The organism is Pseudomonas sp. LM13 (assembly GCF_041381355.1).
Classification (GTDB): Bacteria; Pseudomonadota; Gammaproteobacteria; order Pseudomonadales; family Pseudomonadaceae; genus Stutzerimonas; species Stutzerimonas frequens.
Window position 1 is genome coordinate 1 of sequence record NZ_JACBXH010000031.1, and the last position, 54,125, is coordinate 54,125.

59 protein-coding genes and 2 pseudogenes (1 of these 61 running past the window's edge) are annotated in these 54,125 nt (G+C 63.6%); 25 read left to right on the forward strand and 36 right to left on the reverse strand.

Annotated features, from left to right (window positions below; genetic code table 11):
- Positions 1-147 precede the first annotated feature (147 nt).
- Positions 148-2,079, forward strand: a complete 1,932-nt coding sequence (locus HZR81_RS17205) for a sigma-54-dependent Fis family transcriptional regulator (RefSeq protein WP_500128811.1) — start codon at positions 148-150, stop codon at positions 2,077-2,079.
- 6 nt (positions 2,080-2,085) lie between these two features.
- Here HZR81_RS17205 and HZR81_RS17210 read toward each other — a convergent pair whose 3' ends face one another.
- A complete protein-coding gene (locus tag HZR81_RS17210; protein ID WP_500128812.1) occupies positions 2,086-3,603 on the reverse strand; it encodes a phosphate ABC transporter substrate-binding protein in 1,518 nt (505 codons plus the stop codon).
- A 249-nt stretch (positions 3,604-3,852) separates the two neighbouring features.
- On the opposite strand from HZR81_RS17210, the gene HZR81_RS17215 reads away from it, so the two are divergent.
- Positions 3,853-4,863, forward strand: a complete 1,011-nt coding sequence (locus HZR81_RS17215) for a zinc-dependent alcohol dehydrogenase family protein (RefSeq protein WP_500128813.1) — start codon at positions 3,853-3,855, stop codon at positions 4,861-4,863.
- A 153-nt stretch (positions 4,864-5,016) separates the two neighbouring features.
- Here HZR81_RS17215 and HZR81_RS17220 read toward each other — a convergent pair whose 3' ends face one another.
- Both HZR81_RS17220 and HZR81_RS17225 read right to left on the reverse strand, forming a co-directional pair.
- A complete protein-coding gene (locus HZR81_RS17220) occupies positions 5,017-5,409 on the reverse strand; it encodes a VOC family protein (RefSeq protein WP_500128814.1) in 393 nt (130 codons plus the stop codon).
- Between the two features lie 117 nt (positions 5,410-5,526).
- Positions 5,527-6,975: an MBL fold metallo-hydrolase gene (locus HZR81_RS17225; protein ID WP_500128815.1), complete on the reverse strand. Its 1,449-nt coding sequence runs from the start codon at positions 6,973-6,975 to the stop codon at positions 5,527-5,529.
- Positions 6,976-7,182: 207 nt separating this feature from the next.
- Between HZR81_RS17225 and HZR81_RS17230 the strand changes: the two genes are divergently transcribed.
- Positions 7,183-8,124 carry a class I SAM-dependent methyltransferase gene (locus HZR81_RS17230; protein ID WP_500128816.1) on the forward strand — a complete coding sequence of 314 codons (942 nt, stop codon included), beginning with the start codon at positions 7,183-7,185 and terminating at the stop codon, positions 8,122-8,124.
- A 13-nt stretch (positions 8,125-8,137) separates the two neighbouring features.
- Here HZR81_RS17230 and rloA3 read toward each other — a convergent pair whose 3' ends face one another.
- The 10 genes from rloA3 to HZR81_RS17280 all read right to left on the reverse strand — a co-directional run bounded on the left by rloA3 (position 8,138) and on the right by HZR81_RS17280 (position 16,135).
- Positions 8,138-8,656: a retropepsin-like aspartic peptidase RloA3 gene (rloA3, locus tag HZR81_RS17235; protein WP_014597267.1), complete on the reverse strand. Its 519-nt coding sequence runs from the start codon at positions 8,654-8,656 to the stop codon at positions 8,138-8,140.
- Between the two features lie 57 nt (positions 8,657-8,713).
- Positions 8,714-9,673: a LysR family transcriptional regulator gene (locus HZR81_RS17240; protein WP_500128817.1), complete on the reverse strand. Its 960-nt coding sequence runs from the start codon at positions 9,671-9,673 to the stop codon at positions 8,714-8,716.
- 4 nt (positions 9,674-9,677) lie between these two features.
- On the reverse strand, positions 9,678-10,349 hold the full coding sequence (locus tag HZR81_RS17245; RefSeq protein WP_019405935.1) for a TetR/AcrR family transcriptional regulator: 672 nt from the start codon (positions 10,347-10,349) through the stop codon (positions 9,678-9,680).
- 241 nt (positions 10,350-10,590) lie between these two features.
- The gene (locus tag HZR81_RS17250; protein WP_500128818.1) at positions 10,591-11,388 is read right to left on the reverse strand and encodes an outer membrane protein OmpK; all 798 of its coding nucleotides are present in this window, start codon (positions 11,386-11,388) and stop codon (positions 10,591-10,593) included.
- Between the two features lie 358 nt (positions 11,389-11,746).
- The gene (locus HZR81_RS17255; protein ID WP_500128819.1) at positions 11,747-13,033 is read right to left on the reverse strand and encodes a hypothetical protein; all 1,287 of its coding nucleotides are present in this window, start codon (positions 13,031-13,033) and stop codon (positions 11,747-11,749) included.
- A 46-nt stretch (positions 13,034-13,079) separates the two neighbouring features.
- Positions 13,080-13,577 (reverse strand): curli production assembly protein CsgB, encoded by a 498-nt coding sequence (locus HZR81_RS17260; RefSeq protein ID WP_133456538.1) that lies wholly within the window; start codon positions 13,575-13,577, stop codon positions 13,080-13,082.
- Between the two features lie 262 nt (positions 13,578-13,839).
- Positions 13,840-14,670 carry a CsgG/HfaB family protein gene (locus HZR81_RS17265; RefSeq protein WP_102840014.1) on the reverse strand — a complete coding sequence of 277 codons (831 nt, stop codon included), beginning with the start codon at positions 14,668-14,670 and terminating at the stop codon, positions 13,840-13,842.
- Between the two features lie 21 nt (positions 14,671-14,691).
- A complete protein-coding gene (locus HZR81_RS17270; protein ID WP_500128820.1) occupies positions 14,692-15,108 on the reverse strand; it encodes a curli assembly protein CsgF in 417 nt (138 codons plus the stop codon).
- Entirely contained in the window at positions 15,105-15,488 is a 384-nt protein-coding gene (gene csgE, locus HZR81_RS17275) for a curli production assembly/transport protein CsgE (protein WP_110776336.1), read from the reverse strand. The genes HZR81_RS17270 and csgE overlap by 4 nt, the downstream gene beginning before the upstream one ends.
- Positions 15,485-16,135, reverse strand: a complete 651-nt coding sequence (locus HZR81_RS17280) for a helix-turn-helix transcriptional regulator (protein ID WP_133456539.1) — start codon at positions 16,133-16,135, stop codon at positions 15,485-15,487. The genes csgE and HZR81_RS17280 overlap by 4 nt, the downstream gene beginning before the upstream one ends.
- Positions 16,136-16,364: 229 nt before the next feature.
- Here HZR81_RS17280 and HZR81_RS17285 point away from each other — a divergent pair, with 229 nt between their 5' ends.
- From HZR81_RS17285 to HZR81_RS17295, 3 genes are all read left to right on the forward strand, one after another.
- Entirely contained in the window at positions 16,365-17,000 is a 636-nt protein-coding gene (locus HZR81_RS17285) for a LysE family translocator (RefSeq protein ID WP_125868200.1), read from the forward strand.
- Between the two features lie 75 nt (positions 17,001-17,075).
- Positions 17,076-17,531 carry a VOC family protein gene (locus HZR81_RS17290; RefSeq protein ID WP_500128821.1) on the forward strand — a complete coding sequence of 152 codons (456 nt, stop codon included), beginning with the start codon at positions 17,076-17,078 and terminating at the stop codon, positions 17,529-17,531.
- A gap of 84 nt (positions 17,532-17,615) precedes the next feature.
- A complete protein-coding gene (locus HZR81_RS17295; RefSeq protein ID WP_500128822.1) occupies positions 17,616-18,587 on the forward strand; it encodes an SDR family oxidoreductase in 972 nt (323 codons plus the stop codon).
- A gap of 10 nt (positions 18,588-18,597) precedes the next feature.
- Here HZR81_RS17295 and metR read toward each other — a convergent pair whose 3' ends face one another.
- Complete coding sequence (gene metR / locus HZR81_RS17300) at positions 18,598-19,524, reverse strand: transcriptional regulator MetR (RefSeq protein ID WP_063539724.1); 927 nt, start codon at positions 19,522-19,524, stop codon at positions 18,598-18,600.
- A 154-nt stretch (positions 19,525-19,678) separates the two neighbouring features.
- A complete protein-coding gene (locus HZR81_RS17305; protein WP_500128823.1) occupies positions 19,679-20,269 on the reverse strand; it encodes an exopolysaccharide biosynthesis protein in 591 nt (196 codons plus the stop codon).
- 161 nt (positions 20,270-20,430) lie between these two features.
- Here HZR81_RS17305 and metE point away from each other — a divergent pair, with 161 nt between their 5' ends.
- On the forward strand, positions 20,431-22,746 hold the full coding sequence (gene metE, locus HZR81_RS17310; RefSeq protein WP_500128824.1) for a 5-methyltetrahydropteroyltriglutamate--homocysteine S-methyltransferase: 2,316 nt from the start codon (positions 20,431-20,433) through the stop codon (positions 22,744-22,746).
- Between the two features lie 25 nt (positions 22,747-22,771).
- Here metE and glpD read toward each other — a convergent pair whose 3' ends face one another.
- Complete coding sequence (gene glpD, locus HZR81_RS17315; protein WP_500128825.1) at positions 22,772-24,316, reverse strand: glycerol-3-phosphate dehydrogenase; 1,545 nt, start codon at positions 24,314-24,316, stop codon at positions 22,772-22,774.
- Positions 24,317-24,387: 71 nt separating this feature from the next.
- On the opposite strand from glpD, the gene ybaK reads away from it, so the two are divergent.
- A complete protein-coding gene (gene ybaK / locus HZR81_RS17320; protein ID WP_500128826.1) occupies positions 24,388-24,858 on the forward strand; it encodes a Cys-tRNA(Pro) deacylase in 471 nt (156 codons plus the stop codon).
- 7 nt (positions 24,859-24,865) lie between these two features.
- Here the strand turns inward: ybaK and HZR81_RS17325 are convergent, their stop codons facing one another.
- Positions 24,866-25,396: an ankyrin repeat domain-containing protein gene (locus tag HZR81_RS17325; RefSeq protein ID WP_500128827.1), complete on the reverse strand. Its 531-nt coding sequence runs from the start codon at positions 25,394-25,396 to the stop codon at positions 24,866-24,868.
- 205 nt (positions 25,397-25,601) lie between these two features.
- Between HZR81_RS17325 and HZR81_RS17330 the strand changes: the two genes are divergently transcribed.
- Positions 25,602-25,829 (forward strand): DUF3820 family protein, encoded by a 228-nt coding sequence (locus HZR81_RS17330; RefSeq protein ID WP_026006463.1) that lies wholly within the window; start codon positions 25,602-25,604, stop codon positions 25,827-25,829.
- Between the two features lie 18 nt (positions 25,830-25,847).
- On the opposite strand, the gene HZR81_RS17335 is transcribed toward HZR81_RS17330, so the two are convergent.
- Entirely contained in the window at positions 25,848-26,378 is a 531-nt protein-coding gene (locus HZR81_RS17335) for a hypothetical protein (protein WP_500128828.1), read from the reverse strand.
- A gap of 257 nt (positions 26,379-26,635) precedes the next feature.
- Here HZR81_RS17335 and HZR81_RS17340 point away from each other — a divergent pair, with 257 nt between their 5' ends.
- The 3 genes from HZR81_RS17340 (at position 26,636) to HZR81_RS17350 (ending at position 29,729) form a co-directional block, all read left to right on the forward strand.
- Complete coding sequence (locus HZR81_RS17340) at positions 26,636-27,286, forward strand: c-type cytochrome (RefSeq protein WP_500128829.1); 651 nt, start codon at positions 26,636-26,638, stop codon at positions 27,284-27,286.
- The gene (locus tag HZR81_RS17345) at positions 27,283-28,206 is read left to right on the forward strand and encodes a c-type cytochrome (protein ID WP_500128830.1); all 924 of its coding nucleotides are present in this window, start codon (positions 27,283-27,285) and stop codon (positions 28,204-28,206) included. The genes HZR81_RS17340 and HZR81_RS17345 overlap by 4 nt, the downstream gene beginning before the upstream one ends.
- 401 nt (positions 28,207-28,607) lie before the next feature.
- Complete coding sequence (locus HZR81_RS17350; RefSeq protein ID WP_013983461.1) at positions 28,608-29,729, forward strand: beta-ketoacyl-ACP synthase III; 1,122 nt, start codon at positions 28,608-28,610, stop codon at positions 29,727-29,729.
- A gap of 49 nt (positions 29,730-29,778) precedes the next feature.
- Here HZR81_RS17350 and HZR81_RS17355 read toward each other — a convergent pair whose 3' ends face one another.
- The 5 genes from HZR81_RS17355 to HZR81_RS17375 form a co-directional block, all read right to left on the reverse strand.
- Positions 29,779-30,186, reverse strand: coding sequence for a SufE family protein (locus HZR81_RS17355; protein ID WP_500128831.1), 408 nt, complete (start codon positions 30,184-30,186; stop codon positions 29,779-29,781).
- Entirely contained in the window at positions 30,183-31,388 is a 1,206-nt protein-coding gene (locus HZR81_RS17360; RefSeq protein WP_500128832.1) for an aminotransferase class V-fold PLP-dependent enzyme, read from the reverse strand. Before HZR81_RS17360 ends, HZR81_RS17355 begins: the two co-directional genes overlap by 4 nt.
- Before the next feature lie 75 nt (positions 31,389-31,463).
- Complete coding sequence (gene dapD / locus HZR81_RS17365; RefSeq protein ID WP_500128833.1) at positions 31,464-32,498, reverse strand: 2,3,4,5-tetrahydropyridine-2,6-dicarboxylate N-succinyltransferase; 1,035 nt, start codon at positions 32,496-32,498, stop codon at positions 31,464-31,466.
- A 44-nt stretch (positions 32,499-32,542) separates the two neighbouring features.
- Positions 32,543-32,914, reverse strand: a complete 372-nt coding sequence (locus HZR81_RS17370; RefSeq protein ID WP_017244052.1) for an ArsC family reductase — start codon at positions 32,912-32,914, stop codon at positions 32,543-32,545.
- A 126-nt stretch (positions 32,915-33,040) separates the two neighbouring features.
- The gene (locus tag HZR81_RS17375; protein WP_026006464.1) at positions 33,041-33,370 is read right to left on the reverse strand and encodes a thioredoxin family protein; all 330 of its coding nucleotides are present in this window, start codon (positions 33,368-33,370) and stop codon (positions 33,041-33,043) included.
- 130 nt (positions 33,371-33,500) lie between these two features.
- Between HZR81_RS17375 and HZR81_RS17380 the strand changes: the two genes are divergently transcribed.
- Both HZR81_RS17380 and HZR81_RS17385 read left to right on the forward strand, forming a co-directional pair.
- Positions 33,501-33,746: a hypothetical protein gene (locus HZR81_RS17380; RefSeq protein ID WP_110776354.1), complete on the forward strand. Its 246-nt coding sequence runs from the start codon at positions 33,501-33,503 to the stop codon at positions 33,744-33,746.
- 14 nt (positions 33,747-33,760) lie between these two features.
- Positions 33,761-33,922 (forward strand): hypothetical protein, encoded by a 162-nt coding sequence (locus HZR81_RS17385; RefSeq protein WP_166082530.1) that lies wholly within the window; start codon positions 33,761-33,763, stop codon positions 33,920-33,922.
- 39 nt (positions 33,923-33,961) lie between these two features.
- Here HZR81_RS17385 and dapC read toward each other — a convergent pair whose 3' ends face one another.
- From dapC to purM, 5 genes are read right to left on the reverse strand one after another with little or no spacing between them, the layout of a single operon-like run.
- Positions 33,962-35,158 (reverse strand): succinyldiaminopimelate transaminase, encoded by a 1,197-nt coding sequence (gene dapC, locus HZR81_RS17390; RefSeq protein ID WP_500128834.1) that lies wholly within the window; start codon positions 35,156-35,158, stop codon positions 33,962-33,964.
- A 50-nt stretch (positions 35,159-35,208) separates the two neighbouring features.
- A complete protein-coding gene (locus HZR81_RS17395; RefSeq protein ID WP_125852973.1) occupies positions 35,209-35,874 on the reverse strand; it encodes a COG3650 family protein in 666 nt (221 codons plus the stop codon).
- Positions 35,875-35,928: 54 nt separating this feature from the next.
- Positions 35,929-36,639, reverse strand: a complete 711-nt coding sequence (locus HZR81_RS17400) for a DUF3108 domain-containing protein (protein ID WP_063539742.1) — start codon at positions 36,637-36,639, stop codon at positions 35,929-35,931.
- Between the two features lie 8 nt (positions 36,640-36,647).
- Complete coding sequence (gene purN / locus HZR81_RS17405) at positions 36,648-37,295, reverse strand: phosphoribosylglycinamide formyltransferase (RefSeq protein ID WP_500128835.1); 648 nt, start codon at positions 37,293-37,295, stop codon at positions 36,648-36,650.
- Positions 37,295-38,353: a phosphoribosylformylglycinamidine cyclo-ligase gene (purM, locus tag HZR81_RS17410; RefSeq protein ID WP_102840040.1), complete on the reverse strand. Its 1,059-nt coding sequence runs from the start codon at positions 38,351-38,353 to the stop codon at positions 37,295-37,297. Before purM ends, purN begins: the two co-directional genes overlap by 1 nt.
- Before the next feature lie 328 nt (positions 38,354-38,681).
- Between purM and HZR81_RS17415 the strand changes: the two genes are divergently transcribed.
- From HZR81_RS17415 to hda, 3 genes are read left to right on the forward strand one after another with little or no spacing between them, the layout of a single operon-like run.
- Positions 38,682-39,734: a DUF2066 domain-containing protein gene (locus HZR81_RS17415; RefSeq protein WP_197860869.1), complete on the forward strand. Its 1,053-nt coding sequence runs from the start codon at positions 38,682-38,684 to the stop codon at positions 39,732-39,734.
- A 47-nt stretch (positions 39,735-39,781) separates the two neighbouring features.
- Complete coding sequence (locus tag HZR81_RS17420) at positions 39,782-40,879, forward strand: AI-2E family transporter (protein ID WP_133456556.1); 1,098 nt, start codon at positions 39,782-39,784, stop codon at positions 40,877-40,879.
- Positions 40,876-41,580, forward strand: coding sequence for a DnaA regulatory inactivator Hda (gene hda, locus HZR81_RS17425; protein ID WP_063539746.1), 705 nt, complete (start codon positions 40,876-40,878; stop codon positions 41,578-41,580). The genes HZR81_RS17420 and hda overlap by 4 nt, the downstream gene beginning before the upstream one ends.
- A 48-nt stretch (positions 41,581-41,628) precedes the next feature.
- On the opposite strand, the gene HZR81_RS17430 is transcribed toward hda, so the two are convergent.
- The 3 genes from HZR81_RS17430 to arsC are packed head-to-tail and all read right to left on the reverse strand — an operon-like array spanning position 41,629 to position 42,987.
- Entirely contained in the window at positions 41,629-42,039 is a 411-nt protein-coding gene (locus HZR81_RS17430; RefSeq protein WP_063539747.1) for a DUF2069 domain-containing protein, read from the reverse strand.
- The gene (wrbA, locus tag HZR81_RS17435; protein ID WP_161612206.1) at positions 42,032-42,637 is read right to left on the reverse strand and encodes an NAD(P)H:quinone oxidoreductase; all 606 of its coding nucleotides are present in this window, start codon (positions 42,635-42,637) and stop codon (positions 42,032-42,034) included. Before wrbA ends, HZR81_RS17430 begins: the two co-directional genes overlap by 8 nt.
- Entirely contained in the window at positions 42,634-42,987 is a 354-nt protein-coding gene (gene arsC / locus HZR81_RS17440; RefSeq protein WP_102840045.1) for an arsenate reductase (glutaredoxin), read from the reverse strand. Before arsC ends, wrbA begins: the two co-directional genes overlap by 4 nt.
- 142 nt (positions 42,988-43,129) lie before the next feature.
- Between arsC and HZR81_RS17445 the strand changes: the two genes are divergently transcribed.
- Positions 43,130-44,362, forward strand: a complete 1,233-nt coding sequence (locus tag HZR81_RS17445; RefSeq protein WP_152481540.1) for a virulence factor BrkB family protein — start codon at positions 43,130-43,132, stop codon at positions 44,360-44,362.
- 138 nt (positions 44,363-44,500) lie between these two features.
- Positions 44,501-44,698 (forward strand): hypothetical protein, encoded by a 198-nt coding sequence (locus tag HZR81_RS17450; protein WP_063539750.1) that lies wholly within the window; start codon positions 44,501-44,503, stop codon positions 44,696-44,698.
- On the opposite strand, the gene HZR81_RS17455 is transcribed toward HZR81_RS17450, so the two are convergent.
- Positions 44,699-45,091, reverse strand: coding sequence for a hypothetical protein (locus tag HZR81_RS17455; protein ID WP_063539751.1), 393 nt, complete (start codon positions 45,089-45,091; stop codon positions 44,699-44,701).
- Between the two features lie 219 nt (positions 45,092-45,310).
- Here HZR81_RS17455 and HZR81_RS17460 point away from each other — a divergent pair, with 219 nt between their 5' ends.
- Positions 45,311-45,766: a TlpA family protein disulfide reductase gene (locus HZR81_RS17460; protein WP_063539752.1), complete on the forward strand. Its 456-nt coding sequence runs from the start codon at positions 45,311-45,313 to the stop codon at positions 45,764-45,766.
- 30 nt (positions 45,767-45,796) lie between these two features.
- On the opposite strand, the gene HZR81_RS17465 is transcribed toward HZR81_RS17460, so the two are convergent.
- The 3 genes from HZR81_RS17465 to HZR81_RS17475 are packed head-to-tail and all read right to left on the reverse strand — an operon-like array spanning position 45,797 to position 49,032.
- On the reverse strand, positions 45,797-46,369 hold the full coding sequence (locus tag HZR81_RS17465; protein ID WP_063539753.1) for a lytic transglycosylase domain-containing protein: 573 nt from the start codon (positions 46,367-46,369) through the stop codon (positions 45,797-45,799).
- 5 nt (positions 46,370-46,374) lie between these two features.
- Positions 46,375-47,307, reverse strand: a complete 933-nt coding sequence (locus tag HZR81_RS17470; RefSeq protein WP_500128836.1) for a hypothetical protein — start codon at positions 47,305-47,307, stop codon at positions 46,375-46,377.
- A gap of 9 nt (positions 47,308-47,316) precedes the next feature.
- Positions 47,317-49,032, reverse strand: coding sequence for a proline--tRNA ligase (locus HZR81_RS17475; protein ID WP_200629704.1), 1,716 nt, complete (start codon positions 49,030-49,032; stop codon positions 47,317-47,319).
- A gap of 62 nt (positions 49,033-49,094) precedes the next feature.
- Here HZR81_RS17475 and HZR81_RS17480 point away from each other — a divergent pair.
- The 5 genes and pseudogenes from HZR81_RS17480 to HZR81_RS17500 form a co-directional block, all read left to right on the forward strand.
- Positions 49,095-50,414 (forward strand): annotated as a pseudogene (locus tag HZR81_RS17480) (copper resistance system multicopper oxidase); the annotation flags it as partial.
- Positions 50,415-50,426: 12 nt separating this feature from the next.
- Positions 50,427-50,741 (forward strand): hypothetical protein, encoded by a 315-nt coding sequence (locus tag HZR81_RS17485; protein WP_024616826.1) that lies wholly within the window; start codon positions 50,427-50,429, stop codon positions 50,739-50,741.
- Positions 50,731-51,821: pseudogene (locus HZR81_RS17490) on the forward strand (copper resistance protein B). Before HZR81_RS17485 ends, HZR81_RS17490 begins: the two are co-directional and overlap by 11 nt.
- A 9-nt stretch (positions 51,822-51,830) precedes the next feature.
- Positions 51,831-52,673 carry a c-type cytochrome gene (locus tag HZR81_RS17495; RefSeq protein ID WP_161612204.1) on the forward strand — a complete coding sequence of 281 codons (843 nt, stop codon included), beginning with the start codon at positions 51,831-51,833 and terminating at the stop codon, positions 52,671-52,673.
- On the forward strand, positions 52,663-53,106 hold the full coding sequence (locus HZR81_RS17500; protein WP_125886303.1) for a DUF411 domain-containing protein: 444 nt from the start codon (positions 52,663-52,665) through the stop codon (positions 53,104-53,106). The genes HZR81_RS17495 and HZR81_RS17500 overlap by 11 nt, the downstream gene beginning before the upstream one ends.
- 177 nt (positions 53,107-53,283) lie before the next feature.
- Here HZR81_RS17500 and HZR81_RS17505 read toward each other — a convergent pair whose 3' ends face one another.
- Positions 53,284-54,125, reverse strand: the 3' portion of a protein-coding gene (locus tag HZR81_RS17505) for an OprD family porin (protein WP_500128837.1). It continues 484 nt past the right edge of the window; only the last 842 of its 1,326 coding nucleotides appear in the window; the start codon falls outside the window, past its right edge — the gene reads right to left on this strand; the stop codon is at positions 53,284-53,286.

The window sequence follows — 54,125 nt, forward strand, 5'->3', positions numbered from 1 at the left end:
ATATTTGAAACGCCCAAGCAGGCATGCTTCCAAAGTTCAGGCTGGTCCTGACGGTTCAATCGTTTATCCTTCAGTACACTTCATAACAATAAAGCGTTTCGCTGAGGCGCCCGTTGCCATCCGCTGCGAGCGCTTCGAGGAGGATGCATGAACCTGCTCTCCGGGCCCGTGAGCCATATCGACGCGGTGCTGACCCTGGCTAATGCGCCGCATCTTCCTGGTGACCGCGACCCGATCATCGCCCGCTCCTGGCGCCGCTGCGTGCACGACTACGGTCTGGATCCGACGCGCCCGTCCGAGGCGCGTTTCGTGCCGCGGCAGGTGCTGCGCGAGCACCAGGACCAGGCAGACGAGCTGATCAACGTGGCCCGTGCGGGCGTGGAACAGCTCTACCGGCAGGTGGCCGAGCTGGGCTACGTGATTCTGCTGACCGACAACCGCGGCATCGCCGTGCAGTTTCTCGGCGATCCGGCGGACGAGAAGGCGCATCGCAAGACCGGCCTGTATCTGGGCTCGGACTGGGGCGAGGACCACGCCGGCACCTGCGCGGTCGGCACCTGCATCAAGGAACAGCAGGCGCTGACGTGTCATCAGCACGATCACTTCAGCGTCTGGCATACCAACCTCACCTGCACGGCGGTGCCGATGTTCAACCCCCAGGGGCAACTGCTGGCGGTGCTGGACATCTCGGCGCTGCATTCGCCGCCATCCAAGGATTCGCAGACCTTCGCCCTGCAGCTGGTCAAGCAGTACGCGCGGATGATCGAGGACGCCTACTTCCTGCGCCTGTATCGCGACCGGCCGATCCTCTGTTTCGACGGCTCGCGGGAGTTCGTGCTGATCAACCGTCGCTACCTGCTGGCGCTGGGCGATCAGGGCGAGCTGCTGGCTGGCAACACGGCCGCGCGCGGGCTGTTGGCTGAACATGGGTTGGCACTGTCCGGCCCGTTCGGTACCTCGAACCAGGTGCATGTCGATCAGCTGTTCGACTGCGAACTGGCGGACGTGCTGAGCATTCCCTACGCCAGCCACGATCAGGTCCGCGCGTTTCGCACCCATCGCCATCAGCTGTTCTTCGCTGCGCTGATGGAGCCGCGCCGTCGTGTGCCGGTAGCGGCGGAGCGCAGCTCGCCAGCCGGGCATTCGCCACTGGATGCGCTGGCCGACGATGACCCGGCCATGCGCAAGATGCTCGCCCGCGCGCGGCGTCTGTGCAGCGAACCGCTGAACGTACTGCTCAACGGCGAGACCGGCACCGGCAAGGAACGTCTGGCCAAGGCGCTGCATGAAAGCGGCAGCCGACGCAGCAAGCCGTTCGTGGCGATCAACTGCGGCGCGATGCCCGAATCGCTGATCGAGAGCGAGCTGTTCGGCTACGCCCCAGGTACCTTCACCGGCGCGCGCAGCAAGGGCATGCGCGGCCTGATCCAGCAGGCCGACGGCGGCACCTTGTTCCTCGACGAGATCGGCGACATGCCGCTGCACCTGCAGACCCGCCTGCTGCGCGTGCTGGCCGAGCAGGAAGTGATGCCGCTGGGTGCCGAGAAACCGGTGAAGGTGGATATCCGTGTGGTTGCCGCCAGCCACCGCGACCTGCGGCAGATGGTCGAGAGCGGGGCGTTTCGCGAGGACCTGTTCTACCGGCTCAATGGCGCATCGCTGAAGTTGCCGCCGTTACGTGAGCGGGCGGACAAGGCGTTTCTGATCGACCGCGTCTTTGCCGAGTTGGCCGAGGGGCGACCGGGCCACCCGCACCTGCGTGGTGATGCGATCAGCGCGCTGCTGGCCTATCCCTGGCCGGGCAACATTCGCGAGCTGCGTAACGTGCTGCAGTACGCGCTGGCAACGTGCGAGGGGGACGAGATCACCGTGCAGGATCTGCCGGATGAATGCCTGCCGCGCATTCTTGCCCGCGGTCGGCAAGCCGAGGCGGAGCCGGAACCCGAGTCGGCCTCGGCCCTGCGCGAGACGCTGCGTCGCCATCGCTGGAACATCAGTGCCGCGGCGCGCGAACTCGGCGTGTCACGGCCGACGATGTACCGCCGCATGCGCCTGCTGGGGATCGAGGCGCCGATCTGACGTGCGTCAGCCTTCCTCGCGCTCGGTGCCCGGTTGGCCCGCCACCTCGATATCGAACGCGATGCTCCAGTTGTGCAGCGGGTAGGGCTGGTGCACCAGGGCCTTGATGTTGGCTTCGGCAGGCATCAGGTCGGGCAGGTATTCGTAGGTGGCGTCGGCGCGCATCGGGTCGTTGTCGCGCAGCTGGCCGGCGCCGCCGACCTCATGGCCGGCATAGCTGATGCGTGGCTGACCGCTGAAGTCGCGACCGGCGCGCAGGCGCACGACGGTGTCGGCGACGATGTCGACGGCTTCGATGGGCACTTCGCCCTGGTCGTCCTGCAGCATGAAACCCTTGTTCTTCACGTCGCGGGCCTGATGGCCGAGGTACGGCTGGTCGAACGTCAGCGGTGGGTGCGGCACGTGGTAATCGATCAGCACGTCGCGGCCGTCCAGCGTGGCCTGACGCGGCGCGAGCGGGGTCCAGCCCCTACGCTCGATGACGACGCGGTGGTAAACCTTGCCGAGCATCTGGCCGAACCAGCGATAGCCGTTCGCCGAGAGGTGCACGCCCTTGTCAGTGTAGGGGTAGACCGGCCCGACCAGGTACCAGCCGGGCTCTTCCTGAGCCAGTTCCCATTGCGCCATGCCGACCGCGAGCGAACCGTCCTTGACCGAGGATTTGGCGTCGGTCTGGTAGCTGAAGAAGGCTGGCATCTTTTCCTGCCCGGCGATGGCCTTGGCGGTGTCGGCGTAGAGGTCGTTGCGCAGCTGGCGCAGCTTGGTCTTGTAGTAGTCCTTGTCGTTCTTGCCGCCGTTGGTGTGGGAATAGTCGTACTCGCCCTGCAGCCAGAAGAACGCGCTGATGCTGTAGCTGGCCTGTTGCGCGTCGGCCAGCGCCTTGGCCTGATCGACGGCCTGGGTCACGCGCAGGTATTCGTTGGTGCCGCCGCTTTTCGAGAGCTGGGCAATGGAGCGACCCGAGGTCGAGGCGTTGCTGGCGACGAACAGGTGCTCCGGATCGGTGTCGCGGCCGAGGTGATGCAGGTAGAGCCTCCGTGCCATGTTCAGCGCGCCGACTTCCACCGATTCGCCTTCTTCCTGCGCCTGCGGCGCGAGCTTTCCGACCTTCTCTGCATCGAGCACCACGGCCGCGTTGCTCTTTTGCTGCACCACGGCACGCAGCGGCGTGAAGGCCGTTTCGCCCACCGGCTTGAACGCCGCGCCGCTGAACGCCGCGGAGCGTGGCGACTGGCCGAGCATGAGGTTGTCGTAGCGCGGTGCCACCGAGAGCGCCGGCCAGCCTTCGGCCGCGGAGGCGAGCGACTGACCGTAGGTGATGATGTGGTTGTACTTGCTCTGCAGCGGTTGGGTCAGCTCGTTGGGCTTGGCCATGAGCTCGGCGGTCACCCGCTTGTTCTCGGCGTCGCGTGCGGCCAGCTGCGCCTCTGTTTCCGCTGCCAGGCCGGGCGTGGCCAGGGCGAGCAGAAGGGCGGCAGCGGTAGTGGTGTGCAGGGTCGTCGGTCGATGAGGGCGATGGGGCATGAGGGTTGTTCCGGATGCACTGGGTAGTTGCGTGCGGCCGCCGGCAGGCGAGCCGTGGACTATTGGCGAACGCGCTTTCGACGATGGCGATGGAGGTAAGTTCGCGGCCGCCATGTCGATGGCGGATTGGCTATGCTGTCGCGCATTCGAGCGGCGTGAGTGCGGCGACTCAGCAGGCTTCGCGGAGCGAACGGATGCCGCTGCCGACCGCTCCCAAACAGGTCATCCCGTTAGCAGAGGAGAATTCCAATGAGCCACAAAGCCATATTCGTGCAGCCCGGTGGCGGCTATGACCGGGTCATCGTCGGAACCAGCGAGGCCACCCGGCCCGAGGCCGGCGAGATCACCGTGCGCCTGCGCGCCAACTCGCTTAACTACCACGACTTCGCGGTGGTGAGCGGCATGTGGGGGCCCAGCGAGCCGAGAATTCCCATGGCCGATGGCGCCGGTGAAGTGGTGGCGGTGGGTTCGGGCGTGACTGAATTCGCCGTTGGCGACGCGGTGGTCAGCACCTTCTTCCCCGACTGGTTGGCCGGCGAGCCGCTGGTGGAAGGCTTCGCCACAGTGCCGGGCGACGGTGTCGATGGCTATGCCCGCGAAATGGTCACCGCCCGCGCCACCTCGTTCACCCATGCACCCAAGGGCTACAGCCATGCCGAGGCGTCGACCCTGACCACCGCCGGCCTCACTGCCTGGCGTGCGCTGATGGCCGACGGCAAGCTCAAGCCCGGCGACAGCGTGTTGATCCAGGGTACCGGCGGCGTATCGATCTTCGCCCTGCAGTTCGCCAAGATGGCCGGCGCCACGGTCATCGCCACCTCGTCCAGCGACGCCAAGCTGGAGCGCCTACGCGAGATGGGCGCCGATCACCTGATCAACTACCGCAGCACGCCCGCCTGGGGCGAGACGGTGCGTCAGCTCACCGATGGCCGCGGCGTCGACCACGTGATCGAAGTCGGCGGGCCGGCGACGCTGGAGCAGTCGATGGTGGCGGCGCGCATCGGCGGGCATATCTCGGTGATCGGCATTCTCACCGGGGTTGCCGGCGAGCTGCAGCTGGTGCCGGCACTGGTGCGTCAGTTGCGCTTGCAGGGCGTGCTGGTGGGCAGCCGCGCGCAGCAGCAGGAGATGATCCGTGCCATCGACGCCAACGGCATTCACCCGGTGATCGACAAGCGGTTCGCGCTGGACGAGATCGTCGACGCGTTCCGTTACCAGGAGAGCAACCAGCACTTCGGCAAGATCTGTCTGGAAATCTGACGCCGCTGCCGTGCGGCGGCAGGCGCCTGCAGGCCGGGGAGGCGAGCGGGCTGCATGGGCCTATCGGGGAGCTCGATGCGCCGCAGCGTCAGGCGGCGCATCGACGTTCGGGATTCTACGCCGCACACCGTTTGTGCGGCGTTATCGCCGAGGTCATTGCGCGCGGTAGATGCCGCACAGCTTGTTGCCGTCAGGGTCCCTTACATAGCTGAGGTGCAGCGCGCCGAGGCTGGTCTCGCGCAGCCCCGGCGGCTCCTCACAGGTGGTGCCTCCATGGGCGACGCCTACGTCGTGAAACGCCTTGACCTGCTCCGCCGAGCTGCACTTGAAGCCGATCGTGCCGCCGTTGGCTACAGTCGCTTCTTCACCGTTGATGGGCTCGGTGACACCGAACAGGCTGCCGTCGTGCCGGTAGAACAGGCGGGTGTGCCCGGACGGCGCCGTATTGCGCAGCGGCTCGCCAGCGCCGAGCACGCCGAGCACGGCATCGTAGAAGCGCTTCGACCGTTCAATATCATTCGAACCGACCATTACATGGTTGAGCATGGGCACCTCGCTTTGGTTTTGGCGTGAAAATGCACTGTAGCACCGGCTCCGAGCGGCCATGCCGCGGTGCCTGCTGTTATGTCCCGAGATCAGCTGCGAGCATGGCAACCGTGCACGTCATGGGATGACCACCTGGCCTTGCCGGCCGGCCTTCTCGTAGCGCGCGCGGAGCACCTCGGCCAGGCGCTGCTTGGCCTGGTCTTCGCCGTGGATCAGGCGAATCTCCTTAGGCCATTCCTGCATGCGCGTGACGAAACCCACCAGGTCCGCCTGGTCGGCGTGGGCGGAATAGCCGCCAACGCTGTCGATGCCGGCGCGGATGTCGACGCGCTCGGCGTCCAGATCGACGAAGCCGCCCTTCGGACCGTGGGTCTGGATGTCCCGCCCTGGCGTGCCCTTGCCTTGATAGCCGACGAACACCACGTTGTGCCGCGGGTCGCCCAGCATGGCCTTGAGATAATTGACGATGCGCCCGCCTGAACACATGCCGTTGCCGGCAATGACGATGGCCGGGCGTGCGGTCTGTGCGAGGTGTTCGACGATGCGCATGTGTTCATCGTGGCTGTCGACGGTGATGAGCTGCTTGAACGACAGCGGCTTGCGGCCTTCCTCCAGACGATTGCGAGCGTCGTCGTCCCAGTAGCCCTGCAGCTCCTTGTAGGTGGCGGTGAAGCGACTGGCGAGCGGCGAGTCGAGGATGATCGGAAGCTGCGGCCAGTCGATATCGGGGGCGTCGTCTCTGGACTTCGACGCTTCGGCGGGCGTTTCGCCGGCTTCGGCCGACTCGCTGTTTTCGTGGAGGATTTCCTCCAGCTCGAACAGCAGTTCCTGCGTTCGACCGATGCTGAATGAGGGAATGAGTACCGTGCCTTGGTCACTCAGAGCGCGTTCGATGACGGCTTGTAGGCGCTCGCGGCGATGCGCACGGTCTTCGTGGCGACGGTCGCCATAGGTGCTTTCCAGGATCAGCAGGTCGGCGCGCTCGGGTGGAACCAGGTCCGGCAGCAGCGGTGAATGTGGCGCGCCCAGGTCGCCGCTGAACACCACGCGTTCGACGTCGGTGCCCTCGCTCAGCTCCAGCTCGACGTAGGCTGAGCCCAGCACATGCCCGGCCGGCTGCAGGCGCACCTTGCACTCGCTGCCGTCGGTTTCGTTGAGGGTGAACCAGTGGTCGTAGGGCAGGGCGATGATGCGCTGCTCGACGACCTTGAGGTAGCGCTCCAGCTGCTCCTGATCACGGCTGATGGACAGCCGGAAGGCATCCTCCAGCACGATCGGCAGCAGCCGGGCGGACGGTTCGCTGCACAGGATCGGCCCGTCGAAGCCCGCTGCCAGCAGATTCGGGATACGCCCGACATGGTCGATGTGCACGTGGGTCACGATCAGCGCCTTGACGCCCTCGATTGAGAAGTCCAGTGCCAGCTCGTCCTCGTGCCCCGCTTCTTCGTCGCCCTGAAATTGACCGCAGTCGATCAGCACGCTGCTGTTTTCGTCCATCCACAACTGATGGCACGAGCCGGTCACGCCTTCGCGCGCGCCGTGGTGGATGAGTGCTGGATGCTTCATCGGATGTCCTTCACTTGGACCGATAGGGCTCGGCAGAAGAGTGCGATGCCAGCGTTCGCTGGCGCTAGGTTGGGCAGTTGGCTGTCGCGCATAGTTTCCGCCGCCTGACGAGCCGTGCTGCCGGTGACGCGAGCGCCACGGGAACACGCGCCAAAGCGGCAACGCCGTTTAGAATGCGCGGCCCGCTGCCAAGATGATGCCCGCGCCATGACCAACGCTCCCCTCACAGTCCTCGAACGACACCTGCTCGCCGCCCTGGCCGCCGCACCCGATGAGACGCGCCGGCTGTTTCACGGACGCGGCCGTTGCTATCCGGGGCTGGAGCAAGTGACCGTCGACTGGTTGCAGGGTGTGCTGCTGGTGGCGTTGTTCCGGGACCCCGGCGCGGCGGAGCTGGGAGCACTGAAGCGGATGCTGCTGGCGCTGGCTGAATCCCCGGTCTGGCGGCAGCGTCAGGTACAGCACCTTCTGTTGCAGCATCGCTATCTGCCGGAGGCGCCGACCGAAGCATTGCTCGGCGAGCTGCCGGCCGAATGGACCATCAGCGAGAACGACCTGCGCTACAAGCTGGATCTGGGTCGCAAGCAGAACAATGGGCTGTTCCTCGACATGCGCTATGGGCGCCGCTGGGTACAGGAGCATGCGCGCGGCAAGCGCGTGCTCAACCTGTTCGCCTACACCTGCGGTTTCTCGGTCGCGGCGATCGCCGGCGGCGCCGAGCATGTAGTCAACCTGGACATGGCCAGCGCGGCGCTGACCCGGGGGCGCGAGAACCACCGCCTGAACGGCCATGAGATCAGTCGGGTCAGCTTTCTCGGCCACGAGCTGTTCAAGTCCTGGGGCAAGGTCCGCAAGCTCGGACCCTACGACCTGATCATCATCGACCCGCCGTCCTTCCAGAAGGGCAGCTTCGCGCTGACCCGCGACTACCAGAAGATCCTGCGCCGCCTGCCTGAGTTGCTGAACCCAGGCGGCCAGGTGCTGGCCTGCGTCAACGACCCGGATACCGGCACCGACTTCCTGATCCAGGGCATGGCCGCCGAAGCGCCGCAGCTGCGTTTTTCCGAACGCCTGGAAAACCCGCCGGAGTTTCCGGACATCAGTCCTGAGAGCGGGCTCAAGGCGTTGTTGTTCGTGGCGCGGGACTAGGGCTCAGGCCCGTTCAGCGCTCGGCAACTTCCGCACAGCTGGGCTCGATGGTGAAGGTGCGTGCCGAGTCCACTGGGCCGAGCTTTTCCAGTGTGCGCCGGCCCAGCAGCACCGGGTAGTTCATCTCGTCGCGGTCTCTCAGAGAGAACTCCTCCTCGAGCAGACGATCGCCGACGCAGACCTTCATCAGCACCACGGGCCGATCTTCCTTGCCGCCAGCACCGCGCACGGTCAGCTCGCGCTGCAGCTTGCGCTCGATGCGCGACTTGACCAGCTTGTCTTGCTCCACGTCCTTGAGGTCCAGATCGAAGCGGACCCACTTGTCGCCGTCCTTTTCGAAGTAGTCGAGGTCTTCGGCATGCATGGACGAGGTCAGGGCGCCGGTGTCCAGCTTGAATTTAACCGTGACGTGCTCGGGCAGTATCTGGCCGCGCTCCACCCAGCCCAGCGGGGTGCCGTCGGCGGCAAGACAGGGGTAGGACGCGAGCGAGAAAAGCAGGGCAGCCGGTACGGCGAGCAGACGGGAAGCCATCAAGAACGCTCCTGAGCAGTGGGTTCGCTCAATAGAGCGGCATCCAGGGCGGATCGTTCAGCGCTGCTGCGGCGCTGTGCGGGACGAGGAGGTGCCCTGCGCTGCTTCGCGGATGGCGATTTCCTCGCTGAGTGCGCGGACAAAGGCGTCCACCGCGACCGGCAGGTAACGCGAACTGCGCACGTACACGCCGAGGTCGCTGAACACCGAGCCGCCGTCGTTCAGCGGTACGTGCACCAGAGTGCCGTTGGCCAGCTCGGCCTCGATGCCGATGCGTGTCTGGAAGGCGACGCCGGCGCCGCGCTTGGCCATCTGCAGGGCCAGCTCCACCGAACTGGTTTCCAGCGGCGCCTTGTGCCGCGGGCGAGTGCGTGCGAGCAGCGGTGCCAGCAGGTGATGGATGGACAGGTCGCTCTTGGCCAGGATCAGCGGGTACTCGGCGCAGGTGGCGAAGCTGACGTCCCGGCGCTCGGCCAGTGGATGCCCCGGCGCGACGATGGCGCCCAGGCGGAAATGACCGACGCCCAGCTGCTGCAGGTCGGCGGTACGCGGCAGGGCGAAGGCCAGACCGATATCCGCCTGGCCGCTGGTCACCGCGTCGGGAATGGCCTGCGAGCCGAGGCTGGTTACGCCGACCGTGACGCGCGGATAACGCTCACGCAGCTGTTCCAGCACGCCGGGCAGCAGATCGGTGGTGACGCCGGATACCGTGGTGATTTCCACGTGGCCGGTGCGCAGGCCCTGTAGCGCGTCCAGTTCGGAGCGCACACGCTCGGTGTCCTGCAGTACGACGATGACGTGGCGGGCGAAGATCTCGCCAGCGGCGGTCAGGCGCAGGCCACCGGGCAGTCGCTCGAACAGCGGCGTGCCGACCTCGTCTTCGAGCTTGAGAATCTGCCGATTGACCGCCGAGGAGGCAACGTTGAGCCGGCGCGAGGCTTCGCGGATCGACTGGCAGCGGCGCACCATGTCGAAATAATGGATGGCCGGCGAGTGGATGCGCAGCTTGCGGGCCAAGCCTTCAGCGCTCCGCTGCCGGTGGCTTGAGTCCGCAGCCCTTGAGGATGATGGCGATCAGATTGTCGCTGGCAAGGGCGAAGTCCGCGCGGGTCATCCGCTTGCCGTTGATGCGGCGGATCTGGTCGGAGAAGTCGGCGTAGTGCTGCGTTCCGGCCCAGATCAGGAAGATCAGGTGCATGGGGTCGACCGGGTCCATCTTGCCGGCGGCGATCCAGGCGTCGAATACCGCGGCGCGGCCGCGGAACCAGTTGCGATAGTCCTGGTTGAAGTGCTCGGACAGGCATTCGCAGCCGCTGATGACTTCCATGGCGAAGATCTTCGAGGCTTGCGGATGGCGCCGCGAGAATTCCATCTTGATGCGGATGTACTCGGCCAGGGCGGTGGCCGGGTCGTCGTCCACGGTGAGGTCGTCGAAGGCGGTATCCCAGAGTTCGAGGATGTGCCGCATGACCTCCACGTACAGCCCCAGCTTGCTGTTGAAGTAATAGTGCACGTTGGCCTTGGGCAGCCCGGCGCGGCTGGCGATGGCGTTCATGCTGGTGCCCTTGAAACCGTAGCGGGCGAATTCCTCGGCGGCCGCGGCGAGGATGGTTTCCTCATTCTTCTGGCGAATGCGGCCGGCAGGCTTGCCTTGGGCGGTGTAGAGCGGCGGCGGTGCGTTGTTCTTGTCCATGTTCCCTATCCGTGAGCGCGCGGGCAGTCGGCCTTCGGTGTGAGCGTTAGCCCGGCAGGCGGCCGTTACCGTTTCGGTGGGCTGAAGCCCACCCTGCGGTTCAGGCCCACCGAAGCAGGGCGGTGGTTAGCTGACTGGGCTGATTCTGCACGAGTTTCGTTGCGCGAGCAGCCGTTGCGCTTGTTGAAGCGAACGCGACTGACACGGCAAGGTGCCGCCCGTTGTCCGGGCGGCGGGCGCATCAGAAATGCGCCTTGACGATGAAGTTGGTGACGTTGTTGTCGGTGTTGAAGGCGTCGGTGTCCTCGATGCCGTACTTGTTCGACCAGTAGTCGTATTCGATACCGACGTAGAGCTTGCCGGGCGTGTAGTCCAGCGCCTTGCCGAGGTCGTACTTGACCTGCGTGTTGAAGCTGAAGTTCTTCTTCAGCTCGGTGTTGCCGTTCTTCTTGTCGTTGACGACCCAGTCGATGTAGCCATCGAAGAGGATGTCCGACTTGCCGACCGGGAAGGTCATGGCCCAGGTCGGGGTGATCTGCCACTGGCCGCTCGGCTTGCCGGTGATGCCGTCGGGCTTGCGGTAGTAGGTGTTCAAGGCGAAGCGATCGAAGCCGGGGATCGCCAGATCCACCGCCGGGCCGAGCAGATAGTTGCGGTTGCGGCCTTCGCCGCGCTCGTAGGTCGCCGAGATCAGCACGTCCTTGACCGGGCCGAAGGACAGGTCGGCGCCGCTGATCTTGCCCAGCGAGAGGCGTGGGCTGAACTCGCCGTAGTAGGTATGGCCGTCGCTGCCGGAGATGCCGTTGTACCACTTGTTGTCGACGAACAGGAACATGTCCCCCCAGGTCCAGCCGCTGGCATGTTCGAAGGTGATGGTCTGCTGGATATCGCCTTCCTTGCCGCCGGCGGAGTCCACGGCGAAGTTCTTGCCGTAGAGGTAGGTAAGGCTGTTGTTCTGCCAGAGCATGGGGCTGGCCATGGCTTGGCTACTGAGGATGAACCCGGCCGCGAGGGCTGCGGTGGTCAGGCTGCGCTTCATTGAGTGTGTCTCCGTATTGGCATTTGAGTGAGCTTGTAAGTTGTCCAAGCGGTCAGGCGTTGGTCCCATAGCAAGCGCCGCGCCAATCCGGGGAGATGGTGGCAGTGCTAGGTTAAGTTACTGATTTTAAATTGGTTAATTTTAAGGTTTAGGGGGTTTCGATCCGTCGGAAGCGGGCTGCCAAGCTCAGCATGGGTGATTGTGATCTGACCGATGCGTCAGCTTGCTTCAGTTTGGGGCGAGGTGGCTGGCCGCTGGCCAGCCATGCCACCGAAACGGTGCGCCGAGCGGCGACGTTGCGAGGGAGTGGAGGCACGACTGCCGGCGCAGGGCCGGCAGTCGTGGAGCGGGGACGTGCTCAGTGCTGGGTAACGACCGCGGTGTTGTTCCAGCCGTTCTGATTGATGTAGGCGGCGTTGCCGTAGCCGGCCTGGCTGGCGATGGCATCGTTGCCGAAGCCGTGCTGGGTCACCTTGATCAGGTGATCGGCGCCGCTCTGGCTCAGCATCACGTCGTTGAACGTGCCTTCCTGGCGTACGGTAGCCAGGTTGTCGCGACCGTTCTGATCGATATCGGCGCTGTTGCCCCAGCCGTAGCTGACGCCGACGATCTCGTTGTCGCGGCCATTTTGCACGGCGTTGAGCTCATTGCCGGTGCCGTCCTGGTGGAAGTGCAGGTCGTTGCCGCGGCCCTGCTGCTCCACGGAGGCGACGTTGTAGCCACCTTCCTGGATGGTCTTGGCGGTCTGGTTGCGGCCGTCCTGGTAGATGTCGGCTTCGTTGCCGATGCCGCTCTGCTCGGTGGTGGCGGTGTTGTTGCCGCCCAGCCAGCCATTGGTCTGCACGATGCTGGAGTCGTTGCCGACGCCATGCTGCGTGACGAAGGCGTTCTGCGCGTTACCGCTCTGGTCCACGTCGACCTTGTTGTAGCTGCCATTGGACATGACATAGGCCTCGTGCTGCAGGCCAGTCTGCGAAACCATCGCGTCGTTGCGCCAGCCGAGCTGCTCGACCTCGGCGATGGAGCCGCTGCTGGCGAGCTGAGTGACATGAGCGTCATTATCGACGCCGTTCTGGTCGATGCTCGCGCGGTCGTGGTTACTGAGGAACTGGGTGACGCTGGCGTTGTTCAGGTCGCCGTTCTGGTCCACCACGGCCTGGCTACCAGTGCTGGCGGCCTGGGTGATCAGGGCGTAGTTGTGCTTGCCGTCCTGGTTGGTGGTGGCGTTGACCATGTAGGTGCCGGACTGGAAGGTTTCGGCGGAGTTGCCGATGCCGTTCTGATTCTGCGTGGCGCCAGTCTTGTAGGTGCCGGTCTGCTCGACCAGCGCATCATTGCCCCAGCCTCGCTGATCCTGTGTCGCACCGCTCATCAGCGTGCCGTTCTGCTGCGCTTCGGCGTTGTTGTAGTTGCCAGCCTGGGTCTGCTTGATGGTGCTGTCGTACGCGCTGCTCTGCTCGGCCAGCGCATCGTTGGCAAAGCCGCTCTGGTTCTGCGTGGCCAGATTGCCCGCTCCGCCGCTTTGCAGCACTTCCGCATTGTTGTTGATGCCGAGCTGGTTCTGCTCCGAAGTGTTTTCGGCGGCGAAGGCCTGGGCAGTGGCGACCGTCAGAATGGCTGCAACAAGGGGTTTGAACTTAAACATTTTGTCTCTCCATGGATGTTTTAAGTACAGCGGTATTTCCTTGGGATTAGCGGTACTGGCGAACCACTACCGTCAGATTCCGGCCGCTCTGGCTCACGTTGCTGCTGTGCCCGCTGCCGGTCTGCTCGATGAGGGCGCGATTGCTCGTGCCTTGCTGTGCGATGCTGGCCCGGTTGTCCGAGCCGTACTGGTCGATGCGCGCCTCGTTGCCGAAGCCGTCCTGGCTGATCAGGGCGGCGTTGTCGAGCCCGATCTGCTCGATGCTGGCACTGTTGGCGTAGCCGCTCTGGATGATGTAGGCCTCCAGTTCGGCGCCCGTTTGCCCGATGTGGCCGGTCATGCCCTGGCCGGTCTGCTGGACGACCGCCAGCGCACCTGATGCGCTGATAGCAGCCGGGCTGGGGCCAAGATCGGTGTTCACGCGATAGAGCTCGCTGGGGGCGAGGTCGACGGGATTAGGGGTGTCGGCGAAGCTGTTTGCGGTCAGCAACAGCAGAAGGGCAGGCAGCAGCAGGTCATGCGCAATCCGTTGCGAGCGTGTCATGGCATCCAATCCTGGTTGGGCTCCGATGGGAAACATATTTGCCCTGAATCGAGGCGTTGCCCATCCATCCAATGATTGAAAATGCAGCGATTCGGTGCATAACGGGTGGCGAACGACGTTCAGTTGCAGTTGCAGTCTGCCTTGCTCTCAAGCGCGCGAGGACGAGCCTCCCGGACGAACGCCGTGTGGCGTGTCGCGGGGAGGATCGTCCTCGTCTTGATGGTGGATGGAGGTTCCGTTGGCGTTGCGCCGCAGGTCTGCCTCAGTCCAGTTTGCTCAGGTATTTGCTCAGTTCCGGATGCTCGCTGCCGCTGCCTTCGGCGGTCTGCCAGAGGCGTCGATCGACACCCTGGGCAATCAGGTGAGCAACAGCCGCCTCGATGGCGGACAGCACGCACAGCTGCGCCGGCTCGTTGGTGGTGTAACCCGCCTCGGCTTCCAGCAGCTCCTTGAACTCGATGAACTTGTAGACGTTGGCGCTGCGGCCCACGGAGAAGATCGTCTTGGTGGTCATCACGTTCGACAGCACGCGGCCACTGCGCACGTCGATGGCACGCAGGTTCACCGTGACCTGATCGACGCGGTACTCCTGCGACAGGCCGATACCCAGGTAGCGGGCGCCCTGGCCGCCGCTGCGCACGTTGGTTTCATAGGCGACGATCGCGCCCTCCATGATGATGTTGGCGGCCAGCAGCGAGGGCAGTTCGGACTGGATGTTCGGCGCCACGTCCGGCTTGGCCTGGGAGGCCCGGATGATCTTGCGCTCGGTCAGCACGTTCTGCAGGCCCTCGCGTTCGAGCACCACGAACCAGCCGCTGGCCTGCATGGCGTCCACCAGCATGCTGGCGGCACCCTGGGTCACCGCGGTGGAGAACGAGCTGGCCGGCGTTGGCTTGTACTGGCCAGTCTGATCGCGGAAGCCGTACACCGCTGCGACCAGTGGACCTTTCGGTCGCGGTAGCGCCAGCAGATCCTGATAGGTGGAGGTACGAGGGGTAAGGGTTGGGGGTTGCTGATCGGCAGACATGGGCTCGCGTACGGCGCAACCCTGCAGTACAGCCATCATCCCTATGGCTACGAATAGGCTTCTCATGGCCTTTGTTTCTCCTTGGGGTCAGTTCTGTCCGACGATGATTTCGGACATTTCTCCGGTGAGTCGGTCGGTAATCTCGACGATTAAGACGCCAGCGTCGCCGTTATAGACGCGCACGATGAAGTCGTCAGTCGTCAATGAGCCTGTTTTCTGGTCCCTGACATCAGCAAGCAGATCGCCCAGCAGGCGCGACTCCAGTTGACTGGTGAAGCGATCCAGGGCGGACTGGTTCTCCAGCAGGGAGGAGCGGTCGAGGGCATCCGGGTCCTTCTTGCTGTTCTGGGCCTGGGCATTGCCGAGCAGCCAGGCGCCGTTGAGCGGGCTTCCGCCGAAGGATGGGTTGATCGGTGTGTAAACCAGCTCCGTGGCGTTGGCGGCGGCGCTGAGCAGCAGGCTGCCGAACAGCGTGCCGAGCGATGTGTAGGTGTGCTGTTTCATAACTCGTCCTTGGCCATGTCTATGTTGTCTTCGAACAGCGCTTCGATCTTTCGCCGATTGATCTCCTGCACCACGAAGTCGGCTGCCTCGTAGGCGGTCTCCTTCATGTCGGCGACATTGGGTTGCAGGAACCGGCGATACAGCGTCTGGTTCTCGTGCTCGACCCATACCAGAACCCCCCAGCGTGCCGAGGGGCGCTCCTTCACCGCGAGGTTGAAATCGAGCTGGCTGATGTCATTCAGCCGCTCGCAGAACCGCACGTAGAACTCGTGACCGGATCGGGAAATCGTGTTGTCGGTGATGAATCCCTGCAGCTCGGCCTCGTCGGCGCGAGCCGCCATCGCCAGCAGCAGAAGGAGCCAGGCGCCGGCGCGTTTCACGACGCCGCCTCGCCGACATGTGCCAGTACCAGCGAGGCGCCCTGCGCGCGGTTGCTGGCGCCAAGCTTGCGCAAGGCGTTGTGCACGTGGCTCTTGATGGTGTGGATGCTCAGGTGCAGCCTTTCACCGATTGCGGCGTTGGAAAGCCCCTGGCCGGCCAGCGCGAGAATCTGCTTTTCGCGCAGGGTCAGTTCGTCGATGGCCTGGCTGGTACTGCTGAGCTGCCGGTAGCGATACAGCAGCTTTTCCATTAGCTCTCTGGGCAGCCAGTCACCGCCGGCCAGCATCGTTTCGATGCCGCGCACGAAGATGCTCCGTGGCGTCGCCCGATAGAAAACGCCGCGAATCCAGGGGTGGGTTTCGATCAGCTGGTGGGCCTGATCGGGCTGGGCATTGATCAGCGCGACCGGCACGTCGCCGAACTGGCGCAGCAGCCGTAGGCATTCGTCGCGGTTGTAGCTGGTCACATCGAGCAGCATCAGCGAGATATCGGACGAATCGGTCACGGGCGCGCGTACATGACGGAGGGTGCAGCCGGGGCAGTCCTGAAGGTGCTGGCGCAGCGCACCGTCGAGCAGATCGCTGGTGGAAAGAAGCAGTACGCAGGAGCGAGCGGCCTGAATGGCCGGCACGGCATCGTCTTTCATTCGCATGTCCTTTGCTGAATGTTGAAGGAGATCCCTGATAGCGCCTTCTTTGTGGCGCGCTTCTCAAAGTAGTTCAGCTTTGCGACAAAAAAAAGTCAGACATTAAAAAATGTGTCGGTTTGCCGACGAGCTGCATCCTGATCAATGCGCTGGCGGGAAAGGCGCACAGCTCTTACAGTCATCCGATGCGCAGCTCGACATCCCGGCGCACATCGAACGGAGGTTTGCGATGGGTGATCCCGTCTTCTGGCTGGTGTTCTTTTCTGCGGCGCTGGCGTTGAATCTGTCGCCAGGGCCAGACCTGCTCTATGTTCTGTCGCGAACCCTGAGTGGCGGTCGTCGCATCGGCGTCGTGTCGGCGTGCGGCGTGTGCAGCGGGGCGCTGGTGCATGTGGCATTCGCGGCGCTGGGTATCTCGGCGATCCTCGCCACCTCGGCGCTCGCTTTCACCGTGGTGAAGTACGTCGGTGCCGCCTATCTGCTCTATCTCGGTTTTCAGGCGCTGCGTTCGGCGGGCGGCGGAACCGCGCTGGCGTTCAATGCCGCGCCGCGCGCATCTGCCTGGAAGGCGTATCGGCAGGGCGTACTGGTCGATCTGCTGAATCCGAAGGCGGCGATCTTCTTCATGGCGTTCCTGCCACAGTTCGTCCGACCGGACCACGGTTCCGTGCCGCTGCAGTTGCTCGTGCTCGGCGTGCTGGTGGTCGTGGTGGCGATCATCGTCGAAGTCGCGCTGGTGCTTCTGGCTGCGCGCGCCACCACGGCGCTGCGCAACAACCCAGTCATGAGCCAGTGGATCGACCGCACGCTGGGTTCGATCCTGATTGCCCTGGGCATCCGCCTGGGCCTGGCCGAGCGACTCTGACGGGAATTGATCGGCCCTGTGTCGCTCTCAACAAGGTGAGGGTTGCCAAACGGCAGCCCATGACGGGAGCTGCTTATGTCATCACAGAGCAAGAACACATCGGCCACCCTGATCCCCTGTCTGCGCTATCGCGACGTGGCCGCCGCTATCGATTGGCTGTGTCGCGCCTTCGGTTTCGAATGCCGACGCTTGTACAAGGACGAGCTGATCGGCATCACCCATGCGCAGCTTGCCTTTGGCAATGGCATGGTGATGGTCGCCCCGGTGGTCGATTCCGAATACGGACGGCAGCTGCGCCAACCCGATGAGATCGGCGGAGCGTCTACCCAGGGCATCTATGTGATCGTCAACAGCGCCGACGCGCTCTATGCGCAGGCCAAGGCTGCCGGGGCGCAGATCGCCATCGAGCTCAAGGATGAGGATTACGGTGGCCGTGGCTTTACCTGCCACGACCCGGAAGGGCATCTGTGGAGCTTCGGCACGTACGATCCCTGGGCGGATGAAGCCGCCGGTACCGTCGCCCAGGCCTGAACAGACTGTACCGACCATTGGCGGGAATGTTCGGCTCGTCGTTGCTGTCAGCTAGGGGACGACAGCAGATTGCGGAGCACGAGCATGACCCACGGAAATCTCGACGGCGCCTTGGTGGTATTGACCGGTGCCTCCAGCGGTATCGGCCGCGCCGCGGCCCAAGCGTTCGCCTGTCAGGGCGCTAGGCTGGTGCTTGCCGCACGCGATGAGCAGGCCCTGACGGAAACGGCGGATGAGTGCCGGGCGTTGGGCTCCGACGTGCTGACCGTGCCCACCGACGTGACCCACAGCGACGAGGTCGAGGCGCTGGCGAGCGCTGCCGCGGCGTTCGGCCAGGGTCGGATCGACGTCTGGATCAACAATGCCGGCATCGGCGCCGTGGGCGCGTTCGACGAAACGCCGCTGCAGGCCCACGAGCAGGTGGTACAAACCGACCTGCTCGGCTATCTGCGCGGCGCGCATGCGGTGCTGCCGTACTTCAAGCAGCAACAGCGCGGCGTCTTGATCAATACATTGTCGGTGGGTAGCTGGGTGCCGCAGCCATTCGCGGCTGCTTATTCGGCCAGCAAGTTTGGCTTGCGCGGTCTGTCCCATGCGCTGCGTGGCGAGCTCGCGGCGTGGCCGGGCATTCACATCTGCGACGTCTATCCGGGCGTCGTCGATACGCCGGGTTTCCGCGACGGCGGCAACTATGCCGGGCGTTCGCTGCAGCCGCCGCCACCGCTGCTCGATCCGCGCCATGTGGCCAACGCCATGGTCAGCCTGGCGCGGCATCCGCGACATACCACCTCGGTGGGCGCTACCGCGACGCTGTTGCGGTTGGCGCATTTCCTCACGCCGGGTTTCGATCGGATCAACGGGCTGCTAACGGGGTTTGCGCTCGGGCGGGCGAGGCGGGTGCCGACCTCATCGGGCAATCTGTTCCATCCCGCCCTCGGTCAGCGGCGTATCGACGGCGGTTGGCGTTCGGAGGAAGACGGCAAGCGCTGGCTGCTGATCGGAGGCGTCGCCGCCGGCGTCCTCGGGCTCTGCCTGTGCCTGGGGCGGCGACGTTGAGGAGGGCGGCTCAGCGGGTTTTCGGCGCCGCGCTGACACCTTCGAGGGTGGCGAAGGAGGTGTCCTTGGCCGTCAGCAGGAAGTCGCGCATGAACGGCGAATCGAGCATGTCCGCGCGAATGCCGGCGTAAAGCGTGGCGAACAGGCCCTTGTCGCCGAGCCGCTTGGCGGTCACGTAGCCACGCGAGCTGTACTCGTGAAGTGCCCAGTTCGGCAGACAGCACACGCCGCGCCCCGATGCGACCAGCTGCATCATCATCACGGTGAGTTCCGAGGTCCGCACCTGCGCGGGTTCGATATCGGCCGGCTCGAGGAAGCGGGTGAAGATGTCCAGGCGATCCCGTTCGACCGGGTAGGTGATCAGCGTCTCGCTGGCCAGATCCTCGGGGCGCACGTAGGGCCGCGCGGCCAGCGGGTGCTGGTTGGCCACGGCCAGCAGCGCCTCGTAGGTGAACAGCGGCACATAGGTGATGCCCGGCAGCTCCAGCGGGTCGGAGGTCACCACCAGGTCGAGATCGCCGCGGGCCAGGGCTGGTAGCGGCGCGAAGGAGAATCCAGACGCCAGGTCCAGTTCCACTTCGGGCCAGGCGTCTCGGAACTGGTCGATGGTCGGCATCAGCCACTGGAAACAGCTGTGACATTCGATGGCCATGTGCAGGCGGCCGGCCGTGCCGCCGGCGAGGCGGGCAAGGTCTCGCTCGGCGCTGCGCAACTGCGGCAGCATCAGGTCGGCCAGTTGCAGCAGGCGCAGCCCGGCGCTGGTGAAGCGCACCGGGCGGGTCTTGCGCACGAACAGCTGCAGGCCGAGGCGTTCTTCCAGTTCCTTGAACTGGTGGGAGAGCGCCGACTGGGTCAGGTGCAGGCGCTCGGCGGCTTCGACAAGACTGTCGGTTTCCCGCAGTGCATGAAGCGTCTTCAGGTGACGAATTTCCAGCATGCCGAACTACCTTGCGAAGCGGGATCGGCACCGCGCTGAGCGACAGGCGAGCGAATCCCAGAAAGAGGGTGAAGATGAGCAAGGCTCATCCTCCGCAAGTGTGTCGCAGCGCCTCCATGCTGTCGAGAGGCCGCTATTGGACGTGACGGCCGGCTTACATCCAGAGCCGGGACACCATGTAGGCCAGGCCGAAGAAGAACAGCAGTGCGGCAACGATCATTGCGCCGTCACGCGCCATCATGCCCAGGCCCAGCACGCTGAGTCCGGCGCCGGCGATGGAATTGCCGAACGGGATCAGCTCCAAGGGCGGCATGGTGGCGGCAATTGCCAGGCAGAGCACGGCGTTCAGCCGCGTCGCGATACCACTGGTGAGGAAGGTCAGCCGGCGCCGCAGCAGCCGGTCGACGTATCCCGAGATATGTTGGAGAAAGCCGATGGCCTTGTCGTACTTGCTGCGCGAAGCGCTGCGCTTGAGCAGCCATCTGGGAAGCCAGAAGCGCTCGCGGCCGAACAGCAGTTGCACGGCGACCAGCGACACCATCACCGCGAAGACACTGGGCAAGCCCGGAATGCCCGATAGCGGCGACAGCACCAGCAGGCCCGGCACCAGCAACAGCGCACCGAAGCTGCGCTCGTCGGTCGCCTGCAGCATGCACTCGATGCTTACCGGCTCACCCGGCTCCCCGGCCTGCTCGAGGCGCTCCAGCAAGCGTTCGAGGTTCTGCGGTGGTGTTTCGGAATTCATGAGGGCGCCTTCAGGTTGAGTTCTGGTTTAGAGCCCTGGGCGCGCTAAATGCTCCAACATGAATGTTTCTTACTTTGAAATGTAATTACGTGAGTTTGTTTCATTGGATTGGCCCGCGGACAATCCTCGCATTCATGCAGAACGACATTTCGGAGTGAGTAATGGCTGTAGCGCATAACCTTGGCTTTCCACGCATCGGTGCGGATCGCGAACTGAAAAAGGCCCTCGAGGGGTACTGGAAAGGCGAGCTGGACGAGCAGGGCCTGCGCCAGGTCGGGCAGCAGCTGCGGGCTCGCCATTGGCAGGCCCAACTGGACGCTGGCATCGAGCTGCTGCCGGTGGGCGACTTCGCCTGGTACGACCAGGTGCTGAGTCATTCCTTGATGTTCGGCGTCATCCCGCAGCGATTCCGTCCGGCCGAAGGCCAGGCGACGCTGGACACCTTGTTCGCCATGGCGCGCGGCGTGGCCAGGAGTTGCTGCGGTGGTGCCCAGGCTCAGGAAATGACCAAGTGGTTCGATACCAACTACCACTATCTGGTCCCGGAGTTCAGCGTCGACCAGCAGTTCGAGCTGTCCTGGACGCAGCTCTTCGAAGAGGTCGAAGAGGCCAAGGCGCTGGAGCATGCCATCAAGCCGGTGCTGATCGGCCCGCTGAGCTATCTCTGGCTCGGCAAGCTCAAGGGCGAGGCGGATCAGACCCAGGCCTTCGACAAGCTGGAGTTGCTGGACCGGCTGCTGCCGGTTTACGGCGAGGTGCTGGACCGGCTGGCGGCGCAGGGAGTCGAGTGGGTACAGATCGACGAGCCGATTCTGGCGCTGGACCTGCCGCAGGACTGGAAGAATGCGTTCGAACGCGCCTACAACCTGTTGCAGCGGGCGCCGCTGAAGAAGCTGGTCGCCACCTACTTCGGCGGCCTGGAAGACAATCTCGGTCTGGCTGCAACCCTGCCGGTGGACGGCCTGCACATCGACCTGGTGCGCGCCCCGGAGCAGTATCCAGTGATTCTCGATCGCCTGCCGGCCTACAAGGTGCTGTCCCTGGGGCTGGTCAACGGGCGCAACGTCTGGCGCTGTGATCTGGACAAGGCGATGGAGGTGGCACGGCATGCGGCCGAACGCCTGGGTGAGCGCCTGTGGCTGGCACCGTCCTGTTCGCTGCTGCACAGCCCCGTCGACCTCGAGCGCGAGGACAGGCTGGACGAGGAAGTGAAGAGCTGGCTCGCCTTTGCGGTGCAGAAGTGCGCGGAAGTCGCCACGCTCGCCCGGGCCATCGACGATCCGCAGGACGCCGAGGTGCAGGCTGCGCTCGCCCGCAGCCGCGCGGTCCAGGCGGCCCGCTCGCAGTCGCCGCGCATCCACAAGCCGGCGGTGCAGGCACGCCTGGCCGCCATCGAGGCCAAGGACAGTCGGCGCACGTCGGTGTTCGCCACGCGCATCGAGCTACAGCGCGCGCGGCTGCAGCTGCCGGCATTTCCTACCACCACCATCGGTTCGTTCCCGCAGACGCCGGCGATCCGCCTGGCGCGGCAGGCATACAAGCAGGGCAGGTTGTCGCTCGGTGACTACACCGAGGCGATGCAGGCCGAGATCCGCCATGCGGTGGCGGTGCAGGAGCAGATCGGCCTGGATGTGCTGGTGCATGGCGAGGCGGAGCGCAACGACATGGTGGAGTACTTCGCCGAACAGCTCGAAGGCTACGTCTTTACCCGCTTTGGCTGGGTGCAGAGCTACGGCTCTCGCTGCGTCAAGCCGGCGATCATCTATGGCGATCTGAGCCGTCCGCGACCGATGACCGTGGACTGGATCCGGTATGCCCAGCAGCAGACGGACAGGATCATGAAAGGCATGCTCACCGGTCCGGTGACCATGCTGATGTGGTCGTTCGCCCGCGAGGACGTGCCACGCGAGGTGCAGGCGCGACAGTTGGCGCTGGCCATTCGCGACGAGGTCTGCGACCTGGAGGCTGCCGGCATCCGTATCATCCAGATCGATGAGGCGGCGTTCCGCGAAGGCCTGCCGCTGCGCCGCGAGCAGTGGCGGCACTATCTGGACTGGGCGGTGGAGGCGTTCCGCCTGTGCGCCAGCGGGGTGCGCGACGAGACGCAGATCCACACGCATATGTGCTACAGCGAATTCAACGACGTGATCGAGTCCATCGCGGCTATGGATGCCGACGTCATCACCATCGAGACCTCGCGTTCGCAGATGGAGCTGCTCGAAGCGTTCCGCGCCTTCGACTATCCGAACGACATCGGCCCGGGCGTCTACGACATCCACTCGCCGCGCGTGCCGGATACCGCCGAGATGGTGCAGCTCCTGGAGAAGGCCGCCGAGTGCATCCCGGCCGAACGGCTCTGGGTGAACCCGGACTGCGGGCTGAAGACCCGTGGCTGGCCTGAGACCGAGGCGGCGCTGGTGAACATGGTGGCAGCTGCCCGGCAGCTGCGCGCGGCGCGAAGCGCCAAGGTCGCCTGAGCGATGGCGCTGTCCGGGGCTCGTGTCAGCCTTGGGCGGCGTGCTCGAAGGTCGTCAGGCGTTCGGCGGTCCGGCTGTCCATGTACTGCTGCAGGCGTGCCGTTTCGGCGGCTTGCAGGAACAGCCCGAGCTTGGTTCGGCGCCAGAGAATGTCGTCAACCGTAAGCGCCCATTCCTCGACGATCAGGTAATCCACCTCACGGGCATACAGCCCGGCGCCGAAGCATTCGCCGAGATCCTGAATGCGCTCGGTGCCCTTGAGCAGCAGCCAGCTGCGCGTGCCGTAAGTGTTCGTCCAGCGCCGGGCGACCGGGCCGGGGAGCCATGGGTAGCTGGCGCAGAGGGCATGGGCCAGGGTGGATGGATCATCGAAATGTTCGCCGCCGGGCAGCGTCGCTCCGCGGGTCCAGGCGCCTTTCATTTCCGGAAACAGCGGTGCCAGCTGGGCCAGGGCTGCTTCGGCGAGCTTGCGGTAGGTGGTGAGCTTGCCGCCGAACACCGAGAGCAGGGGTGCATCGCTGCCGCCGTTGGTCAGTGTCAGGGTGTAGTCGCGGGTGATGGCCGATGGTTGGTCTGACTCGTCATCGCACAGCGGGCGGACGCCGGAGTAGCTGTGGCGGATGTCTTCACGGGCCAGCTGGTGCGTGAAGTGCGCATTGACGATGTCCAGCAGGTAATCGATTTCGCTGTCGGCGATCTGCACCCGGGTCGGGTCATCGTGATACTCCTGATCGGTGGTGCCGATCAGGCTGAACTGCCCAAGATAGGGAATGACGAAGACGATGCGCCGATCCTCGTTCTGCAGGATATAGGCATGGTCCCCATCGTAGAGCTTCGGCACCACGATGTGGCTGCCCTGAATCAGGCGCATGCTGTGGGGGGAGCGTTGGCGAAGCTGTTCATCGAAGAAGGACGCCACCCAGGGACCGGTGGCGTTCACCAGGGCGCGTGCCCGGATGGAAAAGCGGCTGCCGTCGTCGCGCTCCAGGTGCAGGTGCCACAGTCCCTTGCTGCTGCGTGCGCTGACGCAGCGGGTGCGGGTGTGGATATGCGCGCCGTGCTCACGGGCGGCCATGGCGTTGAGCACCACCAGGCGGGCATCGTCGACCCAGCAGTCGGCGTATTCGAAGCCGTGGCTGATCTCGTGCTTCAGTGGGCTGTCGGCGCCGAAGCGCACGCTGTGCGAAGCGCCGAGCTTCTCGCGCTTGCCAAGGTGGTCGTAGAGGAACAGGCCGGTGCGGATCATCCAGGACGGGCGCAGGTGTGGTCGGTAGGGCAGCACGAAGCGCAGTGGTCGAATGATGTGTGGCGCCTTGGCCAGCAGTACCTCGCGCTCGGCCAGCGCCTCGCGCACCAGACGCAGTTCGTAATGCTCGAGGTAGCGCAACCCGCCATGTATCAGCTTGCTGCTGGCCGAAGACGTGTGTTCGGCCAGGTCGCCCTGCTCGCAGAGGAAGACCGACAGGCCACGACCGGCGGCGTCCGCGGCAATTCCCGCGCCGTTGATGCCACCGCCTACCACTGCCAGGTCGTAGACTTCCGCGAGCGGTGCAAGAAGAGGATGATTCATGGGCGCTGTGACTACCGACCGTTTGATTCGTTACGTTACCGCCATTCATCAATCATTCGCACTACAAAGCCATGACACCTGCCATCGACCTGTTGAAAAAAGCCCGCGCCGAGCATCGTGTGCACAGTTACGAGCACGACCCGAAGTCCGCTTCCTATGGTCTGGAGGCCGCCGAGAAACTGGGACTCGAGCCCGCGCAGGTGTTCAAGACGCTGCTCGCCTGCAGCGAAAAGAACGAGCTGCTGGTGGCCGTGGTGCCGGTGGCCGGCACGCTGGATCTGAAGGCACTGGCCCAGGCTGCCGGGGCGAAGAAGGTGGAAATGGCCGACCCCATGGCCGCGCAGCGGGCGACCGGCTATCTGGTGGGCGGCATCAGCCCGCTGGGGCAGAAGAAGCGCCTGCGCACCTTTATCGACAGCTCCGCACAGGCGCAGCCGAGCATCTACGTCAGCGCCGGCCGTCGCGGGCTGGAAGTGGAGCTGGCACCGGCAGTGCTGGCCGAGCACACGAGCGCAGCGTTCGCCCCCATCGGCCGCGGCTGACGGCGTATCAGGCTTGAGCGGCGGCGATGCGCTGCAGCAGCGCCACTGCCTCGCTCGCACCCATCATGCGCGCCGCCGCCAGAGGCGTGGTGCCTCCGGCATCGGTCGCATGCGGGTCGGCGCCCTGCGTCACCAGCCACTCGACGATCGCGGTGTGATTGAACATGGCGGCCATCATCAGCGCGGTCTTGCCGTCTGCGCAGGGGCTTTCGACATCGGTGCCTCGCTCGACGAGCAGCCTGACCATCGGTAGGTCACCCTTGAACGCGGCGCCCGCCAGCGGTGTATGGCCGCGGCGGTTAGCCAGTTGCGCATCGGCGCCGTGGTCGAGCAGTACGCTGGTGGCGGCAAGGCGGCCATGGTAGCTGGCCAGCATCAGCAGGCTGTCGCCGGCATGATTGCGCAGGTCCGCCGGCATGCCCTGGCTGAGCAGGTAACCGAGCCTGACGCTGTCACCGATGCGTGCGGCATGAAACACATGCTCGGCGAACGCCAGCGTCGTGTCATCCAGTTCTGCGGGTCTTGTGTGCGCTTGCATCGCATTCCTCCAGGCAAGATCGGCGGGCGCCGTGTTGGCAGCCATTGTCTGCACGCCGTCCAGGGCGCTCCAGGCAAGCCTTTCTATGCCTCGGATAGAGACGCTTGATACCGCCGCCCCGTAGGCCGCGGCAGTTGCGCTCTGGGCGGACGCAGGAAGGCGACCTGTGGCAGTATCGGCGCCTTATCACCTGGCCATCAGAACGATGAAACCCGAAGACCTCGAACGCCTGGTCACTCAGACGATGCCCTATGGCAAGTACAAGGGGCGCCTGATTGCCGATCTGCCCGGCCACTACCTCGGCTGGTTCGCCCGTGTCGGCTTTCCGCCAGGCAGCCTCGGCCAGCTGCTGGCGCTGATGCACGAGATCGACCACAACGGCCTGTCCGCGCTGCTGGAACCGTTGCGCCGCGGCAGGACGCAGCGGCGTTAGCCTCGCCTTCGGGCCGGATTACTGTTCGGTCTCGGCACGCAGGGCTTCCAGCGCGGGCGCGGCATAGATGCCGACGTCCACAGCCAGCTCCAGCAGCCTTGGCACATCGCAGGTGTAGACCAGTACCGCCTGCAGCTCATCGTCCAGCGGCTCACTGAAATCCACCAGCACATAACCGCCTTTCTCCGGGTAGAGGCTGCTCAGCTGCACCTGGATGCGGTTCAGCGCGGTCAGCGGTTCGGTCTTGGCGAGCTGCTTGGGCTTGAGCACGAAACTGACGCTCTCGCCGAAGGACGCGACGATCTGGCCGAACAGTTCCTGATAGTCGTCCGCCTGGAACAGCACTGTATCCGGCAGGCTGCCCACCACCACCCATTCGCCCAGTGGAATCGGGAAGCTGTCGTCATAGTTGATGTCCGGATTGGCCTCCAGAAAGGCCTGCGGATCGGCATAGGCCTGGGCGGCTTCATCCGCGATCCGAGCGATTTCTTCATCGGTCATGCAACCGGAGCTGATGAGCGTAAGCAGCTCGGCGAGTTGATCTTTCATGGCTGATCCTGAGGTGGGGGCGGGCAAGGATAGCCAACCTCGTCGCCTTGTGCGCGACCAGCGTGATTCTCCCAGAGGCCACTTCGTCAGCTATATGCAAACGAGTTCTAAGCTTATTCTGTTTCTAGAGGTCAGCCCGGCCGCTGTGATAGCGTTTTCATGCGACAAGCTGCCGCATACCGCCAACAGAACAGAGCGTCGCGCGACGACGCCGGGTAGCGGACAGCATAACCACAACAGCTGATGAGGCGCTTTTCATGAACTCCACTCACTGGCCCCTGGCCGGCGTGGCTGCGTTGTTACTGACGATGCAGGCACAGGCCGCCGACGGGCAGACGATCTATGCACAAGGGGGTGCCAACCCAGCCGCCATGGCCTGCGCGACCTGCCATGGCGCCGATGCGATGGGAATGGCAGCGGCGGGCTTTCCGAGACTTGCCGGAATCGCTGCGGGCTACAGCCGCAAGCAGCTCGAAGACTTTCGTTCCGGTGCGCGCAGCAACCCGATCATGCAGCCGATAGCCGCTGCGCTGACGGATGAGGAGATGAATGCCGTCGCAGCGACCCTGGAGGCCATGCCGGCTCCGACCTTCGCTGCCACCAGCCGAGCAGAGAAGGCCGAAGGCGTCGGCGCACGCCTGGCGCTGCGTGGCGCCTGGGAGCGCAACATTCCCGAATGCGTGGCCTGCCATGGCCCCGCAGGCATGGGTGTCGGCGCGAGCTTCCCGCCACTGGCCGGACAGTCGGCCCAGTATCTCGGCGCTCAGCTCAACGCCTGGCGCCAGGGCACGCGCAAGAACGATCCGAATGATCTGATGGGACATATCGCGCGGGCGATGAGCGACGACGAGGTCCAGGCCGTTGCGGAGTATTTCGCCAACGTCGGGCAGAAGGAGACCGGTCAATGAACACGCAGCTGCTTTTTACCCTGCTGGCGATGTCCATCGGCGGCGTCGCACTGGCCGCCGAGATCAAGATGGATGATCAATCCCAGCTGACGCAGAAAGCCGAAAAGGGCGCCGGTGAGCGCTACTTCCAGCCGCCTCAGGAGAAGGATCTGCCCGCCAACGCCTATGGCGAATTGGTGCAGCAGGGGCGGGCCATCTTCGTCGATACGCAGAAATACGCGGCCGAGTATGTCGGCAACGGCATGAACTGCACCAACTGCCATCTGGATCAGGGGCGCAAGGCCAACTCCGCGCCGCTGTGGGGCGCCTACCCGATGTACCCGGCCTATCGGAAGAAGAACGACAAGGTCAACAGCTATGCCGAGCGGGTGCAAGGCTGCTTCCAGTTCAGCATGAACGGCACGCCGCCGGCCGCGGACAGCCATGTCATCAATGCGCTGACGGCGTACTCCTATTGGCTGTCCACCGGCGCGCCGACCGGCCAGGAGCTGCCGGGTCGGGCCTATCCGGAAGTCCCGCAGCCCCAGGGCGGTTTCGATATCGCCAAGGGCAAGCAAATCTATGCCGAGCAGTGCGCGGTCTGTCACGGCGACGATGGTCAGGGGCAGAAGGCCGGTGGCGGGTACGTGTTCCCGCCGCTGTGGGGCAAGGACTCGTTCAACTGGGGCGCCGGCATGCACCGGATCAACACTGCAGCGGCGTTCATCAAGGAGAGCATGCCGCTCGGCAAGGGTGGCTCGCTCAGTGATGCGGATGCCTGGCATGTCGCAGCCTACATGAACAACCACGAGCGTCCGCAGGACCCACGCCTGATCGAGGGCTCAGTGGAGAAGACGCGCCTGAAGTATCACGCCAACGATGGCGTCAACCTCTATGGCCAGCAGGTCGATGGAGTGCTGCTCGGGCAGGGCGTCAAATAGCGTTGCAGGCTACGCTATGAACAGAAGAGGGCGCCAGATGGCGCCCTCTTCATATTCAGACCGAACGGTCACTTGATTATGCGCCGAATGGCTTAATTACAGGCTTCGTAATCTGCGCAATGTTACGGATTCTTTCAGCTTTTCATGCACAATAGCTGCCATTACAGATCACGAGAAAGCGTAGCGAGCGAAGGCCGGACAAGGCGAAACGCGGACGAGACAGCAGCGTTTACCGGTGGTGAACGAGGATTTCTGCCCGCTTTCAACGCAGCCCGACCCACAGTGCAGCAGCTTGCCCGGAGTCTGGTTAAAGAGGCGCTGGAATGATCGTGGTTGGCCAAGGCTAGCCGCCGTACCGTCCCACCGTCAGTACGATCAAGCCCTATTCGAGAGGAACGACTGTGTACAACGTCGTCATCAGCGGTACCGGCCTTTACACCCCTGCCAGCAGTATCTCCAACGACGAACTGGTGGAGTCCTTCAATACCTACGTGCACCGCTTCAACAGCGAGAATGCCGCGGCCATCGAGGCCGGTGAGGTCCAGCCGCTGGCCGAATCCAGCTCTGCCTTCATCGAGAAGGCCTCCGGCATCAAGAGCCGCTACGTCACCGACAAGGCCGGTATCCTCGACCCCGAGCGCATGGTTCCGCGCATTCCGGAGCGCAGTAATGACGAGTGGTCGATTCTCTGCGAGATGTCGGTCAAGGCAGCGGAAGAAGCGCTGGCCCGCGCCGGCAAGACGGCGGCCGACATCGATGGCGTGATCGTCGCCTGTTCCAACCTGCAGCGCGCCTATCCGGCCATCGCCATCGAGGTGCAGGCCGCACTCGGCATCAAGGGTTTCGGCTTCGACATGAACGTCGCCTGCTCGTCTGCGACCTTCGGTATCCAGAACGCGGTCAACAGCATCAAGCTCGGCCAGGCCCGCGCCATCCTCATGGTCAACCCGGAAATCTGCACCGGGCACATGAACTTCCGCGACCGCGACAGCCACTTCATCTTCGGCGACGCCTGCACCGCGGTCGTCATCGAGCGTGAAGACCTGGCCACCTCCGCGCATCAGTGGGAGGTGCTCAGCACCAAGCTGGTGACCGAATTCTCCAACAACATCCGCAACAACTTCGGCTTCCTCAACCGCACCGCCGAAGAGTACATGAGCAACCCGGACAAGCTGTTCATCCAGGAAGGCCGCAAGGTCTTCAAGGAAGTCTGCCCGATGGTGGCGGAGCTGATCGGCGAGCACCTGAGCGAAAACGGCATTGCGGTGGAGTCGGTCAAGCGCTTCTGGCTGCACCAGGCCAACCTGAACATGAACCACCTCATCGTGCGCAAGCTGCTCGGTCGTGATGCCACCGAGGAAGAGGCGCCGGTGATTCTCGACACCTACGCCAATACCAGTTCGGCCGGCTCGGTGATCGCCTTCCACAAGCATCAGGACGACCTGCCCAGCGGCAGCCTGGGCGTGCTCAGCTCGTTCGGCGCCGGTTACTCGATCGGCAGCGTGATTCTGCGCAAGCGCTGATCGCGGGAGAGGGCCGTTCGTAGGCTGGGCTGTAACCCAGCTATGGCGATCAGCCGGTCAGCTCACGCATTTGCTGCAGCACGGCATTCATGCCGTTGCTGCGCGAGGGCGACAGTTGGCGTGACAGGCCGAGGCTAGCGAACCAGTCGGCCATGTCCACTCGGGCCAGTTCATCCGCATTCAGGCCATTGACCCGCGCCAGCAGTACCGCCAGCAGGCCGCGAATGAGCCGGGCGTCGCTGGCGGCGCGGAAATGCCAGCGGCCATCCTGGCATTGGCCTATCAGCCAGACGTGACTCTCGCAGCCAGCGACGCGGTTGGTCTCGCTGCGTTCGCCATCGTTCACCGGCTCCAACCGTTCCCCCCACTGCATCAGCAGGCGTGCGCGCTGCTCCCAGCCAGGCGCCTGGGCGAAGGTCGCCAAGGCCTCGCGGGCGGCGTCGGGCAGTTCACTCATCGCAGCAGCTCCAGGGACTGGTCCAGCGCATCGAAGAAGCGCTGCAGGTCACTCTGGTCGTTGTATAGGCCGAGCGAGACGCGGGTGGCGCCTTCCAGGCCGAGATGCTTCATCAGCGGCATCGCGCAGTGATTGCCGCTACGCACGGCGATGCCCTGTTCGGTGAGCAGGTGGCCGAGATCGGAATGGTGCACGCCCTCGACAACGAAGCTGGCCAGCGCGACCTGCGGCGAGCCGAGCAGACGAATGCCGCTGCGCTCGGCGAGGCCGGCGAGCAACAGATCGTGCAACGCCTGTTCATGGCGGCCGACCGCGGTGGTGTCGAGGTCGGCGAGATAGTCCAGCGCGGCGCCCAATCCGATCACGCCGGAAATCGGCGGTGTGCCGGCCTCGAAACCCAGTGGCGCGGCGTGAAACTCGGCGTGCTGGTAATCGGCGACTCGCACCATCTCGCCGCCGAACTGCCAGTGGCGCAGCTGCAGCAGCGATTCACCGCGGCCATAGAGCGCGCCAACGCCATCCGGGCCATAGAGCTTGTGGCTGGACAGCACATAGAAGTCGCAGCCCAGTGTGGTCATGTCATGGCGCCCGTGGACCACACCTTGTGCACCGTCGACGACGGTCAGCGCACCCTGAGCCTTGGCCATGTGCAGCAGCTGGTCGAGCGGCTGCCAGCAGCCGAGCACGTTGGACAACTGACTCACCGCCAGTAGCCGCGTGCGCGGTCCGATCAGCTCTGCCGCCGCGGCGAGGTCGATACGCCCGGAGGCGTCGATGGGCAGCACCTGCAGCCTGGCCTCGCGCCGTCTGGCCAGCTGCTGCCAGGGCAGCAGATTGGCGTGATGCTCGAGGGCGCTGATGACGATCTCGTCACCGGCCTCGATCAGGTGTTCCAGGCCATAGGCGAGAAGGTTGAGCGCTTCGGTGGCGCCGCGGGTGAAGACGATCTCGGTGGGGCAGGCGGCATGCAGCCACTTGGCGACTTTGATACGGGCGTCTTCGTAGGCACGGGTGGCGCGTTCGGCGGGCTGGTGCTGGGCACGGTGCACATTTGCCGCACCGCAGGTGTAGTAGCCGCTGAGGGCGTCGATCAGCGCCTGCGGCTTCTGGGCCGTGGCGGCGCTGTCGAGGTAGGTCTGGCCTTGCGCTTCGAGTACCGCCAGAGCGGGGAAGTCGGCGCGCCAGGGGGAGAACAGGGCCATAAGCGGCAAGCCTCGTGCAGCAGGGGATGCGGCAAGGCAGGCGCTCATGGCTCGCAGCTTGCCGCTGCTCCTGCGTCAGTTATGCGCGTGCAGCGCCTCGTTCAGCTCGATGGCCGACTTGTGGGTCTTGCATTCCACGGTGCCGGTCTGCGAGTTGCGGCGGAACAACAGGTCGCTCTGCCCGGCCAGATCGCGAGCCTTGACCACCTTAACCAGCTGATCGTTCTCGTCGAGCAGGCTGACCTTGGTGCCTGCGGTGATGTACAGACCGGATTCCACGGTGTTGCGATCGCCCAGCGGAATGCCGATGCCGGCATTGGCGCCGATCAGGCAGCCTTCGCCAACCGAGATGACGATGTTGCCGCCGCCGGACAGAGTGCCCATGGTCGAGCAGCCACCGCCCAGGTCCGATCCCTTGCCGACGAACACGCCGGCCGAGACGCGGCCTTCGATCATGCCCGGGCCTTGGGTGCCGGCGTTGAAGTTGATGAAGCCTTCGTGCATCACCGTGGTGCCTTCACCCACATAGGCGCCGAGGCGCACGCGCGCGGTATCGGCGATGCGCACGCCGGCCGGCACCACGTAGTCGGTCATCTTCGGGAACTTGTCCACCGAGAAGACTTCCAGCAGCTCGCCCTTCAGGCGCGCTTCCAGCTGGCGCTCGGCCAGCTCTCCGAGATCGACGGCGCCCTGGTTGGTCCAGGCGACGTTGGGCAGCAGCGGGAAGATGCCGGTCAGGTTCAGGCCGTGCGGCTTGACCAGGCGATGGGAGATCAGGTGCAGCTTGAGGTAGGCCTCGGGCGTCGAGGTCAGGGCTGCGTCTTCGGCCAGCAGGGTAACCACCAGCGGGCGCTGGCTTTCTGCCAGACGGGTCAGCAGGGCATGCTGGGCGGTGTCCAGCGGCTTCAGCGCGTCGGCCAGCTGCGCCGCCTGGGTGGTGGTGATGGCGATCGCCTGGTTGCCGCCGGCGTAGCCGAGCAGCGGGGCGATGGCGTCGACCAGCTCGCCGGCCGGTTGCAACAGCGGCTGCGCGTAGAAGACTTCCAGCCAGTCGCCCTGGCGGTTCTGGGTGCCGACGCCAAAGGCGAGGCTGAAGAGGGTTGCAGACATGGGATTATCCTTTTTCGATGGCCGCGCCGTCCGGCGAGCGGCTGTCAGTTCGGCGCTGCCAGTGCGGCAGCGTAAAGATCGGGCTTGAAGCCAATCAGAGTTCTGTCGCCCAGGTCGAGTACCGGGCGCTTGATCATCGACGGTTGGGCCAACATCAGCTCGATGGCCCGGGCCTGGTCAAGATCGGCCTTGGCAGCGTCGTCCAGCTTGCGGAAGGTGGTGCCGGCACGGTTGAGAACGGTCTGCCAGCCGTGTTCGTTGCACCAGGCTTCCAGATGGGCGCGGTCGATGCCGGCGCTCTTGTAGTCGTGGAAGTCGTAGTCCTGCCCATGTTCGTCGAGCCAGGTACGGGCCTTTTTCATGGTGTCACAGGCTTTGATTCCGTATAGGCGCAACCGCTGATCAGCTTCGGACATAGGGCAACTCTCCAAGACTCCTGTAAAACTGGACGGCGGATTATGCCACGCCTCGTCTGCCGATGGAGGCGGAGCGTGGCGTTGTTGCCCGCAACGTCCTCGGGGCGGCGCGTGGATGTTCGTAGCTCAGTCTCGTCCCGTTGCGCCCAGGGCATGCTGGATCGCCTGCACATCCTGAGGCCGCACCACGCGCCCCAGCTCCTGGCCTCTGTCCAGCAGAATCAGCGTAGGCCACAACTTGACCCGGAATGAGCGTCCGAGCGGTCGGCCCGGGCCGTCTTCTATCTTCAGATGGCGGATGCCCGAGCGGTCGGTCAGCGCCTTGCCAATCAGCGGCTGGGCGGCGCGGCAGTGGCCACACCAGGCGGTGCCGAATTCCAGCAGCACGGGGCCTTCCAGCGCGTCCACCTCGGCGCGGCTCGGTTCAATGTTCGCGTAGTGTTCGGTCATTTCCACTTGGGCAGCCCTCTGGATTGCGCGTAAAGGTTCGAGCCTGCCGCAGCAGCGTCGTTCAGCCGGCGCTCTCGACCTTTTACGCGGGTGCTGTTGTCCATTGATGACAATCGCAACGGTGAGGTGACAAATAATGGCACGCAAGCATTTCGAGAAGTTCGAGGCGATTTCTTCGGCCGTGCCTGCCGAGGATGCATTCGAGGCAGTGATCGCCATCAAACGGCGCGACAGCGATGAAGACGTGCATGTATTCAGGGTCGCCGACGGTCGTCGCTACGACCTAGCATCAGAAGCGGACGCCATCGCCGAGGCCGCCTTGACTAAGGTTATAGAGGTCAGCGACGAGGGTCAGCTGATCTGGGAAGAGCACGCAATCTGAACAGGAGGCGTTGTATGAATGATCACGACGAGCGTACCGAGCATGCGCGCGAGCCAGCGGACTCTGACCGGCATGAGGAGCATCCGAAGGCGGATATTCCCGAGCACATGAAGCCGGAAAATCTGGAAAAACTGCGCGACTACGGCAAGGATATGATCCCGCCTGGCGTGGCTTGAAAGTCGCGAAGCCGGGCGGCCGGACCGCCCGGTGCGCTGTCAGAGCGTTTCGATGTAGTGGCGGATGCGCTGGGCGGCCTCGATGCATTCGGCAAGTGGCGCCACCAGAGCCATGCGCACCCGGTTCGCGCCCGGGGAGGCGCCGTTCACTTCACGGGACAGGTAGGAGCCGGGCACCACGGTGACGTGCTCACGTGCGAACAGTTCGCGAGTGAATTGTTGATCGTCGATCGGTGTGCGCGGCCAGAGGTAGAAGCCGCCATCCGGACGTTGCACGTCCATCACCGGCGCGAGGATGTCCAGCACGGCGTCGAACTTGGCCCGATACAGCTCGCGATTGGCGCGCGCATGTATCTCGTCGTTCCAGGCGGCGATGCTTGCGAGCTGGGTCTGCACCGGCATGGCGCAGCCGTGATAGGTGCGGTAGAGCAGGAACGCCTTGAGAATCTCGGCATCACCGGCGACGAAGCCCGAGCGCAGTCCGGGCAGATTCGAACGCTTGGACAGGCTATGGAAGACCACGCAGCGCTTGTAGTCGTCGCGGCCCAGCGCGGCGCATGCGCTGAGCAGGCCGGCCGGCGGGTTGGCTTCGTCGAAGTACAGCTCGCTGTAGCACTCGTCGGCGGCAATAACGAAGTCATGCTCGTCGGCCAGGGCGATGAGCTTCTTCAGGGTTTCCAGCGGCACCAAGGCACCGGTCGGATTGCCCGGCGAGCAGAGAAAGAGGATCTGGCAGCGCTGCCAGATTTCTGCCGGCACGGCATCGAAATCGGGGTTGAAGCCGTTCTGCTCTAGGCACGGCAGGTAGTGCGGCGTCGCCCCGGCCAGCAGCGCCGCGCCTTCGTAGATCTGGTAGAACGGGTTGGGGCTGACCACCAGTCCATCCGCATCGCGATCGACCACCGCCTGGGTGAAGGCGAACAGTGCTTCGCGCGTCCCGTTCACCGGCAGCACGTGGCGCGCCGGGTCCAGCGCTTCGGCAGCCAGGCCGAAACGCCCCTCGCACCAGCGCGCGATGGCTTCGCGCAGTGCAGGGATGCCGAGGGTGGTCGGATAGACCGCCAGCTGATCGAGGTTGTCCGCCAATGTCTGGGCTACGAAATCCGGTGAACGGTGCTTGGGCTCGCCGATCGACAGCGCGATGGCACGTTTGTCCGCAGGCGGCTGGACGCCAGCAAGCAGGGCACGCAGTTTCTCGAAGGGGTAGGGGTGCAGCAGATTCAGGGCGTTGTTCATGAGTGCTGTTCTTTCAGGATGAGCGCGGCGAACGCCCCGCATTCGTGATTTCAGTCGTCGCGACCGCCGCCGTAATAGGCGCAGCCGCGCAGGGTCTGGCCGTCCAGGCGAAGCTCGGCGCTGAGGTGGCTGACGGCTCCGCTGGCGCTATCGATACAGCGCTGCGGCGCAACCCAGAGATCCAGCCGCTGCGCGTTGGCTTCGCTGGTGAGGCTGAGTTGGCCGCCGGGCAGTTGCTCTTCCAGATAAGGCAGAGCAATCGGTGACTGTCCGGGGCGGGTGAGCAGCATGCCACGAGCGGTCACGCTGACGGTCCAGTCCGGCTCGTGGCCACTGGCGCGCAGGATCAGGTGCTCGAAGTTTTCCTCACCGCAGCCGTGGCCTTCGCGCTGCAGGCGGTAGACGCGGGTCAGCGCAAACTGCCCGACTTCGTCCGGCCTGGCCTGGTGGAGCGTGCCGCGCAGGTCGGCGAACAGGTGGCCCGGCTGGCCGGCCATCAGCGCCTGCGCATCTTCCGCCAGTCCGCTGTTCTGCTCCAGCAGCGTCAGTGTCCGCTGTCCCTGGCAGGTCTGGAACTGCAGCTGGCCGTCTACCAGTCGTACCTCGCCCTGCAGGCGCTCGGTCGCCACTCGCGAAGGGGCCCGGTCAGCAAAGAAGGTTTGGCAGCCAGCCAGCGACAGCAGCAGCGCGATCAGCAGGGAACGTGAAAGGGCCATCGGTGAACTCGCAGCTAGGGGAGGTGCGGCGGCATCGATGGCCGCCGCGATGGATCAGTTGCCTTTGACGGTCTTGCCGCCAACGCTGCCCTCTTCGAGCATGATCTGGTATTCCTTGCCGTCCTTCTCTACCTGATGCAGGCGGACCAGCAGGTAGTCCCAGTCCTTGGCGAACCAGAGGATGGTTTCGCGCTTACTCTGGGTCGGGTCACGCACGCGCTCGACCTTGATCGCATCGACCTGGCCGGCCTTGGTGCTGACCTTTTCCTCGCCGAGTACACGGAAGTCGTAGGTTTCGATCTCGTCGCCGTCGACTACCTGGTAGCTCATGCTCTGCTTGCCGGCGGCCACTTCATGTTGCAATGCCAGCTGGTAGGTAGACTTGTCCAGCAGGCCGCGATGCAGCGGCAATTTCACCGGGTCACCGCGGTCACTGCCCTCGACCTGCTTGTTGGCCCAGTCGAAGCGGTGTTCCACGCGCTTGCCCTTGCCCAGCCCGCTGCGCTTGAGTCGATAGCTCTGCGGCAGAAACGTATCGCCCTCGGTGCGAAAGGTGCTGCGCTCGTTGAAGCTGGCGACCAGCATCGAGGCCTCGAAATCCAGGCGCCAGCTGCCGTCGTCAAGTTGCTCCAGATTGCGCTGGGCGGTGCCGCTCATCGGCACTTGTTTCCAGTCGGCGGTATAGCTGGCGGAGAAGGGCTTGAGCTCCAGGGCCTGGACCGGAAGGGCCAGTACGGCAAGAGCGAGCAGCAAGGCGCGACGCATGGTGTCTCCTAGATTCTGATCTGATAGCCGGAAGCCGGCAGGATGGCGCCGTCCAGCATCGCGCCTTGTTCGGCGAGGCGCAAGCGTCCCTCGGCGAACCAGCGCACGGCCAGCGGGTAGATCTGGTGCTCGGCGACATGCACCCGTTGGGTCAGCCCGTCGATGCTCTCGCCCGGCTGAACAGGCAGGCTCGCCTGGATCGCCACCGGCCCACCGTCTAGCTCCTCGGTAACGAAGTGGACGCTGCAGCCGTGCTCCGCGTCTCCCGCGTCGAGGGCGCGTCGATGGGTATCGAGCCCCTTGTACTTCGGCAGCAGGGAAGGATGGATGTTCAGCAGCCGGCCCTGGTAGTGACGCACGAAAGCGGGCGTCAGGATACGCATGAAGCCAGCCAGTACTACCAGATCGGGCATATAGGCATCGATGGCCTGCATCAGCGCGGCATCGAAGGCCTCGCGGCCGTCGAACGCCCTGTGATCCAGTACGGTGGTGGGAATGCCCGCGCCCTGGGCGCGGATCAGGCCGAAGGCGTCGGCGCGGTTGGCGATCACCGCGCAAATGCGTGCCGGATTCCCCTCAGCCTGGCTATCGATCAGCGCCTGCAGGTTGCTGCCGGAGCCGGAGATCAGCACCACCACATTGCAGGTTGCAGCCATCAGTGCTGTTTCAGGTTGTTCAGCACGACGCGCTCCGCACCTTGCGCTGCAGCGTCGATCCGGCCGATGACCCAGGGCGCTTCACCGGATGCTCGCAGGTTGGCCAGGGCGGATTCGACCTGATCCTGGGCGACGCAGATGACCATGCCGACGCCGCAGTTGAGCACGCGGTGCATCTCGTGTTCGTCGACGTTGCCTTTCTCCTGCAGCCAGTCGAACACCGCCGGGCGGGACCAGCTGGCAACGTCGATCACCGCCTGGGCGCCTTCGGGCAGCACACGTGGGATGTTGTCGAGCAGGCCGCCACCGGTGATGTGGGCCATGGCCTTGACCGCGCCGGTGTCCTTGATCAGCTTGAGCAGCGGTTTGACATAGATGCGGGTTGGCGCCATTAGCAGCTCGGTGAGCGGCCTGCCGTCGAGCTGGATGTTCTCGATGTCGGCACCGGCCACCTCGATGATCTTGCGGATCAGCGAGTAGCCGTTGGAGTGCGGGCCGGAAGAGGGCAGGGCAATCAGTGCATCGCCGGTCTGCACCTTGGTACCGTCGATGATCTCGCTCTTCTCCACCACGCCGACGCAGAAGCCGGCCAGATCGTAGTCCTCGCCTTCGTACATGCCCGGCATCTCGGCGGTTTCGCCACCGACCAGGGAGCAGCCGGCCAGTTCGCAACCGGCGCCGATGCCGGTGACCACGGTGGCGGCCACGTCGACGTTGAGCTTGCCGGTGGCGTAGTAGTCGAGGAAGAACAGCGGCTCGGCGCCACAGACGACCAGATCATTGACGCACATGGCGACCAGATCCTGGCCGATGCTGTCGTGCTTGTTCAGGTTCAGCGCCAGACGCAGCTTGGTGCCGACGCCGTCGGTGCCGGATACCAGCACCGGCTGCTTGTAGCCCGCCGGGATTTCGCACAGGGCGCCGAAGCCGCCCAGGCCACCCATCACCTCAGGTCGTGCGGTGCGTTTGGCCACGCCCTTGATGCGTTCGACCAGCGCTTCGCCTGCATCGATATCGACGCCTGCGTCCTTGTAGCTGAGGGAGGGTTGCTTGCTCATAGAATCCGGGCCTGTGGAAGGAGTGCGGGTGGCGATCGGTCAGTCGCTGCGTTCGGCCTCAGCAATACGCTTGCCCTGTTCGGCGCCGCGTTTGCCTGGTGTCTGATTGCAGGGCTCGAACAAGCGTCGGACCGGTCTGCGGAAAACGCGCGATTTTATCAGGCTTGCTGCTTAGCGGCCATCCCGCCGGCGGTCGCCGGCGCTGGCGTCGTGATTCCTGCATGCCAACTGTGAGGCAGGCGGTTGCCGCCTCGGGGCGGGCTGTTTAAGGTGTAGCGCTCCATATCCCCTTCACGCCGCCAGCCACTGGTGGTCTGCGAGAACGACCATGCGCCTCATCTTCCGCTTACTTGCCCTGTGCATCGCGTTCGGGGCGGCTCTGCCTGGCCATGCCGAGCCGCTTCGAAACCTATATGAAGTGCGCGAACCCGTTTCCGGTCAACAGACCGAGGAGCGCGCCGCGGCGCTGCAGCGGGCTTTCGATACGCTGGTGCTGCGCCTGACCGGCGATGCCGAGGTGGTCAAGCGCGAGGCGGTTGCCGCGCTGCGTGCCGACCCCCAGCAGCTGATCAGCAAGTATGGCTACGAAGGCGATCACATCGTCGTCGATTTCGATCCGGCTACCACCGAACGCAGCCTGCGGCGTGCCGGTGTCGCCCTGTGGGGAGTGAATCGCCCGACGGTGCTGGCATGGTGGCTGAATGACAGCGTGGACGGCACGCAGCTGGTCGGAGACGGCCAGGACAGTGCCGATATCCTTCGCCGCGCCGCGCAGCACCGAGGCCTGCCGCTGCGTCTGCCGTTGGCTGATCTGTCGGAACAATTGCTGGCGACTCCTGAGAGTCTGGCCGAGGCGCGTCCCGAGCTGCTTGGCGAGCCGTCCGAGCGCTACGACGCCGATGTGGTGCTCGCCGTGCATGCGAGTGGGGACAGTGCCCAGTGGAACGTATGGGTCGATGACCAGCAGCGCGCCGGCAAGGCCGAGGGCGAAAATCCGGCAATGCTTGCCGATGCGGTGATGCTGGCGGTCAGTCAGTATCTCGCGCCCCGCTATGTAGTCGAGCCCGGTGCCGCATCGGAGATTACGTTGGAGATCATGGGCGCCGACGTGGCGCGTTTTGCCGAACTCGAGCGCCTGCTCGAGCCGTTCGCCGGCACGCTTCTGCGAGTCGAGAGTGATCGCCTGGTCTACCGCGTCAAGGCCAGTCCGGAACAATTACGTGCGCAGTTGTCGCTGGCGCGCTTGCAGGAGGTCAGTGGGGATCAGTCGCCGCTGGATGCGCAGCAGCCGATGAATCAAGAGCAGGTTGACACCAGCGAGCCGGTCGGTGCGCCGACCATGCCGACCGACAGTGGCCCGGTGCTGCGTTTCCGCTGGTGATGCCGCCGTGTCCGGCGCGCTAAGTATGTGCAAGGAAGGCAGAGAGCATGTCCGTAAATGATTCGAACCGCTGGCTCTGGCTGGCGGCACTGTTGCTGTGTGCTTGGCTGGTGTACCTGCTGACGCCTATCCTCACGCCGTTTCTGATCGGCATCCTGCTGGCCTATCTGGGTGATCCGCTGGTCGATCGACTGGAGCGCTGGGGGCTGTCGCGGACCTGGGGGGTGATCGCGGTGTTCACCCTCTTCAGCCTGTTGATGCTGTTGATGTTGCTGGTGCTGGTGCCGATGCTGGGTAAGCAGCTGATGCGGTTGTACCAGCTGGCTCCGCTGGCGCTCGACTGGCTGCAGCACCAGGCGCTGCCTTGGGCGCAGGCGCAGTTCGGGCTGGAAGAGAACTTCTGGCGCCTGGATCAGCTCAAGGCCGCATTCAGCGCTCATCTGGGCAGCACCACCGATGTGCTCGGTGTGATCCTGAGCCAGGCCACCGCTTCAAGTCTGGCGCTGCTGGCATGGCTGGGCAATCTGCTGCTCATCCCGGTGGTCAGCTTCTACCTGCTGCGTGACTGGGATCTGATCATGCGCAAGTTGCGCAGTTTGCTGCCGCGCCGGCGTGAAGGGATGATCGTTGGCCTGATGAGCGAATGCCATGAAGTCATCGGTGCTTTCCTGCGTGGCCAGCTGCTGGTGATGTTGGCGTTGGCGGTCATCTATGCTTCCGGCCTGATGCTGGTGGGGCTGGAGCTGGGGCTGCTCATCGGCGTGTTGGCCGGGCTCGCCAGCATCGTTCCCTACATGGGATTCGTTGTCGGCATTGGTGCGGCCGTGGTGGCCGTGCTGTTCCAGTTCGGCCTGGCGCCCTATCCGCTGCTGGGAGTGGCCGCCGTGTTCACGGTCGGGCAGATGCTCGAAGGCATGCTGCTGACGCCGCTGCTGGTAGGCGATCGCATCGGGCTGCATCCGGTCGCGGTGATCTTCGCCGTGCTCGCTGGCGGCCAGCTGTTCGGGTTCACCGGCGTGTTGCTGGCATTGCCGGTGGCTGCGGTGATCATGGTTCTGCTGCGCCACGTCCATGATCTCTATAAACTCTCGGACCTTTACGCCGAGCCCGCCGGTGCACCGGCCGAACCACCCAGCCAGCCATGAAACCCATTCAGCTTCCTCTCGGCGTCCGTCTGCGCGACGACGCCACCTTCGCCAACTTCTATCCGGGCGCCAACGCGGCTGCCTTGGGCTATGTCGAACGGTTGTGCTCGCCTGCCGCAGGGTGGTCCGATGAACTGATCTACCTCTGGGGGCAAACCGGCGTCGGTCGTAGCCATCTGCTGCAGGCGGCCTGTTTGAGAGTCGAGGAGCGCGGCGAACTGGCGGTCTATCTACCGCTGGCCGATGTCGCTGAGTACGGACCGGCCCTGCTGGACAATCTCGAGCAGAGCGAACTGGTGTGCCTGGATGATCTCGATGCCGTGGCGGGTGACGCGATCTGGGAAGAGGCCTTGTTCCATCTGTTCAACCGCCTGCGCGATGCCGGGCGGCGGCTGCTGCTGGCAGCGGATGCCTCGCCACGCGAACTGGCGGTCGAGCTGCCTGACCTCAAGTCGCGCCTGAGCCTGGCGCTGGTGTTCCAGCTGCAGCAGCTGACCGACGAGGACAAGCTGCGTGCGCTGCAGCTGCGTGCTTCGCGTCGCGGGCTCAACCTGCCGGATGATGTCGGTCGTTTCATCCTGACCCGTGGTTCGCGCAGCATGAGCGCGCTTTTCGAGTTGCTCGACGAGCTGGACCAAGCCTCGCTGCAGGCGCAGCGCAAGCTGACCATTCCCTTCCTCAAGGAAACGCTAGGCTGGTAGTGCCGCTCGGGACGCAAGCGCATGTTTGCATCCCGGTCGGCCCAGCGGTCAGCTTTCTCCAGCGAGCTTGCGTTCGTATTGATAGGCCCAACGGGTATACAGCAAAGCTGCGATGAACAACGTCAGGCTGATGAACGCTTCCAGCCATCCGTAGACCATGCGCGCCGGGTCGATGGCGGCCAGCACGCCCTGGATGAAGTAAAGGTTGACGATGAAGCAGGTCCAGGCATGCGCTCGCGGACTGCCAGCGATCATTCCCGGGGCAACCAACAGTAATGGAATCAGCTGGATGCTCAGGACTACCCAGATGCGCGCTCCGTGAAGGTCGGCAAATACCAGATTCCATACAACCAGCAGCGCAGCGAGGCCGAAGAAGCTGGCGAGGCTGATGGCCCGGCTGAGCCTGAGCCGTGGCTTGAGCCATTCCAGCGTCGGTAGGGGTTTGCGCTTCTTAGCCACGATGGGTCTCCAGCTGTTGAGCGGTGCGCGCGAGCCGTTGCCCCAGCGCGCGGCAGAGGGCGATTTCATGCTCGTCGAGCAGACGCTTGCCGTCCGCCCCTGCATGATGGCTGGCGCCGTAGGGTGTACCGCCGCCGCGGGTTTCCAGTAGGGCATTCTCGCTGTAGGGCAGACCGAGTATCAGCATGCCGTGGTGCAGCAGCGGCAACAGCATTGAGAGTAAGGTGCTTTCCTGGCCGCCGTGCAGACTGGACGTCGAGGTGAATACGCCCGCTGGCTTGCCAACCAGTTCGCCGGTGAGCCACAGGCTGCTGGTGCCATCGAGGAAGTACTTCATTGGCGCTGCCATGTTGCCGAAGCGGGTCGGGCTGCCCACTGCAAGCCCGGCACAGTTCTTCAGATCATCGAGCGTCGCATAGAGCGCGCCGGAGTCCGGAATGCTCGGTGCGACGGCTTCGCATTCTGTGGAGACCGCCGGGACGGTGCGCAGGCGCGCTTCCATGCCGGTCAGTTCGATACCGCGGGCGATCTGTCTCGCCATTTCAGCAGTGGCGCCGTGGCGGCTGTAGTAGAGCACGAGAACGTAAGGCGCACTCACGGCAATATCTCCAGAACCTTTTCCGGCGGTCGGCCGATGATGGCCTTGTCGCCAGCGACCAGGATCGGACGCTCGATCAGCTTCGGGTGCTCGACCATCGCTGCGATCAGCTGGGCTTCCTCCAGTCCGGCATCAGCCAGTTCGAGCGTCTTGTACTCGTCTTCGCCGGTCCGCAATAGCTGCCGGGCGGTAAGTCCCAGCTTGTTCAGCAGCTCTTTGAGTTCGCTGGTCGAAAGCGGGGAATCCAGATAACGCACGATCTCGGGTTTCAGCCCGCGAGCTTCAAGGAGCTCCAGTGCAGCGCGTGATTTGGAGCAGCGCGGATTGTGATAAAGCGTGAGTTCGGTCATTTGAGGTTGCGTCTCGCCGGTTGAGGTGGCCATTCTAACCTTCAACGGCGTGCCTGCCGAAATGTGCAGCACGGGCCATTTGCAGGGACGGCATCTGTCCGCTGCAAGATCTCGGGGTCGTCGTGCCTCTAAGGGAGAATGGATGCATCAGCGCATCGATAACATGCTGGAATTCGGCCGTTTCCTGGTCAGGCGTTTCCTGACGGATCGAGGGCCGCACAGTGCTGCGGCGCTGACCTATACCACGCTGTTCGCCGTGGTGCCGATGATGACGGTGACTTTCGCCATGCTCTCGGCGATTCCGGCGTTCAAGGGCGTCGGCGAACAGATCCAGTACTACATCTTCAACAACTTCATCCCATCGACCGGTGCGACCATTCAGGAGTACCTCCTGGCCTTTACCAGCCAGGCACGGCAGCTGACTTGGTTCGGTGTCGGGTTTCTCATGGCCACTGCGCTGATGATGCTGCTGACGATCGAAAAGGCGTTCAATACGATCTGGCGCGTTCGGCAGCCCCGGCGTGGCGTGTCCAGCTTTCTGCTCTACTGGGCCATTCTCAGCCTCGGCCCACTGCTGCTCGGCGCCGGCTTCGCGACCAGTACATATGTCGCCTCGCTTTCATTGATCTCCGGGCCCTATGCGCTCATTGGCGTGGGCACGCTGATCAAGGTCATGCCATTGCTGCTCAGTGTCGCCGCGTTCACCTTGATCTATGCCGCCGTGCCCAATACGCGGGTGCCGCTACGTCACGCCCTGGTGGGCGGAGTCTTCACCGCGGTGCTGTTCGAAACGGCGAAGCAGCTGTTCGGTCTTTATGTCAGCTACTTTCCCAGCTATCAGTTGATCTACGGCGCGTTTGCCGCCGTTCCGCTGTTTCTGCTCTGGGTCTATCTGTCATGGATGATCGTGCTGTTCGGCGCCGAGCTGGTCTGCGGGTTGTCCTCCTCACAGCAATGGCGCCGCCGCCCTTTGCCGCGGCTGCTGGTCATGCTGATGCTGCTGCGCACGCTGCACCAGCGTCAGCAGGAGGGCAGGGAACTACATCTGCGTGACCTGCACCGGGCCGGCCTGCGCCTACCCGAGGACGAATGGGACGAAATCCTTGGCTTCTTCGAGCAGGAGCAGCTGGTTTGCCGCACTGGTACAGGCGGCTGGGTGCTGTGTCGAGACCTCGGGCATTACAGCCTCGATCAGCTGCTGCGCTGCAATCCCTGGCCCTTGTCGGCACGCGACGCGCTACCGGAGCAGCTCGACGAGCCCTGGTACCCGACGCTGCGTCGTTCGCTGCAGCTGCTGCAACAGGAGCAGACCAATCTGTTCGGTGGCAGCCTGGCGGACTGGTTGCAGGCCGGTGGTGACAAAAATCGTCAGTAACGGAATGATTGCGCAGTTTTCTGGGGCGCTTGGGCCGGGCGGAAGCCGGCCGCACGCCGCGCCCTGAGGAGTATCGGGCCTCGGCTCGAATGCTGGCATGCTTCTGGCAATGGATATGATGGTTGAGAGGACGGCGTGATGAACGGCAAGCGCAGCACCATTCTTTATCTGCACCAGCGAGCGCCTGACGCCGCGCTGGATGCCTTGAATCGCCTGACTGGTCTGCGTTTCACACAGTGGCCCGAATCTCTGGTGGACCGGTCGGAGGGGCAGAGCGGGCAACAAGCAGAAGCTGTGCAAAACGTGCCGGACACGTCGAAGCAGGTGAGTGGCTGATCAGGCTTGTGCGGTAATGCGCTCAGCCGTGACGGGCTCGACGGGATGCACGAACAGTTCTTCAACGGATACGGCGACCACCGCCGAGGCCGGTCGAAGATGAATCTGCAGATCTTCGATCTTCTGCTTTACCGGTAGCCGGGCGATACCGGAGAGCAGGATCTTGCCGGCGCCATCGGTTCGACCATGATCGATAGCCGCTTCTCGCTGCTGTTGTCCGTCGCGGTACTTGGCAACCAGCGAGACCATCAGTCCCGCCTTTCCCTGCAGCTGGAGCCAGCTGGCAACATTGAACTCAGCGATGCGACCGTCATAAGTGGTCAGCGAAATGGCTGCTTGCTCGACGATGCGCGACGGCACACTACCGATCAGTTTGTCATTGTGTTGAGGCATGGCTTCGCTACTGGTTAGTCGGTGAGGTGCGGAATTATAGGCAGTCCGGTCCGGCGAAAACTGTGCACTTGAGCGATGGGCGGCGTGACGGGACTCGCAGAACAGTGAAAACGCGGCGCTTACTTGGCGTCACCGTTCGATGCCCGCAAACGGCTGCCTGATCGTGCTCGGCCGGGGAGTACGCGGTATCCTTCCGCTCATTCCGACGAGGCATCGCTCATGGCCAAACTACGTTCATCGCTTTTCATCTTCGCCTGCGTGCTGCTCGCCGCCTGTGACAGCAGTTGGGGGCCGGATCAGTACGGCAGGGACGTGACCGCTGCCGATCTGCAGGGCAAGTGGCTGCTGATCAATTACTGGGCCGAGTGGTGCGGCCCTTGTCGTACGGAGATTCCTGAACTCAATACCCTGGCCGAGCAGGAGCGGCAGCTGGAGGTGCTCGGTGTCAATTTCGACGAGCTGCGAGGGGAGGAGCTTGCAAAGGCGGCACAAACCCTTGGCATTCGCTTCAAGGTGCTGAGCGACGATCCGGCCGAGCGATTGCAGCTGTCCCGCAGCGCAGTGTTGCCGGTGAGCTATCTGGTGGATGACGAAGGCAGGGTTCGCAAGCAATTGGTTGGCGAGCAGACTGCCGAGGGCATACTCGAGCACCTCAAGCAGCTGCGCGGCGAGTAATCCGCGCCAGTGGTTCCGGCTGCGAGTCGCTTACGGTTTGACGTACCAGAAGTCCTGCCAGAAGCCGATCACCTTGGCTGGATAGCGATTCTTGCCAAGGCTGCCGTTGTAGCGGGCCAGCGCTCGGTTGATGTCGCCGTTTTCCTTGCGAAGGTAATAGCTCAGGATGGTGCAGCCATAGCGCAGATTGGTGGCGTTGTCGGTCAGGTTGTCCTGCGGTCGTCCGAGTTCCGCCTTCCAGAACGGCATTACCTGCATCATGCCCTGTGCGCCGACGCTGGATATGGCGAAGCGGTCGAAATGGCTTTCGGCGTGGATCAGCGCCAGGACCAGCTCCGGTTGCAGGCCGGCTTTGCTCGCTTCGCGGTGTACCAGCCTGAGGAGCGTCAGGCGCTCCCCAGCGTCTGGAAGGTAGCGCTTGAGGCGGCCGGACATGTCCACCAGCCAGACTTCCGCGTCGAAGCGGTCCTGAAAGCTGTCAGCCTCCGCAACGGTACGCTGCATAAGATCGCGTAGCTCGGGTTCAGGCGCCTGGCGGATGTTGGCGTTTGCCGACAACGCCAGCGCCAGAAGCAACGGCAGAACGAGCATCCGCGGGATCATCGGGTTTAGTTTCCGTCGCTGCCTTCGATCAGGCTGTCCAGAAACTGCTTCTGCAACTCAGGGTCGTTGCGCGTCAGCTCGATCAGGCTCTGCTCCAGCTCGCTGGCTTCCTCTTCCATGCCGAGCTCGGACAGCCGTCTGACTCGATGCACCCATTGCGCCACATCGTCGCCCTCGAGGTCATCGAATATGAGGTTATGCGCCTCCTGCAGCTTGCCGCGCAGCTTGTGGCTGACCAGTAGCGTGGCGTCAGCTCGCGTACCGTCCTGCGAATCTTCTACCGATAGCTGCAGCTTGCCCACCTGAGTGACATCCTGGTCAGCGAACGATCCGTCGAGCAGGTTCAGGCGAAGTACGCCGTAACGGTCGGTGGTCAGTTCGTGGGTCTGCGGACCGGCGACGACCCGAACCGGCCGTTCGGCCCAGGGCAGGCTGCTGTACTCGAGCCGAGCATCCCGTCGCTGCTCATCGAGGCTGGCGAGATTCTGCTGCGAGCGTCCGTTGGACTCGACGTTCATGAACGGATTGAGACCGGCGAAACCGTAGCTGATCCAGTCTCGTGTGGCGCGTTCGGGGATGTTCCCGAGCATCACTACGTTGAGCACGTTGGCGCCGATCCCCGCGACTACCGCGACGACCCCCATCGGGATTTCGTACAGCTCGCGCCACGGCTGATAGGGCGTATAGCGATCGTAACGGCGTGTGACCTCGAAATCGGTGACTTCGAAGGTTTTCTGTTCCTGCACGCGAACACGCCGCTGGGGCAGTTCGAGTACCTGTGGTTCGCCGAGCTCGATGCGCAGGCTGTGGTCGAGCAGTTTGCGTTCGGTGTGCGCTTCATGCTCGCTGCGCTGAGGCAGGTGATTGGCGCAGCCGCCAAGCAGAAGCGCCGCGCAGAGCGCGGCGCTGGTTGAAGCGACAAGATGTCGGTTGAGCATGGTTTCCGGTCAGCGATGAGCACGCGAATTGATGAAGGAGAGGATATCTGAAACGGCTACCTGCTGTGGTTGGGCATCGCGGCGATGCTTGTATTCCAGCGCGCCGTCCGCCAATCCACGATCGCTGATGACGATGCGGTGCGGGATGCCGATCAGCTCCATGTCGGCGAATTTGACGCCAGGGCTGGTCTTTTTGTCACGGTCGTCGAGCAGAACTTCGTAGCCGGCTGCGGTCAGCTCGGCGTAGAGCTTGTCGGTAGCTTCGCGGACCGCCTCGGTCTCGTATTTCATCGGCACCAGCGCAATCTGGAACGGTGCCAGGGCGTCCGGCCAGAGAATGCCGCGCTCGTCGTAGTTCTGCTCGATAGCCGCAGCGACCACGCGGGAAACCCCGATGCCGTAGCAGCCCATGATCAGGGTCGCCGGCTTGCCGTTCTCGCCCATGACCTGGCAGTTCATCGCTTCGCTGTACTTGGTGCCGAGCTGGAAGATATGACCGACTTCGATGCCGCGCTTGATTACCAGGTTGCCCTTGCCGTCCGGGCTCGGGTCGCCAGCGACCACGTTGCGAAGGTCGGCGATCTGCGGCAACGGCAGGTCGCGCTCCCAGTTCAGGCCGAGATAGTGCTTGTCATCGATGTTGGCGCCGGCGGAGAAGTCGCTCATCAGTGCGACGGAGCGGTCGATCACACAAGGAATCGGCAGGTTCAGCGGGCCCAGTGAACCGGGGCCGGCGCCGATGGCGGCACGGATCTCGGCTTCCGAGGCGAATACCAGCGGACTGGCGACCTGCGCCAGATTGGCGGCCTTGATCTCGTTCAGTTCATGGTCGCCGCGTACGATCAGGGCGACCAGCTGGCCTTTCTCGACGCCGTGCACCACAAGCGTCTTGACGGTTTTCTCGATGGCCACGCCGAACTGCTCGACCAGCTCGATGATGGTCTTGGCATCCGGTGTATCGATCAGGCGCAACTCTTCGCCAGGGGCTGCGCGTTCGGTTTCGCGCGGGATGGCTTCGGCCTTCTCGATGTTGGCCGCGTAGTCGGAGGAATCGCTGAAGGCGATATCGTCCTCGCCGGATTCGGCCAGTACATGAAATTCGTGGGAGCCGGTGCCGCCGATGGAGCCGGTGTCGGCCTGCACCGGACGGAAGTTCAAGCCTAGGCGGGTGAAGATGTTGCAGTAGGCCCGATGCATCCGGTCGTAGGTTTCCTGCAGCGACTCCTGATTCAGATGAAAGGAGTAGGCATCCTTCATCAGGAACTCGCGCCCACGCATGAGCCCGAAGCGCGGGCGGATCTCGTCGCGGAACTTGGTCTGGATCTGATAGAAGTTGATCGGCAGCTGCTTGTAGCTGTTCAGCTCATTGCGCGCCAGATCGGTGATGACTTCCTCATGGGTCGGGCCGACACAGAACTCGCGGTCATGGCGATCCTTCAGGCGCAGCAGCTCCGGTCCGTATTGCTCCCAGCGACCGGATTCCTGCCAAAGTTCGGCCGGCTGGATGGCGGGCATCAGGACTTCCAGCGCGCCTGCCTTGTTCATTTCCTCGCGAACGATGGCCTCGGCCTTGCGTAGCGCTCGCAGCCCCATCGGCATCCAGGTGTAGAGGCCGGACGCCAGCTTGCGGATCATTCCGGCACGCAGCATCAGCTGGTGACTGATCACCACCGCATCGGAAGGGGTTTCTTTGAGGGTCGAGAGCAGGAACTGACTGGTGCGCATGTGGCCGTTATGTCCTTGCAGAGGCTGGAATTAGGCTCGGCATTGTACGGCGCGCGTGGTGCGGCGTACAGGACAGGTACGGTCGCTTGGGCGACGGAATCGATGCCAAGGAGCCCGAGCCCTTCAGTTACGACCGTGATTACGTCGTGTTGCTGAGCGACTGGACGGATGAAAATCCAACGCGGGTACTGGCCAAGCTCAAGAAACAGTCGGACTACTACAACCAGCACAAACGCACCGTTGGTGACTTCATCGATGACGTAAGCGAGATGGGTTGGTCCGCCGCCGTAGCCGATCGCAAGATGTGGGCCGAGATGAAGATGAGCCCGACGGATCTCGCTGACGTCAGTGGCTACACCTACACCTACCTGATGAATGGCCAGGCACCTGATGGCAACTGGACCGGCATATTCAAACCAGGCGAAAAGATCCGCCTGCGGTTCATTAATGCCTCGGCTATGACCTATTTCGATGTGCGCATCCCAGGCCTGAAGATGACTGTGGTTGCGGCCGATGGTCTGCACGTCAAACCGGTCAGCGTCGACGAGTTCCGTATCGCCGTGGCCGAGACCTACGACGTGATCATCGAACCAGACAGCGAACAGGCCTATACCGTGTTTGCCCAATCCATGGACCGCACTGGCTATGCGCGCGGCACCCTTGCTGTACAGGAGGGGTTGAGTGCACCAGTACCCAGCCCCGACCCGCGTCCGCTGATTGCGATGGGCGACATGGGTATGGATCACGGCAGCATGGGCGGTATGGATCACGGGAACATGGCCGGAATGGACCACGGCAGTATGGCGGGCATGGATCATGGGAGCATGCAGGGTGGCATGGCAGGCATGGCAGGTGCCATGCAGGCACACCCAGCCTCAGAGACCAACAACCCGCTGGTCGATATGCAAACCATGACACCAACGCATAAGTTGGACGACCCAGGTATTGGTTTGCGAGACAACGGCCGACGCGTCCTCACGTACTCTGACCTGCGCAGCACCTTCCTCGACCCGGATGGTCGCGAACCAAGTCGCACCATCGAGCTGCACCTTACCGGGCACATGGAGAAATTCTCCTGGTCCTTCGATGGCATCAAGTTCTCTGACGCCGAGCCTCTGCGCCTCAAGTACGGCGAGCGTGTTCGCATCACGCTGGTCAACGACACCATGATGACTCATCCGATCCATCTTCATGGCATGTGGAGCGACCTGGAGGATGCGAACGGCAATTTCCTGGTGCGTAAACACACCATCGACATGCCGCCAGGTTCCAAGCGCAGCTATCGGGTGACCGCCGATGCGTTGGGGCGTTGGGCCTACCACTGCCACCTGTTGCTCCACATGGAAATGGGCATGTTCCGTGAAGTCCGTGTGGATGAGTAAAGGAGATTTCTGATGAGTACTTTTATGAAGCGTAATGCCCTGTTTGGCAGCGCAGCGATGTTCAGTTTTTTGGCTGCTTTGTACGCGCCGACGTCATTGGCAGGTGAGGGGCACAGCGAGCACGAACAACATGCTGCCGAGTCGGCTGCGCCCGAGGCCATCAGTGACAAGCCTGCAGATCAATCGAAAGGCAAGGCCGCTGGCCAGCAGATGGATCATGGCACCATGGATCATGAGGGCATGAACCATGACGATATGGGGCACGAGAAGATGATGGATAAGCATGGCGGCACCGAAGCCGAAGCAGGTTCGAACCATGACCACTAGGTTTTCACGCCCGTCCCTCATAGCGCTGGTCGTGTCGCTGAGTGCACTCAGCGGCGGCGTTACCCAGGCTGCGGAAGAAATGGATCATTCGGCAATGGGGCACGGCTCCATGTCGATGGACCACAGCCAGATGGGCCACGGTTCCGCCAAAGCGCCGATGGAGGGCATGGATCACAGCAAGATGGATCATGGTGCCATGCAGAGCGAATCGGGCAGCATGGACCATAGCCAGATGGGCCACAGCCAGAGCCAAGAGAAGGCCCCAGCCATGGACCACAGCAAGATGGGACACGGCACCATGCAGGGACAGATGGAGGGCATGGATCATTCGAAGATGAACCATGGCTCCGCTGAAGCCCCGAGAACTACCAGTCGTACGCCGATTCCCGTTCTGACGGATGCTGATCGCCAAGCGGCTTTCCCGCCACTGCCTGGCCACAAGGTGCATGACAGCGCCATCAACAGCTTTTCCTGCTCGATCAGCTCGAATACCAAGACGCAGATGAGGGCAGCACCCTGGCCTGGGATGCGTCGGGTTGGGTAGGCGGTGATATCAACCGGGTCTGGTTCCGCTCCGAAGGCGAGCGTACCAACGGCGTTACCGAGGACGCTGAATTACAGCTGCTGTACGGCCGCTCGATCGGCCCTTGGTGGGATGTCGTCGCGGGCGTCCGCCAGGACTTCAAACCGGAGTCGCCGCAGACTTGGGCCGCCTTCGGTATCCAGGGCATGGCGCTTTACGCCTTTGAGGCCGAAGCCACGGCCTTCGTCGGCGAGAATGGCCAAACTGCTGCCCGACTGGAGGGCGAGTACGACATTCTGCTGACCAACCGGCTGATTCTCCAGCCAACTGCCGAAATGAACTTCTACGGCAAGAACGATCCTGAGCGAGGTGTGGGGTCCGGGTTGGCCAATACCGAGCTCGGTTTACGTCTGCGTTACGAGATTGTCCGGCAGTTTGCCCCCTATATCGGGGTTTCTTGGAGCCGCTCCTATGGCAACACGGCAGACATGGTGCGCGACGAGGGCGGTGATGTAGACGAGGCGCGTTTTGTCGCCGGTATCCGGATGTGGTTTTGAGAACCTGACATGAAAAGAACAATTAAAACTTTGGTGGCGGCCGGCGTGGTCGGTAGCACAGCTGTCCTGGCCGGTGCCTACTTTGGCGTGGTCAACGTGGGGGCCGACGATCCCCATTTTCCTGCAGTGCATGCGTTTCTCACGATGGCCCGTGACCGCTCTATCGAAGTCCGTTCGCGGAACATCGAGGTTCCCAACCTGGATGATCAAGCTCTTATTCGCGCCGGTGCGGGCAACTACAACTCCATGTGTATCGGCTGTCATTTGGCGCCAGGTGTGGCGGAGACCGAGCTAAGCCAATCGCTTTATCCTGCGCCTCCCAACCTCGCCAAAATCGGTCTCGATGGCAATCCGTCAGCAGCGTTCTGGGTGATCAAGCATGGCATCAAGGCAACGGGTATGCCTGCGTGGGGCAAGAGCATGGGCGATGAGTACATCTGGGGCATGGTTGCCTTCCTTGACCAATTGCCGGCGATGGATGCCAAGCAATACCAAGCACTCGTCGCATCCAGTGGCGGCCATCAGCATGGTGGTGGGGAAACGCAAATGCACAATCATGAAGGTCAGCACGGCGACAACAAGCCTGGCCATCATGGCAATAGCGGCGGTGGCGAAGACCATCATGGAACAGGTGATGCCGGAGAGCCTGGCCATCACGATGCCGCGGCTACTGATAGCGAGGGTGGCTCCGCACCTGAGGCAGGTCACCATTCGGACATGAGTAGCGATGACCACCATGCCGGGGATGAGGCCGCCCCAAGCGGCGGAGACCATCATTCCGAGCAAACTCCGAATGCCTCGCCCAAGACCCATACCCACGCCGATGGCAAAGAGCACGTGCATGAAAGCTAAATATCTGGCCTTGCTGGCCGCTCTCTCCGTCACATCTGCAGTTCAAGCCGCTGATGCCCTGACGATTGATGTCCATCGTGATGCTAATTGCGGATGTTGCAAGAAGTGGATCTCACACCTCGAAGCGAATGGCTTCAAAGTCGTCGACCATGTCGAAAGCAACATGACGGCAGTGAAGCAAAGTCTGGGCGTTGCGCCGCGGTTGGCGTCTTGTCACACCGCGGTGATTGACGGCAAGTTCGTCGAAGGTCATGTGCCGGCGGCTCAGGTCATCGAACTCACCAAGCGCGATGATCTGCTGGGCATCGCTGTTCCCGGGATGCCGGCGGGCTCCCCCGGCATGGAAATCGATGGCGTACAGCATGCCTACCAGGTCATTGGCTTGACCAAGACGGGTTCTGATCAGGTCGTTGCAGAATATCCCGCCCAGTAGTACTGCCTGCCAGCACGGCCGCTTGTGTGTAGTGGCCGACTCATTTTTATACGTCCTTTAACCTAAGTAAAAAAGGCGCCCTAGGGCGCCAAGGGCTGTCTCCAAACCAAAGGAGCACTACGAGGGGACAGCAGGACCAAGGAGCGAGCGGGCAATCAACCCGCTCGCTTGCCAGGGTTAGAGAACTTCCAGCGGGTACTCGACAATCAGGCGGAACTCATCCAAATCCGACTCGAAGTCGGTGGCGCGAGTCGTGGCTTGTCGAATGCGAAAGGACATGTCCTTCAACGACCCAGACTGCACAACGTACTTGGCCTCGATGTCCCGCTCCCAGCGCTTCTGGTTGGTCAACGGATCGCCGTTGTCATCACGGCGCATATAGACTTCGTTGGCGTTGCTGTAGTCGGCATCCCAGCCCTGGGCATATCGAGTCATGAAGCCCAATCCAGGCACACCGAAAGGCGCCATATCCAGCTCATAGCGCACTTGCCATGACTTCTCCTTCGGCGAGTTGAAGTCGCTGTACTGGAGGGCGGAGTCGAGGTAGATGGAGTCCGATTGGCGCAAGTAGTCGAAGTCATCATCGCCATTGTTGCGCTGGAGACCCACCAGCACTGTATGAGCGCCGAATTGGATGCCGACCTTGCCGCTCCAGATGTTGTTATCGAAGCTCCCGAGGAGCTGCCTCCCTTCATCGACCGCCTTGTAGTAGTTCAGCCCGCCGATCAAGGCGACATCGTCCGCAAGCGGGTAGCTCAGCGTGGTGCCCGCGTAATATTGATTCCAGGCATCCTTGAGCCGGCTGGTGTAGAGACTGAAGCCCACATTGTCGTTAAGCGTGTAATCACCGCCGAAATAGGCGATCCATGGCGAGTCGACTTCGCCCGCGTAGAAGGTAGCGAAGCCGTCGCGCATACTGCTGGTATTGGGTTGGCTCATCGAGTGGAGGCGACCGCCTTGAAGCGACAATCCTTCCACGCTGCTGTTGACCACGGTGACACCTCGGAAGCTCTCCGGTA

Bases quoted from the DNA above. Each gene is read 5' to 3' on its own strand.
- HZR81_RS17205 (WP_500128811.1), top strand. From the start codon at position 148: ATGAACCTGCTCTCCGGGCCCGTGAGCCATATCGACGCGGTGCTGACC.
- HZR81_RS17210 (WP_500128812.1), bottom strand. From the start codon at position 3,603: ATGCCCCATCGCCCTCATCGACCGACGACCCTGCACACCACTACCGCT.
- HZR81_RS17215 (WP_500128813.1), top strand. From the start codon at position 3,853: ATGAGCCACAAAGCCATATTCGTGCAGCCCGGTGGCGGCTATGACCGG.
- HZR81_RS17220 (WP_500128814.1), bottom strand. From the start codon at position 5,409: ATGCTCAACCATGTAATGGTCGGTTCGAATGATATTGAACGGTCGAAG.
- HZR81_RS17225 (WP_500128815.1), bottom strand. From the start codon at position 6,975: ATGAAGCATCCAGCACTCATCCACCACGGCGCGCGCGAAGGCGTGACC.
- HZR81_RS17230 (WP_500128816.1), top strand. From the start codon at position 7,183: ATGACCAACGCTCCCCTCACAGTCCTCGAACGACACCTGCTCGCCGCC.
- rloA3 (WP_014597267.1), bottom strand. From the start codon at position 8,656: ATGGCTTCCCGTCTGCTCGCCGTACCGGCTGCCCTGCTTTTCTCGCTC.
- HZR81_RS17245 (WP_019405935.1), bottom strand. From the start codon at position 10,349: ATGGACAAGAACAACGCACCGCCGCCGCTCTACACCGCCCAAGGCAAG.
- HZR81_RS17250 (WP_500128818.1), bottom strand. From the start codon at position 11,388: ATGAAGCGCAGCCTGACCACCGCAGCCCTCGCGGCCGGGTTCATCCTC.
- HZR81_RS17255 (WP_500128819.1), bottom strand. From the start codon at position 13,033: ATGTTTAAGTTCAAACCCCTTGTTGCAGCCATTCTGACGGTCGCCACT.
- HZR81_RS17260 (WP_133456538.1), bottom strand. From the start codon at position 13,577: ATGACACGCTCGCAACGGATTGCGCATGACCTGCTGCTGCCTGCCCTT.
- HZR81_RS17265 (WP_102840014.1), bottom strand. From the start codon at position 14,670: ATGAGAAGCCTATTCGTAGCCATAGGGATGATGGCTGTACTGCAGGGT.
- HZR81_RS17270 (WP_500128820.1), bottom strand. From the start codon at position 15,108: ATGAAACAGCACACCTACACATCGCTCGGCACGCTGTTCGGCAGCCTG.
- HZR81_RS17280 (WP_133456539.1), bottom strand. From the start codon at position 16,135: ATGAAAGACGATGCCGTGCCGGCCATTCAGGCCGCTCGCTCCTGCGTA.
- HZR81_RS17285 (WP_125868200.1), top strand. From the start codon at position 16,365: ATGGGTGATCCCGTCTTCTGGCTGGTGTTCTTTTCTGCGGCGCTGGCG.
- HZR81_RS17290 (WP_500128821.1), top strand. From the start codon at position 17,076: ATGTCATCACAGAGCAAGAACACATCGGCCACCCTGATCCCCTGTCTG.
- HZR81_RS17295 (WP_500128822.1), top strand. From the start codon at position 17,616: ATGACCCACGGAAATCTCGACGGCGCCTTGGTGGTATTGACCGGTGCC.
- metR (WP_063539724.1), bottom strand. From the start codon at position 19,524: ATGCTGGAAATTCGTCACCTGAAGACGCTTCATGCACTGCGGGAAACC.
- HZR81_RS17305 (WP_500128823.1), bottom strand. From the start codon at position 20,269: ATGAATTCCGAAACACCACCGCAGAACCTCGAACGCTTGCTGGAGCGC.
- metE (WP_500128824.1), top strand. From the start codon at position 20,431: ATGGCTGTAGCGCATAACCTTGGCTTTCCACGCATCGGTGCGGATCGC.
- glpD (WP_500128825.1), bottom strand. From the start codon at position 24,316: ATGAATCATCCTCTTCTTGCACCGCTCGCGGAAGTCTACGACCTGGCA.
- ybaK (WP_500128826.1), top strand. From the start codon at position 24,388: ATGACACCTGCCATCGACCTGTTGAAAAAAGCCCGCGCCGAGCATCGT.
- HZR81_RS17325 (WP_500128827.1), bottom strand. From the start codon at position 25,396: ATGCAAGCGCACACAAGACCCGCAGAACTGGATGACACGACGCTGGCG.
- HZR81_RS17330 (WP_026006463.1), top strand. From the start codon at position 25,602: ATGAAACCCGAAGACCTCGAACGCCTGGTCACTCAGACGATGCCCTAT.
- HZR81_RS17335 (WP_500128828.1), bottom strand. From the start codon at position 26,378: ATGAAAGATCAACTCGCCGAGCTGCTTACGCTCATCAGCTCCGGTTGC.
- HZR81_RS17340 (WP_500128829.1), top strand. From the start codon at position 26,636: ATGAACTCCACTCACTGGCCCCTGGCCGGCGTGGCTGCGTTGTTACTG.
- HZR81_RS17345 (WP_500128830.1), top strand. From the start codon at position 27,283: ATGAACACGCAGCTGCTTTTTACCCTGCTGGCGATGTCCATCGGCGGC.
- HZR81_RS17355 (WP_500128831.1), bottom strand. From the start codon at position 30,186: ATGAGTGAACTGCCCGACGCCGCCCGCGAGGCCTTGGCGACCTTCGCC.
- HZR81_RS17360 (WP_500128832.1), bottom strand. From the start codon at position 31,388: ATGGCCCTGTTCTCCCCCTGGCGCGCCGACTTCCCCGCTCTGGCGGTA.
- dapD (WP_500128833.1), bottom strand. From the start codon at position 32,498: ATGTCTGCAACCCTCTTCAGCCTCGCCTTTGGCGTCGGCACCCAGAAC.
- HZR81_RS17370 (WP_017244052.1), bottom strand. From the start codon at position 32,914: ATGTCCGAAGCTGATCAGCGGTTGCGCCTATACGGAATCAAAGCCTGT.
- HZR81_RS17380 (WP_110776354.1), top strand. From the start codon at position 33,501: ATGGCACGCAAGCATTTCGAGAAGTTCGAGGCGATTTCTTCGGCCGTG.
- HZR81_RS17385 (WP_166082530.1), top strand. From the start codon at position 33,761: ATGAATGATCACGACGAGCGTACCGAGCATGCGCGCGAGCCAGCGGAC.
- dapC (WP_500128834.1), bottom strand. From the start codon at position 35,158: ATGAACAACGCCCTGAATCTGCTGCACCCCTACCCCTTCGAGAAACTG.
- HZR81_RS17395 (WP_125852973.1), bottom strand. From the start codon at position 35,874: ATGGCCCTTTCACGTTCCCTGCTGATCGCGCTGCTGCTGTCGCTGGCT.
- HZR81_RS17400 (WP_063539742.1), bottom strand. From the start codon at position 36,639: ATGCGTCGCGCCTTGCTGCTCGCTCTTGCCGTACTGGCCCTTCCGGTC.
- purN (WP_500128835.1), bottom strand. From the start codon at position 37,295: ATGGCTGCAACCTGCAATGTGGTGGTGCTGATCTCCGGCTCCGGCAGC.
- purM (WP_102840040.1), bottom strand. From the start codon at position 38,353: ATGAGCAAGCAACCCTCCCTCAGCTACAAGGACGCAGGCGTCGATATC.
- HZR81_RS17415 (WP_197860869.1), top strand. From the start codon at position 38,682: ATGCGCCTCATCTTCCGCTTACTTGCCCTGTGCATCGCGTTCGGGGCG.
- HZR81_RS17420 (WP_133456556.1), top strand. From the start codon at position 39,782: ATGTCCGTAAATGATTCGAACCGCTGGCTCTGGCTGGCGGCACTGTTG.
- hda (WP_063539746.1), top strand. From the start codon at position 40,876: ATGAAACCCATTCAGCTTCCTCTCGGCGTCCGTCTGCGCGACGACGCC.
- arsC (WP_102840045.1), bottom strand. From the start codon at position 42,987: ATGACCGAACTCACGCTTTATCACAATCCGCGCTGCTCCAAATCACGC.
- HZR81_RS17445 (WP_152481540.1), top strand. From the start codon at position 43,130: ATGCATCAGCGCATCGATAACATGCTGGAATTCGGCCGTTTCCTGGTC.
- HZR81_RS17450 (WP_063539750.1), top strand. From the start codon at position 44,501: ATGAACGGCAAGCGCAGCACCATTCTTTATCTGCACCAGCGAGCGCCT.
- HZR81_RS17455 (WP_063539751.1), bottom strand. From the start codon at position 45,091: ATGCCTCAACACAATGACAAACTGATCGGTAGTGTGCCGTCGCGCATC.
- HZR81_RS17460 (WP_063539752.1), top strand. From the start codon at position 45,311: ATGGCCAAACTACGTTCATCGCTTTTCATCTTCGCCTGCGTGCTGCTC.
- HZR81_RS17465 (WP_063539753.1), bottom strand. From the start codon at position 46,369: ATGATCCCGCGGATGCTCGTTCTGCCGTTGCTTCTGGCGCTGGCGTTG.
- HZR81_RS17470 (WP_500128836.1), bottom strand. From the start codon at position 47,307: ATGCTCAACCGACATCTTGTCGCTTCAACCAGCGCCGCGCTCTGCGCG.
- HZR81_RS17475 (WP_200629704.1), bottom strand. From the start codon at position 49,032: ATGCGCACCAGTCAGTTCCTGCTCTCGACCCTCAAAGAAACCCCTTCC.
- HZR81_RS17485 (WP_024616826.1), top strand. From the start codon at position 50,427: ATGAGTACTTTTATGAAGCGTAATGCCCTGTTTGGCAGCGCAGCGATG.
- HZR81_RS17495 (WP_161612204.1), top strand. From the start codon at position 51,831: ATGAAAAGAACAATTAAAACTTTGGTGGCGGCCGGCGTGGTCGGTAGC.
- HZR81_RS17500 (WP_125886303.1), top strand. From the start codon at position 52,663: ATGAAAGCTAAATATCTGGCCTTGCTGGCCGCTCTCTCCGTCACATCT.